Below are 57,671 nucleotides of genomic sequence, written 5' to 3' on the forward strand. Positions count from 1 at the left end.
GTGCACGTGCTTTACCGTTTATTACGCAGCACCTGGTTATCCTGCTAAACAAAAACAACGTAGTGCCGCTGATGCAACAGGCTTACCAGTTAATAGCTGATAAGGAGTACGGTTATGCCGCGTTTATTGCTGGCCCCTCAAAAACCGCTGATATTGAGCAGTCGCTGGTGATAGGAGCGCATGGCCCGCGTAGTTTAACCGTAATCTTAACAGATTAGCAATCTTAAAGCATTATCCGCCAGTTATTTACTTAATTAAAAAAATTAAGGTTAAATTTTTATATTTTCAAAATATATGTAAATTTGACAGTTAACACAATTATAATGACCGTAACAGATATTTTCAAAAGCATTTTTGAGGCGGAGCCTTTAGTGGTGCAATCGCCGGGGCGTATTAACCTTTTGGGTGAACATACCGATTATAACGAAGGCTTTGTATTGCCTGCCGCCGTAAACAAATATGCTACGGTTGCTGTAAGCGCTAACGATACCGGCAATATTGTAATGCACTCGGTGCAGTTTAATAAAACCGTGACCGTAGCCTTAGCCGATATTGCCCCACAAACCGAAAATTCATGGACTAACTATGTATTAGGCGTTACGGACGGCTTGATACATGGCGGCAAAAAGGTTACCGGTTTTAATATCGCTGTTGACGGTGATATTCCAATCGGTGCCGGTATGTCATCATCAGCAGGTATATCATGCGCAGTAGCTTTCGCGCTGAATGAATTATTTAGCCTGGGCCTTACCCGCGAACAACTGGCACGCACTGCACAATGGGCTGAGCATAACTATGCCGGTGTGGCCTGCGGCATAATGGATCAGTTTGCCAGCTTGTTTGGCAAGGCTAACCACCTGATCCAACTGGATTGCCGTAGCATGGAGTATAAATATGTGCCTATTGAGATGGAAGGTTACGCACTGGTATTATTTAATACCAACGTGAAACATAACCTGGCTTCCACCGAATATAACCAGCGCCGCCAGCAATGCGAAAAAGGTGTTGCCCTGGTAAAAGAGAAATATCCGCAGGTAAACAGCCTGCGCGACGTAACGATGGATATGCTGCACGAACTGGTTGAACCGGTTGATGTATCAACCTATACCCGTTGCAAATACGTGGTTGAGGAGAATGACCGCCTGCTTAACGGTTGTGAAGACCTGCGCAAAGGCGATCTGGAAGCTTTTGGTAAAAAGATGTTCGCTACACACCATGGCTTGTCGCAAGAGTATAACGTGAGCTGTCCTGAACTGGACTTTTTGGTTGATGCTGTACGCAATGATGCTGATGTATTAGGTGCGCGTATGATGGGTGGCGGCTTTGGTGGTTGCACCATCAACCTGATTAAAGAGGATGCGATAGACAAAATAGCCAAAGACCTGGCACCAAAATATGAAGCCGCTATGGGCAAACCGCTTACTACCTATGTGGTATTAACCGGCGATGGTACATCAATCGTATCAAAACCTGTTGTAGCAGCTTAACCGCATAAGCGATAAAAAAAAGGCCGGATGTATAAACATCCGGCCTTTTTTAATGGTATAGGGTTTGGGTTATTTTGCTTCATTAATTTGCAGTACCACGCTGTTGCGGCCTGCTTTTACATCGGGGTTGTAACCAATGGTCATCAGGAATTCGCCGCTGTAGGTTTTAGTCGCATCCAGCGATGAATTGCTGCCCGGGTACAGGTTGATCTCCTTTAAAGTATAACGTTTAGCCGCATCGAGGCCCTTAAGTTTGATAGGCAATTTGCTGCCTTCGTCATAACGGTTATTCACCAGGTAATTGAACATTACACCGTTGCTTTTTACCTCATCAATATACATAATTGCGGCTACGCTGTTTTTACGCGGATCAGCCAGGCGATATTGCTCGCCATGCCAGATAACATCTTTCAGCTGATTATAATTTTTAATGGCATTCTGGCAAAATTTGAGTTCATCGCCGCTGAGCTTGCTTACCACAATATCAAAACCCAGCTTACCCATCATGGCTACATCCACACGGAATTTTATAGGCTGCTTGCCCCAATCGGTTACGTGGTTTGAGCTGGTAATGGCAGGGTAGAAGTATGAGTATTCCCATTGGATGAATATACGTTCCAGCGGGTCGGTATTATCGCTTGGCCAAAACTCGGTAAAGTACTTCAGCGCGGCATAATCAACCCGGCCGCCGCCGCCCGAGCAAAGCATCATAGGTACTTTAGGGTATTTGGCACGAATGCGCTCCAGCACCTTATAAAGCCCGCGCATGTATTCAATATAAAAATGCGATTGGTTTTTAAGATGTGCCGAATAAGCATTAAAAATCACCGCGTTACAATCCCATTTAATATAAGCCAGTTCCGGATTTTTGGTGAAAAGGTCATCAACAATACTGAATACAAAGTTCTGTACCTCCGGGTTAGCCAGGTCAAGCACCAACTGGTTACGGAAGTAATGTTCAGCACGTTTTGGCTGTTTAATTACCCAGCTGGGATGTTTTTCGTAAAGTTCGCTTTTAGGGTTCACCATTTCAGGCTCCAGCCAAATGCCGAATTTAACACCATTGTTGGTAGCTTCTTTTACCAGGGATGATACACCGTTAGGCAGCTTCTTTTTGTTTTCCTGCCAATCGCCCAGGCCTGCATTGTCGCCATTGCGGGGGTATTTGTTGGCAAACCAGCCGTCATCAAGCAAAAACATATCAACGCCCAGCTTCTTGGTGTCCTTTATCAGTTCAAAAAGTTTTTGCTCCTCAAAATCAAAGTATGTGGCCTCCCAGTTGTTAAGCAGGGTAAGGCGGTTGCCGTTGCCATCCAGTATGCGGTAGTTGCGTGCCCAGTGCTGCAGTTTACGGCTGGCATCACCCTTACCCTTATCACTCATGGTGTATAAAAAGGCAGGCGTGGTAAACACCTCGTTCGGCTTTAAGGTATAGGCAGATGCATAATTGTTAGCACCAGCAATGATGCGCAGGTTATCCTGATTATCCAGTTCCAGATCTGTACGGAAATTGCCGCTCCACTCAACCGAGCCGTAAAGTACCGTGCCTTCGTCCTCAGTAGCGGGTTTATCTAACGAAACCATAAAAACCGATGGCTGAAACAGGTTGGCGCGTGTGCCCAGCTTGGTATCCAAGGTTTTGATGCCGTGGGTAATCAGACTCTCCTCCGGTTGCATTTCTTTGGCCCAGTCGCCGTGGTATTGGGTAAGGTAATACTTAGCAGCCTTTAAATACAGATTGGCTGAAGCAAATTTTTGCAGCACCACATTGCCTTTCTCGCTATGTTTAATGCTACTCCATTGCTCCACTACATCCTCGTTAAAATATGATTTATAGTAAAGCGTAACCTCAAAATTATAAGCCGGATCTTTAAGCACCACACTTAATAACGATACATTGTTATCCGTCTTGGTCACTTTATGGCTCACATACCGCAGATCGAGCGAGTTGTTGTCATCGGCATGGGTAACGGTTATGGCCGGTTCAAAATAGCCGCGGGAACCGGAGGTTGAATAAGCCGAGTTTGAAGTATTGTCGGTATAGTCGGCCGTTTGTTTATATACAGATGGTATTTGCGCGTAAGCCGCGGCATCATTAAGTTTTTTGCCGAGATAGATGGTGCCTACGTCTTTCTTGCCGTCAACCTGTAAAACAAGCGCGTTGTTTTTGGTTTCGACAGGTATGGTAATGTTTTGTGCCCTTGCAAGGTTGGTTAGGCCGAGCGCGAAGGCGAGCGCAATTAATGTTTTAGAATTGATAATTGGTTGGTTATTGTTCATTCTATAAAAATAATATTAATAGCTTATAAATGTCGGTTAAACATATAATTGGTTGGCAAGCAAAAAGTGTATAGCAGCGGCTTTTTACTTTTGGCAGGGTTTTGATCTTCAATCCCAAACCTAACAGCTAAGGCATATTTGTAAAATGGATAATCCTATCAATTGGATGGATTATAAAGGCTGTTTTTAAAGCTGTTTAAGCGTTGGATTAAAAAATACTATGAATGGCGGATGGTATAATCCATTAAAAAAAAAGAATTATCTATTCTAAATCCTCTTTGGGGGCTGTTACTTTGAAAACGTCAACAGTCCAGTTAAACAAACCAATATAATCATACAAACAGTTTTCTGATGGTTTTCGCGGTTAACGCCGTGCAGGCAGCTTGTTGATTTTATTTAAAAAAGTCGATCTCAAAAAGCTTATCATAAATGCAATTATTAAAAGATAAAGTAGTTTTTTTAACCGGTGGAACCGAGGGTATCGGCTTTGAATGTGCCCGTGTCTATCGTGATGCTGGCGCAGCTTTGGCCATTGTGTCAAACAATCAGGAGAGTATCGACAAGGCTTCGGTTACCTTAAACGGCGACGATATATTATATATTTATGCGGATGTATCGGTCGTTGACGAGATCGCACAGGCCGTTGATACCGCTGTGGCAAAATTTGGGCGCATTGATGTGGTGCACAATAACGCCGGTATATCTGACCCATCAAAAAACCTGCACGAAACTACTGATGACGAATGGCAACGCCTTTTCGATGTAAACGTAAAAGGGATTTTTAACACCACCCGCCACGCAATACCTCAGCTTATAAAAAACAAGGGCAATATTTTAAACACCGGCAGTATGGCCGGTGAAATAGGGCAGGAGATACACGCCGCCTATAGCGCTACCAAAGGCGCTATCAGCGCGTTAACCAAATCAATGGCTATTGATTATGCCCCGCATGGCATCAGGGTAAACGCTATAGCACCTGCCGGGGTGTGGACACCCATGCTGCGCAGTTGGAGCGAACAGCAGCCCAGCCCCGCATCTATCGAAAAATACCTGGATAGTATACACCTGCTGGGCTATTGCCCTGATGCTGATGTAATTGCCGATGCCTGCCTCTTTCTGGTATCAACGCCATCGCGATTTATCACCGGCTGTATTTTACCTGTAAGCGGCGGTGCCGAGTTAGGTTATCGCCGTAGTAATTAACACCTTAATGCTTTTTAAATGATCAAAACCATACAAATACAAGATACCCGTTATCAATTGGATGGCAATGCCGGAAGTGATGCTATCCATCGCGATCCGGTATATTCATACGCGGTAACCTTGCTGCATGATGATAGCGGCCTTACCGGTACCGGCCTGGCCTTTACCCTGGGTAAGGGCAACGAACTGGTTTGCGCCGCAGCTAAGTTTTATGCTGATAAACTGAAGGGTTTGGATATTGAAGAGGTAATGAGCAACTTCGGCGTATTGTTTAACAAGCTGGCTAACGAGCAACAGTTCAGGTGGTTGGGTCCGCACAAAGGGGTGGTGCATCTGGCGCTGGCCTCGGTAACCAATGCCTGTTATGATCTGTGGGCCAAAAAGCGCGGTGTGCCGCTGTGGAAACTGCTTATAGAGCTATCGCCCGAACAAATAGTTAACACGCTCGATTTAAGTTATTTAGAGGATGAGTTAACCGCTGAACAAGCTGTAGAGTTGATTACAGCACAGCAAAGTGATATAATCGGTCGGGAACAGATCATCCAACAGGGCTATCCAGGTTATGATACATCCATAGGTTGGTTTAATTACAGCGACGAAAAGGTACGCGAAAACTGCCTGAAAGCCGTAGCCGAGGGTTTTACCGCCATGAAGCTGAAGGTAGGCTCCACCGATGCGCAGCGTGATATACGCCGGGCGCATATTGTGCGCGAAACCGCCGGCGATGCAGTAAAGGTAATGCTTGATGCCAATCAACAATGGAACCTGCCCCAAGCCATAAGTATTTGTAACGAATTGAAAAGCATAAACCCTTACTGGGTGGAGGAGCCAACGCACCCCGATGACGTACTTGCCCACAAAACCCTGGCCGAAGCCATTGCACCGGTAAAGCTTGCCCTTGGCGAGCATGTACCTAACCGGGTAATATTTAAAAACTATTTGCAAACCGGCGCGGCTTCATTCATCCAGGTTGATGCGGTGCGTGTGGGTGGGGTGAGCGAATTTATTACCGTTAGCTTGCTTTGCAAAAAGTATGGCATACCGGTGGTACCGCATGTGGGCGATATGGGGCAGCTGCACCAGCACCTGGTTTTATTTAACCATATAAAACTTGGCCACGAAGCCTTATTTTTAGAGCATATTCCGCACCTGCAAAAGCATTTTGTTAACCCGGTGGTTATTGAAGGCGGACTATATAAAACACCACAGGCACCCGGCAGTAGCTGCGACCTGAAACCAGTATAACCAGCATGATAGGTTCAGTAGATATTATAATTACAGTGCTGTATATTTTGGGCATTGTTATTATCGGCTTATGGTCGGGCATCAGGCATCAGCATAAAAGCAAGGCAAAGGGTGCTGCAGGCGAATATTTTTTGGCCGGTAAAACATTGCGTTGGCCAACTATCGGGCTAGCCTTGTTCGCTACCAATATATCATGCGTGCATTTGGTAAGCCTGGCCCAAAGCGGGTTTGACACCGGCCTGCTCAACGGCAACTTTGAGTGGATGGCATCGTTCACGCTTATTTTATTGGCATTGTTCTTTGTGCCCTTCTACATCCGCTCCGGTGTTACTACATTACCGGATTTCTTGGAAAAGCGGTATGATCGTGCCAGTCGGGATTGGCTGGCCTTTGTGTCCGTACTTTCAGCTATCATCATACACATCGCTTTTTCGCTTTTGGCGGGTGGCATTGTGTTACAAACCCTTTTCGGGGTTGATATGTATACCAGCGTTATCATCATCTCCTTGTTAACCGCCCTGTACACTGTTGCCGGGGGCTTAACGGCGGTGGTGGTTACCGAATCTATACAAACTATTGTTCTATTAGTGGGTGCCGTGATCATGTGCGTAGCGGCAGGGGTAAAAATGGGCGGGTGGGAGCCGATGGTTGATATGTTGCAGCAGCACGGTCAAATGAGCAAACTATCCATGATGCGGCCGCATGGCGACAGCAGTGGCATGCCCTGGTACTCGGTATTTTTAGGGTATCCGGTGCTGGGTATATGGTATTGGTGCGCCGATCAAACTATTGTACAGCGTGTTTTAGGCGCAAAGGATCAGGATCATGCGCGTGTAGGGTCGTTATTCTGCGGATTTATCAAGATACTACCCGTTTTCATTTTTGTGCTGCCAGGTCTTTTTGCTTACGCGCTTTCGCAAAAAGGACTGCTGGATGTATCGGCCCTGCAAACCATGGTTGATGGTAAGCAGGTAGTGAACAGCAAGGGCGTTTATACATTGATGATAACACAGCTCATCCCCAAAGGATTGGTAGGGGTGCTGGTAGCGGCACTTTTGTCGGGATTGATGAGCCAGATTTCAGGCGCGCTTAACTCTATATCAACCCTGGTAAGCTATGATATTTATAAACGCTACAAACCACAGGCTACCGACAGGCAACTGGTTAAAACCGGCAAAATAGCCGCGGGTGTAGCCATGCTGGTGTCGCTGTTTATGCTGCCGTTATTAAACAGTTACGAGAGTATTTTTAACGGCCTTAATGATATCATCGCCCATATAGCACCGCCTATAACCTGCGTGTTCTTGTTAGGCATATTCTGGAAAAGGGCATCCGCGCAATCATCCAAACTTACTTTGTGGCTGGGTTCCCTTTTAGGGGTGGTGGTTTTTATCACTTCGAAACTAATGCCTGCTTCAGTTATAGGGCAAATACCTTTTATGATGATGGCTTTTTACCTGTTTTGCGCTTGTGTAATGATGCAGGGGCTGTTCTCGTACGTTCACCCCGTTCGTCATACTACGGATAGTGAAACCCTGTATTGGAATTCGCCGTTTGATGCGTTAAAGGGCCCAAGCTGGAAGGGGATAGGTAACTACAAGGTGCTATCGGTACTGCTGCTGGTTATTATGTCGGTGTTATTTTATTTATTCAGATAAATGATGAAGCATATTATTCACGGCATTGCGCTATGTGTGCTTTTTGTTTTTGCGGGTTGTGGATCATCTGCAACAAAAGCCAGGCGCTATGGTATGGTTACCGGGGTAAAGCCTGATAAGATAGCCTATTACAAAAAACTGCATGCCAAACCTTGGCCGGGTGTGGTTAAAAAGATAGCAGAATGTAACATCCATAACTATTCTATCTATCTGCAAAAAATAGATGATAAGTATTACCTGTTCAGTTATTTTGAATACACCGGGAATGATTTTGATGCGGATATGAAGAAAATTGCTGCCGATAGTACCACAAAGCGCTGGTGGAAAGAAACCGACCCAACGCAACTGCCCTTACCCGAAGCGCTTGCCAAACACCAGATATGGACAGCAATGCCTGAATTATTTCATCAGCAATAATTATTTTCTTCCTGATTGATCGTTTTAGCAAATTTGCTCATCAGTCTGCAATCGATTTTTGTTAATTAATGCTAAAACTTTAGCTGGTTTTTTAATGAAAATGAAAAAAGCTTTTACCATAATCGAATAATCCATTATAATAAAAGAATACGTCATTTATCACGCTGGTTTGGTAGTATACATTTGTTTCATAAGCCGAAATATAATAACAACAATTTAACGTAAAGGCATTCGCAGTAACAATGCCCATTAATGCAGGATTAAAGCCTGTACAGGCAGCTTATTGCTTTTTTTTACCAATTATTCACCCTTTTTTATGAGTAAACTTTACAAACTAAGTAAACGCCTTTTGGTGTTAAAAATTCCTAGAAAGTACTTACCGGCCGCCTGTTGCCTGCTGCTATTTTCGGTGCTCATGATTACGGCACAAAGTAGTATCGCACAAAACAGGGTGACCATTACGGGTACCGTAACCGACACAACCGGCGGAATTATTGCCGGTGCTAACATTACCGCGCTAAACAAAAACGGCAAAGCCACATCAACTGATGCTAACGGTAAATTCGTTTTGGATGTTGAGCCCGGCACTGTTTTAAAGGTTTCCTTCGTCGGTTATCAGGATAAGCAGGTAACCGTAAGTGCCGACCAGCGCACCTACAAAATTGTTATCAAGGAAAACGTAGCACTTGCCGAAGAGGTAATTGTAACCGCCTACAGCCGCAAGCAAACCCGCGAAGCATTGGTCGGCTCGGTTACCACGGTAAAGCCCGGTAATTTAAAAATACCGGCCAGTAACTTAACAACCGCGCTGGCCGGGCAGGTTGCCGGTGTAATTGCGTATACACCAAGTGGGCAACCCGGGCAGGATAACGCCAACTTCTTTATACGCGGGGTAACTACCTTTGGTTATAAGCGCGATCCGCTGATTTTGGTGGATAACGTAGAGCTTACCTCGTCAGACCTGGCCCGTATACAGGTTGATGATATCGAAAGCTTTTCAATACTTAAGGATGCCAGCGCTACGGCCCTGTACGGTGCACGCGGTGGTAACGGCGTTATTTTGGTGAAAACCAAAGAGGGTAAAGTTGGTAAGGCGCAGATCAACTTCAGGCTGGAGAACTCCATTTCACAATCGGCCAAAACCATTGAGCTTGCCGACCCTATTACTTACATGCGCCTGTTTAACGAGGCTACGGTAACACGTAACCCGCTGGCGCCACGCCCGTTTACTGAGAACAAAATACTAAATACCCAGGCTACTTTAGCCGGAGCGCCGGGCAGCAACCCTTATGTTTACCCGGCGGTTGACTGGATTGATATGCTGTTTAAGGACAGAACCAACACCCAGCGTGCCAACCTGAACATCAGCGGCGGCGGTGGTGTGGCCAAGTACTACTTCGCCGGTTCTTACTCAAATGATAACGGTATTCTGCGTACCGACATCCGCAACAATAACAACAACAACGTTAAGTTTACCAACTATCAGCTACGTTCAAACATCAACGTTAACCTAACCGATAAAACTGAGTTGATATTAAGGTTATCGGGTAACTTTAACGAGTACAACGGTCCGTTAACCAATGACGCTTCTTTCTCTACGGATTTGTACAATGTGGCTATGCATACCAGCCCGGTGCTATTCCCGGCGTTTTACGAGCCGGATGAAGCTAACCGGAATACGCAGCACATTTTATTCGGCAATACGTTGTCTACAGGTGGTTCGCCGGCAAATAATAGTATCGGTCAGATAAATCCCTACGCTTCATTATTGCGCGGTCATAAAAACTTTGTGGAGTCGCGCATGCTGGCTCAGCTCGAACTGAACCAAAACCTGAACTTTATAACAAGCGGCCTAAACTTTCATGGGTTGTTCAGCACCAACAGGTATTCGTACTACACGTCGGACATGAGCTATTCGCCGTTTTATTATAACGTTGCTACATATGATAAGCCGAGTAATACCTACACCTTACAATGGCTTAACCCGCAGCCTACCGGCAACAATGTAGCCAGAGAATACCTGGAGTATAACCGTAATATCGGCAGCGATAATATCAATACCTTCGTTTTTTTTCAGGGTGTGCTTGATTACAGCAGGACGTTTGGTAAAAACCATAACATCAGCAGTTCATTAATCGGTACCCGCCAGCAGCAGGTATATTCGGACGCTAAAGATCCACGGTCAGGTACTACAACGCTTCAATACTCATTGCCGTACCGTAACCTTACGCTTGCAGGCCGTGCAACATACTCTTTTAAAAGCAAGTATTTCCTGGAGTTTAACTTTGGTTATAACGGATCCGAAAGGTTTTCCGAAGAGCACCGTTATGGTTTTTTCCCGGCAATCGGTGCTTCGTGGATCATATCTGAAGAAAAATTCTGGGGCGATCTATATGATGTATTTGACCGTGTGAAGATCCGCGCCAGCCATGGTTTGGTGGGTAACGATGCTATCGGCGTACAAAGGTTCTACTACCTGTCAGACGTTAACTTGAACGGCGGTAATTCGGCTGTATTTGGTACCAATAACGGTTATGGCCGTAACGGTGTTAGCATCCGTAACTACGAAAACCGCGATGTTACCTGGGAAACCTCACAACAAACAACACTTGGTTTAGAATTTACGCTGCTTAAAAACCTGAATGTAATTGCCGAGGTTTACAAAAACCATAAATACAATATTTTACAGGACAGGGCATCAATCCCGACTACTATGGGCTTAGAGGCCCCGATTGCAGCCAACATCGGTAAGGTTGACTCAAAGGGTATTGATATATCCGTTGATGGTAAAAAACAATTCTCAAAAAATGCATCGGTTTCACTGCGTGGTAACTTTACCTTCGCGCAAAATAAATTTACTCAGTTTGAGGAGCCGAATTACCTTGAGTCGTATCGTTACAACGTAGGCCAATCGCTTAACCGCCAGTACGGCTACATTGCAGAGCGTTTGTTTGTGGATGATAACGAAGCGCGTAACTCTCCGCAGCAGGTATTCAGCACAAACGGGCAGCAGCCAATGGGTGGCGATATCAAATATCGCGACCTGAATAACGACGGACGGATTGATGGTGCTGATCAAACCTTTATTGGTTATCCAACCGTGCCGGAAATTGTTTATGGTTTTGGTATAACTTCACAAATACACAACTTCGATTTTTCAGCTTTCTTCCAGGGCCAAACAAGGGTATCATTCTTTATTGATCCGGCCCGTACCAGTCCATTCATTCAAAGTCCGGATTCGTGGCTGCCTGGGAATACGCAGCTGTTAAAAGCCTACGCCGATGATCACTGGTCAGAAGATAATCAAAACCTTTACGCGCTTTATCCGCGTTTGGGCGCCAACGGTGCTCAAATTGAAAACAACCGCCAAAACAGCACCTGGTGGATGCGCGATGGCAGCTTTTTAAGGCTTAAACAATTGGAGATAGGTTATTCCATTCCCAGAAAATTTGCGCAATCGCTTAAGCTGCGCAATGCCCGTATTTATTTCAGCGGCCTGAATTTAGTAACCTGGAGCCCTTTCAAACTTTGGGACCCGGAGATAGGCGGCAATGGTTTCAATTATCCTATTCAGCGCGTATTCAACCTTGGCCTCAATGTAAATTTATAATTAGTGATGAAGATGAGATCTTACAAAATATTAATATACCTGGCCTCTATTACCATGCTGGGTACATCGTGTAAAAAGTTTCTGGATGTAACGCCGGAGAACGTGGGCACAATTGATTATGCCTTTCGTAACCGTAATGAGGCTGAGAACTATCTGTTTTCATGTTACGCTACCTTGCAGCAATTTCAATATCCGCAAAATGATCCGAGCTTTACCAGCTCCGGCGAAATCATATTTCCAAATAACCTCACGGATAATCAGGGGATCGACCCTACGGGTTTTAACCTGATCCGCGGCACGCAAAATGTGCAGAATCCGGGTTTGAATTATTGGGATGGGGAGAATGGGGGGCAGGCTATATTCAGGGCATTACGCCGCTGCAATACCATGCTCGAAAACATCGATAAGCCGATAGACCTTACCACATCAGAAAAGGCCAGGTGGATAGCCGAAGTAAAGTTCCTGAAGGCTTACTACCATTATTACCTGTTCCGGATGTACGGGCCGATACCAATCACAGATAAAAACCTACCTATCACCAGCTCGACAGAAGAGGTGAAAGTTAAACGTGATCCGGCTGACTCGGTAGTGAACTACATTGTTCGCTTGCTGGATGAGTCGGCGCCTGACCTGCCGGTAGTTATACAGAACCAGGTACGCGAACTTGGCCGTATTACCCGCCCGATAGCGCTGGCTGTAAAGGCGGATGTACTGGCAACAGCCGCCAGTCCTATGTTTAACGGTAATCCTGACTTTGCCAGTCTCGCCAATAAGGATGGCGAAAAACTATTTAGCAGCACGTATGATGCCACTAAATGGGACAGGGCTGCCGAAGCCTGCGACGCTGCGGTTAAGTTGTGCGAAGCTAACGGGTTTGCGCTGCACACCTTTAACGCGCCGGCCAACATTCCAACTAATTTAACTGATTCGTTACGGAGAGTACTTACACTGCAAACCGCCATTACCGAAAAATGGGAGCTTAACAAAGAACTGATATGGGCGCTAAACCCGGTATTCGGTTACGGCAGGCAGGAGTACAACATGCCACGCTTAACCGCTAAAGCCGCCGCAAATTTGATAGCGCAAGGTACGTTTGCCGCGCCGATTGCACAGCAGGAGTTATTTTACACCAATAACGGTGTGCCCATTGCCGAGGACAAGACCTGGGATTATAATAACCGTTACAACCTGCGTACAGGCGATGATGATAACCGCTTTTATATTCGCAACGGCTACCAAACCGTTAGGGCGCACTTTAACCGCGAACCGCGCTTTTACGCAGATATGGCTTTTGATGGTGCTATCTGGTACGGTAACAACGTGTTTAACCAGGAGAACGCTCTGTATGTACAGGCGCGCAGCAGCAGCTCATACGCGGGGCCGAAGGATAACATCCGCATAAATGTAACCGGTTATTGGGCTAAAAAGCTGGTAAACTACCAAACCGTGTATGATGAAAATATGACCTGGGTTGATTTCCGCATGCCGCTCATCAGGCTGGCCGGATTGTACTTATTGTATGCCGAGGTGCTGAATGAGCAGGGCAAGCCTTACGCCGAAGTGGTACGCTACATTGACCCGGTGCGCCAGCGTGCCGGCTTGCCGGGCGTGGTTAATGCCTGGAGCACCTACTCACGCAACGCTTCAAAATTTGCCACACAGGATGGTATGCGCCAGATCATACACCAGGAGCGCCGTATTGAACTGGCTTTTGAAGGCCAGGCCGGTTGGGACCTGCGCCGCTGGAAGGAGATACAAAACGTAATGAGCAGGCCGATGCAGGGCTGGAATATTTACGAGGAACAGCCGCTTAATTACTACCGCCCGCGCACCATACTTACGCCGGTATTTAACGTGCGTAATTACCTGTGGCCAATAAAAAATAACGATTTGATAGTGAACGGCAATCTTGTACAAAACCCAAATTGGTAAGCCGGATAAAACTCAATAACATGAAAAATATTAAGCATTATATAGCTATTGCAACCTGCCTGATTATACTGGTAGCTGCGGCATGCAAAAAAAATGATGGTTATAATAAAACCCCAATATCGGGCGATACAACAAAGCCTGGGGTAGTAACCAATGTTAAGGTTGATAATTTTAACGGTGGCGCCTACATAACCTACAACCTGCCCAACTCCGAGAATATATTGTATGTGCTAGCACAATACAATATTCGTGAGGGGGTAAAGCGCGAAACTAAATCATCGTACTATACCGATACGGTTACGGTTAACGGTTTCGCTGCCTCGGCAGATTACGATGTTACACTTTACACCGTATCGCGGGCCAATGTAATGTCTGACCCGGTTACCGTAAAGGTTCATCCCGAAACGCCTGTTTATCAGTTGATAAGGCCTTCAATAAATGTGAATGCCGATTTTGGTGGTGTAAACGTTCAGGCCTTAAACCCGCTAAAAAAGGAAATTGGCATTATCATCACCGCTTTTGACGCAACAACCAACTCAATGGAGGTGCAGGATCAGTTTTTTACCAAGGCGGACACGATCAACTATTCCATAAGAGGATATAGTACTGACCCACGGCAGTTTGGTGTTTATGTAACCGATCAATGGGGAAATATATCTGATACGCTGAAAAGGGAGATCAGCCCGCTATATGAGGAGTTGTTGAACAAGAGCTTGTTTAGTGCCTTTAACCTGCCAAGTGATACGCCTATAGGTTACGGCTGGCAGCTGCCAAACCTGTGGAATGGTACCGAAAACGGCGATGGCTGGCATACCCTGCCCGGCGAAAAGCCGCCCTTTGTTTGCACGTTCGATGTAGGCCGTGTTTACAAATTAAGCCGTTTCGTAATGTGGGAGCGCTTTGGTGAATGGGCTTACGGCCACGGTAACCCGCGCGATTTTAGTTTGTGGGGTACAAAAGTTGCTAATCCAAAGGATGCTAAACTACCAATTTCGGCACCTGAAGGGGCTGTGGTGGGCGACTGGATAAACCTGGGTAACTTCCATTTTCCTGATCCGCCGTCGGGCTCGCCGCCGGGATCAACCACCGCGTCTGACGAGGCATTTGTACGCGCAGGTGTAAACTTTAACGTTCCGTTTGACGCGCCTACCGTACGCTTTATTCGCTTGGCGGTTAACAGGTCATGGTCCGGCGGTGATATCGCCCACGTTATGGAGCTGTCATTATATGGTAATCCGCAGTAAAAAATTAATTAAGCTAAATAAGATGAAGACCTTAAGATATTGTTTAATGATCTGTGCCATGTTTGCCGTTATTTATGGCTGCGGCAAAAAGGATACAGAGTTTCGTGATTTTTTTGATGGCAAGGAGATCACTTATACAGGTGCTGTGGGCGACGTAACCTCGCAACCCGGCGATCTGCGCGTTGGCCTTAAATGGAAAGCCAGTACCGACCCAAGCATTATCAAATATATAGTATACTGGAACAACAAAGCCGACTCGCAGATAGTAAACATCACCGAGAAAAAGGATACCATAAGCACCGTGATCAGCGGTTTGCGCGAGTATGTTTACTCGTTCACCATATACTCGTTTGATGCAAAAGGTAATAAATCCATAGCCAAGGAGGTTAATAACGTTAAGGTTTACGGGCCTATTTATAACGGTACGCTGCTTAACAGGGCTTATGATGCAGTTAACCCTTACGTGCTGAATGATAACGGATCGGTAACGTTAAACTTTATTGCGCCTGATACCATCAACATAACTACTAAACTGATGTATACCAACACCGCCGGTACGGCGGTAACAGCTAATTTGGCGCCTGATGTTAACAGCATTACGTTGAATGATTTTAAGTTGGGTACCATCATTAAATACCAGTCAGCATACATACCTGAGCGTGGATCAATTGATACCTTTCAGGTAGCTGCCGCTGATGATTATCCTTACATATATAGTTATGTTCCATGCAGCAAATCATTCTTTGCACAAATGAACGTTGCGAATGATGTAAGGGCTGATTTTGGTACCGCCATTGATAAATTGTGGGATGGTACCACTACGCCACAGGGCTACCCTAACATATTTCACTCTAATGAGAAAGCCCTGCCGCAACAGCTTACTATTGATTTGGGCAGGCTGTATGATAACCTTGGCCGCATGGAAGAAACCGGGCGTGATTGCTGCCACAATCCAGATCAGTTTGAGGTTTGGGGTATTACCGATATAAATGGCCACGATACCAGCCTGCCGGCAAACAACCCGGGTTGGAAAGAAGAAGCGCTCTCAAAAGGTTGGGTGTTACTTAAAGATGTGGTACGTACTGATGACGGCAAAAATCCATACAAATTTGATCTGGATAATCAGGGTAAACCAATACGTTACATCAGGCTCCGGATAAAACACAACTCAAACGGCGAAAGCAATTATAGCAATATGAGTGAAATAACCCTTTGGAATAAACAGTAAACTAAACAGGCCTGCACAAAAAATGGTGCAGGCTTTTATTTTTGCTATGCGTCTAACATTCATACTTTTTTGGTTTTGCTTAACCACGGGTGCATTTGCCCAAACTCTGGTTAAAACGCCGCCATCAGCCATAGATAATTTTATGGATAAGCGGTTCGGTATGTTCATTCACTTTGGGCCGGTTACCCTGCGTGGTACCGAGATAGGGTGGAGCCGCAATAAAGAAGTGCCCGAGGCGGATTACGATTCGCTGTACCGTGAATTTAACCCGGTTTTATTTGATGCTGACCAATGGGTTAAAACCGCCAAAGATGCCGGTATGAAATACCTGGTGATAACGGCCAAACACCACGATGGCTTTTTGCTTTGGCCATCGGCAGTATCAGCGTATAACGTAAGCCGTACGCCATTTAAAAAAGACATGGTTGGCTTGCTGGCCAAGGCGTGTAAAAAGCAGGGCATCTCATTTTGTATCTACATGACGGTGCTGGACTGGCACGATCCGGATTACCCGATCCATAGTCCGCATGATACGTTGCACAATGTAAAGGGAAATATGCCCCGTTTTGTAAATACCATGAAAAATGAGCTTACCGAACTGATAACCCGCTATAAGCCCGACATGCTTTGGTTTGATGGCTACTGGGAAAAGCCCTGGACAAATGCGTATGGCCATGAGATCTATCAGCATATAAAAAAACTGGATGCACGTATTATTGTGAATAACCGCCTTGGTAAGGAGAGTGAAAAGCTGAATGAAAATTCGCTGGGTGATTTTCTAACTCCGGAGCAGCGCATTGGCAACATTAACATGCTTGAACCATGGGAGAGTTGTATAACCATTTGTAACCAATGGGCCTGGAAGCCAAACGATCAAATGAAATCGTTAAAGGAATGTATACAAACGCTGGTAAAAACAGCTGGAGGTAACGGCAATTTACTATTTAATGTTGGCCCGATGATGGATGGGCGCATAGAACAACGGCAGGTTGACCGGCTCAATGAAATGGGGAACTGGCTCACAAAATACGGGCGTGCAATTTATGGTACAAAGGGAGGTCCGTATGTGCCTAATGACGTTTACGCCGCAACACGTAAAGGCAATTTTATATTTATACATGTATTTAAACCGTTGGATGTGCTTAAGTTGCCCGCACTAAACGGCGCTAAGGTAAAAAACGTAAATATATTCGGTGGCAAGGCTTTAAAGTTTACGCAGACCGAGGGCTTGCAAATTATGATGCCTAATAAATTACCGGATGATAACTGCACAGTTGTTACCATCGAGATTGATGGTGATGCTGAAAAACTCCCGGTTATCAGGCAGTAGTGATAGCATCACGCTTCGCCGTTGAACGGTATTGCTCCGGCGACATGCCCATGAATTTTTTAAACAGCCGCGAAAAGTAATATTGGTCTTCATAACCCAAATTGCCGGCCACCGTTTTTATGCGTATCTCGTCAGAGAAAAGCAGTTGACAGGCTTTCTGCATTTTAAGGTTGATAAAATAATCAATAGGTGGCATGCCTGTAGCCTTTCTGAAAATGATTGAGAAATATGAGCTTGATAATTTATGCTGGTTTGCCATATCATCAACCGTGAGTTTTTTATCCAGGTTAGCGCGCATGTAATTAATGCTGAGGGTAATTACATCGGTACTTTCATCACGGGCTGCATCTATATGGCGCTCGGGGAATAAAAAATTCGCGATAAAGTTATACAGGCAAAAGTTGGCGTTGCACAGGTTTTCGGTACTGTAACCCATTTCAAGGCTGTCGTACATGTTTTTCCAAAGCTCAATAGCCTTTGCGTTAAACGGAATGGTGACCGCGCCTTTGGTATTATTGATGTTTAAAAAGTTATTGAAGCCATGCATATCGGTACCGTTAAAGTGTACCCAGTAAATGGTCCACGGCGTTTCGGCATCAGCCCAATAGCGCATATACTTGTCGGTTGCGGCCACCATAATATATTGGTTGGCATTAACCTCAAATTTTTTATCGCCAATAATAAAGTAGCCCTTGCCCTGCAGGCAATAAATTAAAATATTGTCTTCGCAGCCTTTGCGGCGTTCGCGATAGTGGTATGAAGCTCTTGGAAAATAGCCAATCTGTGCTACATATATCCGGAAGAAAGAAGGGTCCTTACTGAAAACATCTTTCCATACTTTAGGCGGAATGCTGATAATCTTTTCACCTTCAAAGCCGTCTCTTCTTTTAAAAGCAGTACTGTTCATTCAAATTAATAAATTAAAAGCGGGGGATGCTGCGCAGGGTTTATGGCTGCGATATGCTATTATAATACAATTAAATGTATATCGCCAAAGGCATTAAGCGTATTGGTTAAAATTAAATAATAGATGGAATATATTGCTTACAGGCAAAGGCGGGCATTATTTTTTTATTGAAAAAAGATAGGATTGTCCATCTTATAAAATGGTTTATCCATTTTTGAAAAGGTAGCCCCGGCATAACTTTATCACACCAGTTATTTATGACCATCAGTAAGTTTAAACTATTTGGAAACCAATATATAATTCCATTTATGCTTGTCGTGTTTTTTGCTGCACAAGCAAATGCGCAATCGCTATGGAAAGGTTTCAATAAAACCGATTTAAATATCATCGGGCACAAGGCTTATTATGTGAAGCCGAAGGTAGCCCTGCCGGGCAGACCCTGGGTATGGCGCGCCTCGTTTCCTGATTGGCATACCGGTATTGATAGTTTACTACTTTCGCGAGGTTTTCATGTGGCCTATGTAAGTGTTGATGACCAATATGGCAGTCCTTACGCTATGCAGGTATGGGATAGATTTTACAACTATTTAACCGATACCGTTCAGCTTGCCCCGAGGGCAGCCTTAGAGGCGGTTAGTCGTGGTGGTTTGTATGCTTTGGGCTGGGCTAAACGCAACCCCGATAAGGTTAGTTGCATTTATGCCGAAACGCCGGTTTATGATATTAAAAGCTGGCCGGGCGGTAAAGGCAAAAGTCTGGGCGATACAACTGCATGGAAGCAATTAAGACAGGTTTACCATTTTACGGAAGCCGAGGCATTGGCATATAACGATAACCCATTAAATAACTTGGAGGGGCTGGCATCGTTCAAGGTGCCGGTATTGAACATGATTGGGTTGGAGGATAAGCTGGTGCCGCCAGCCGAAAATAGCCTGCCGTTCGCTCAAAAATATATTGCTGTCGGTGGGCCGGTAACAACCTACCCGGTAACCGAAGGCCCGCAACAATTAAATGGCCACCATGTGCCCGACAGGCATAACGATGAATGGGCCGATTTTATCTACTATAATTCCTACCCCGTAAAAAAAATACTGCCTTATGCCGATTATTATAAAAAGCGGAATGGCCTCAAAATTTTTTATCACTCGGCTACCATCAACAAAAAAGCAACGGTAGCTTTTTTAGGGGGATCGATCACCTTTAACCCCGGCTGGCGCGATAGGGTTTACCTGTATTTAAAAGAGCGCTTTCCGCAAACCAAGTTCAGGTTTATTATGGCGGGCATTCCATCGCTCGGCAGTTTGCCGCACGCGTTCAGGCTGCAGCGCGATCTGCTGGATAGCGGCAAGGTTGATCTGTTGTTTGTTGAAGCCGCCGTGAACGACCGCGTAAACAAAACGGATAGCATGACGCAGGTGCGGGCTTTAGAGGGTATTATTCGCCATGCCCGTAAAACCAATCCGCAAATGGATGTAGTGATTATGGAATTTGCCGATCCGGATAAAACCAATGATTACAATGCGGGTAAGCAACCCGTCGAAATAACCAACCATGAACGGGTAGCTTCACATTACGGTCTGCCATCTATCAATATTGCTAAAGGTGTTAAGGAAAAACTGGCCAATAAAGAGTTTAACTGGAATGATGATTTTAAAGATTTGCACCCGGCCATATTCGGGCAAGAACTTTATTTCGCCTTTATCAAGTCGCTGCTCACTGATTGCTTTGTTAATGTATCGGCGAAACCGAAAAAATATAATTCGCCCGGGCCGCTTAATGAATACGCTTTTGAGCACGGGCAATACTTTAGCATCACCAATGCCAGGCACGATGATAAATGGAAGATAGACCCCAACTGGCAGCCTGCCGACGGTTTAGGCACTCGCCCCGGTTTTGTAAATGTACCCATGTTAGTGGCAACCACGCCGGGTGCTACACTCAACCTTTTGTTTAAAGGTAATGCCATCGGTATAGCCATAGTTTCGGGTGGCGATGCGGGTATCATTACCTACTCCATTGATGGTGCGCCGGTTAAGCAGGCCGACCTGTATACGGAATGGAGCGGCTTTTTGCACCTGCCCTGGTATGTGTTGCTGGGTAGCGGTTTAAAAAATGGCGACCATACCCTGCAAATAAAAGTAAGTGCCGACAAAAATGCCAAAAGCAAAGGCAACGCCTGCCGGATAGTTAATTTTCTGACCAATAAATAACCCCATTATACATGAGATTTTACACAAGGTATCTGCAGTTTTTTGCCTTATTGATTTTTGTAAGTACATCGGCCGTTAACGCGCAATCGTTAAAGCTATGGTATGATAAGCCTGCCCGTGTTTGGGAAGAAACCTTGCCACTGGGCAACGGTCGCCTGGGCATGATGCCGGATGGCGGTGTGAGTAATGAGAAGATCGTGCTGAATGACATCACACTATGGTCGGGCGCACCGCAGGATGCCAATAATTATGAGGCCTACAAATACCTGCCGCAGATACGCCGACTGCTTGATGAAGGCAAAAACGAAGAAGCGCAGGATCTGATCGACAAAAATTTTGTGTGCAAAGCCCCCGGTTCGGGCGATGTGCCATTTGGTTGTTACCAGGTTTTTGGGGATTTGAACATCAAATTTAATTATGGCGACGGTAAGTACCCTCAATACAGCAATTACAGGCGCGAATTGTCTTTAAAAAATGCCGTAGCAATGGCCAGCTATACCGTAAACGGTGTAACCTACCGGCGCGAATATTTTACAAGCTTTGGTGATGATGTAAGCGTTATCCACCTTACGGCAGATAAAAAGGGAATGCTGAATTTAAGCATATCCTTAAGCAGGCCCGAACGCGCCGAAGTAAGCATAGCCGGCAATACCCTGCAAATGGCAGGTGGCCTTAAAAGCGGTACCGATAAACCTGGTATGCAATTTTTGGCGAACGTTAAAGCGGTGTTAAAAGGTGGTTCGCAAAGTACTGCGAACAATACGCTCGAAATAAAGAGTGCTGATGAGGTTACTCTTTTTATAACTATGGGAACGGATTATAAGGATGGGGCATATAAACAAAAGCTTGTCAGCTTGCTTAACGTGGCGATTAAAAAGCCTTACCATCAGCAAAAGCAAGAGCATATAGCCAGGTTTCAAAAGCTATTTGGCAGGTTGAGTTTGTCATTAGGGCAAAGCAAAGCAGCTGATGCTTTACCCACTAACCAGCGGTTGATCGCCTTTCATAAAGATCCATCGGTAGATAAGGGGTTGCCTGCTTTGTTTTTTCAATTCGGGCGGTATTTATCTATTAGCAGCACCAGGGTAGGGCTGTTGCCGCCAAACCTGCAAGGTTTGTGGGCTAACCAGGTACAAACTCCATGGAATGGCGATTACCACCTGGATGTAAACGTACAAATGAACCATTGGCCGGTTGAGGTAGCTAATCTATCCGAACTTAACCTGCCACTTGCTGATTTAGTGCAAGGCATGATAGAACCGGGTAAACGCACGGCCAAAGCCTATTACAATGCCGATGGCTGGGTAGCCCATGTTATCACTAACATTTGGGGCTTTACCGAGCCGGGAGAGAGTGCCTCATGGGGGATAACCAAGGCCGGTTCGGGCTGGTTGTGTAATAACCTGTGGGATCATTATGCGTTTAGCAATGATAAGGCTTACCTCAAAAAGATCTATCCTATACTAAAAGGCTCGGCACAGTTTTACAGCAGCATCCTCACTAAAGATAAAAAAACAGGCTGGCTGGTAACTTCACCATCATCATCGCCCGAAAATAGTTTTTACCTGCCTAACGGCAAACATGCCAGTATTTGCATCGGCGCTACTATTGATAATCAGATCATCCGGGAGTTGTTTAATAATGTGATCATCGCCTCAAAAACATTGGGTATTGACGCAGCTTTCAGCACCCAATTAAAGGATAAACTAAAAAGCCTGCCACCGGCAGTTAACATCGCCAAAGATGGGCGGGTAATGGAGTGGCTGGAAGATTATAAGGAAACCGACCCGCAGCATCGCCATATTTCTCATTTATACGGACTATACCCTGCTCAACTGATTACGGCGGACGGTACACCTGAATGGGCTGAAGCGGCTAAAAAAACACTTGAACTTAGGGGAGATGACGGCCCGAGCTGGACGATTGCCTACAAGCTGCTGTTCTGGGCGCGCCTGCATGATGGCACCAGGGCATACAAACTGTTCACCGAAATTATGAAACCTACCGAGCGAACTGATATTAATTATGGTGCAGGCGGCGGTATCTATCCCAACTTATTATCAGCAGGCCCGCCTTTCCAGATTGATGGCAACTTTGGCACCACGGCAGGCATAGCCGAAATGCTCATCCAAAGTCATGAAGGGTATATTAACCTGCTGCCCGCCATACCTGATAGCTGGAAAGCCGAGGGGACAGCCAAAGGCTTTAGGGCGAGAGGTAACTTTACGGTTGATTTTAGCTGGAAAAACGGTAAGGTTATTAGTTATAAAGTAACATCTTCAACACCAAAAATAGTAAAGCTAAAAGTAAACGGTAAATTCATCACCATTAAAGCCGTAAAAGCCTGAACATGTTTATCAGTATAAAAAAAAGCGGACTGTGCATAGCATTGCTATGCCTGTGCGCCACCCTGTCAACCGCTGCCATTGGGCAGTCAAAAACCATCCGTATATCGTATGGAATAAACCGATACATCGCATACAACCTGAGTACCGGGCAGTACGATGTTCACCAAAATGGAACCCAGGTTTTTAACCGTATTTCAGCATCGGTGATTGTTAACGGTCAAGCCTTATCGTCAACAAAATATACAAAGCGTACTTACACCAAAGCTGTTGTTAAAACCGGCTTCGGTAAGGGTATGAGGCATATTATCAGCTTATCGGCTAACGGCTTGCCAACAATGCAGCAGGTGTTTTACACGTATAACAGCGGGAGCTTTTTTACGCAATTAATTATAAAAGGCAAGGCCATAAACACCAATAACATGGTGCCGTTTGAGGGCGGTTTTAAGCAGATCAGCGGCGATGTGTATTCGCTTTTTATGCCTTTTGATAACGATACTTTTATCAGCTATAACGCAAAGCCATTTAAGGGCAATGAAAAGGTAACCAGTGCCGAAGTGGGGGCGGTTTATGATAACGATACACGTGGTGGGTTGGTGGTTGGCTCGGTTGAGCATGTGGTTTGGAAGACCGGCGTAACCACCGCTGCTGCGGAAAGCAATACCATAAAAGCTACTGCTGGCTATACCGAAGAGGGCGTTACCCGCGATAAGATAGCCCACGGTATGGTAAGCGGGAGTGAGGTATGCTCGCCGCTGATATTTGTTGGTTATTTTGCTGATTACCGCGCAGGCCTCGAGGCATTTGGTAAAGCTAACCGTACAGCCGAGCCGCCTTTTGTAGCCAAATGGACAAAACCCACACCCGTAGGCTGGAATAGCTGGGGCGTGATGCAGGAAAAGTTGACCTTTGATAAAGCCATCAAGGTGGCTGATTTTTTTGCCGATAGTTTGAAAGGCTTTCGTTCAGGTAACACCGCTTACATTGATCTGGATTCTTACTGGGATAATATGCTGGTTAATAAAAATGGCGAGCGTGATTTTTCAAACCTGAAAGAGTTTGCTGATCACTGCAAGGCCAAGGGTTTACAGCCCGGCATTTACTGGGCGCCTTTTACGGATTGGGGTTTTAAATCAGGCCCTGACAGGAAGATGGAAGGCAGCGACCATACCTGGGGCGAAGCCTGGACAAAGATAGGCAACCAATACCATGAGCTTGACGGCGCAAGGGCCATCGATCCAACGCACCCGGGCACACAGGCGCGTATCAATTACATGATCGATCATTTTAAGTCCTGCGGTTTTACCATGATCAAGATCGACTTTTTAGGCCACGCGGCTGTAGAGTCGACAGGCTTTTATGATAAAGGCATAACCACAGGTATGCAGGCTTACCGCAAGGGCATGGAGTATTTGATTAAACGTATCGACGGACAAATGCTGATCTATGCCGCTATATCGCCAAGTTTGGCCAGCGGTCGATATGTACATACCCGCCGCATAGCTTGCGATGCGTTTAAATCCATTAAAGACAGCCGTTATACTTTAAACAGCGTAACGTATGGCTGGTGGCAAAGTTATGTGTATGATTATGTAGATGCCGACCACATTGTGTTTTCAACCGAAAGCGAAGGAGCAAACCGCGCACGTTTGCTATCAGGCGTAATAACAGGTACATTGATTACCGGTGATGATTACTCCGAGGATGGCCCGTGGAAAGCCCGTGCCAAGGAGTATCTGCAAAATCTGGAATTGTTAGCCATCGTAAAAAATGGAAAAGCGTTTAAACCTGTTGACGGTAACATGGGTGAGGGCGCGTCGTCAATATTTGTTAATAAAATAGGGAGGCGTTACTACGTAGCGGTTTTTAATTATACCGATAAGGAAGCGACTGTTAAGCTTGATGCAAAACGTTTAGGCATACCGGCTAAGTGTAGCGTAACGGAGATTTTAGGTAAGCAGAAGTTAGGTTCTTATCGAGACGAAATGGGTGTATCGTTACTTCCGGCGGACGCGATTATTTACCGGTTTGATCCTGACCCTTCTTAAACGGCGAAGCCCTCATGAGCACCGCTAAAAATAATAGTAGCGAATAATCCTCCCCGAGGGGGAGGACTTTTTAAGGTATTTCTTATTAATCTTCGTGGTATAGTTCACCGGCTTTTTCGGCTGAGAACTTGATGCCTTTTATCATGGCGGAGCTGAAGCCGTGGTGTTCCATCTCGTTCAGGCCGGCAATGGTACAGCCTTTGGGTGAGGTTACTTTGTCTATTTCCTGCTCGGGGTGTGATGACAACTGCAACAGCAGATCTGCAGCGCCTTTAGCGGTTTGTGCCGCCATGCGTAAGGCATCCTGCGCGTGAAAACCAATCTCGGTACCACCTTGCGATGCCGCGCGTATCGATCTTAAAAAAAACGCGATACCGCAGGCACAAAGCGCCGTGGCCGACGTCATCAGTTCTTCGTTTATCTGTATGGTAACGCCAACGGTATTGAACAGCGAGCGTACCAGGTTTACGTTTTTGGGCGAACCGTTATCGGTAGCAATACACGTCATGGATTGACCAATGGCGATAGCGGTATTGGGCATGGCCCTAACCACCTGAATGTTCATCTCCAGGTATCGGCGGATATCATCACAGCTAACACCCGATATCACTGAAACCAATAGCTGTTTCTCTGATTTAATGGCCGGTTTTATCTCGTCAAGCAGTTTATTTAACTGTTGCGGTAGCACAGCCAGCACCACGATATCCGCTTTTTTTACTGCCTTTAAATTGGCCGATGTTGTTTGATAGCCTTGCTCTTCATATTCTGCCAGCGCCTCAATGTTGCGGCGGGTGAGTATCACCTGCGATGGCTGGCATATATTGGCGGTAACCAATCCCTTTGCTAATGATAGCCCGATGTTACCGCTGCCTAAAATGGCAATTTGTTGATTCGCATTCATAATTAATTACTTAACCTTGTCCCAAATGGTTGTTTCTCCTGCAAACGACCTAAATCGTCTGACTTTCCTATAATCACTGATCGCACACCGCAGGCAATGGCCGAAAAAGCATTGTCGAGCTTTGGCAGCATACCGCTGTGTATAATTTGTTGTTCCTTTAATTCCTGATATCTCGCCGGGTTAATATCCCGGATGATAGAATCTTCATCATTAATATCGTGCAATACACCCGCTTTTTCAAAGCAATAGATCAGCGTGGTTTCATACAGCCTGGCTAATGATACTGCAAGCGCCGAAGCAACAGTATCTGCATTGGTGTTTAGCAATTGACCCTCGCCATCATGTGTTATCGCGCAAAACACCGGTGTAAAACCTGCATCCATCAAGCGGCTGATGTTTTCCGGGTTGATAGAGGCAGGATCAATATCACCTACAAAGCCGTAATCGATTGTTTTTACCGGCCTTTTTTTTGTGCGGATAAAGTTACCGTCGGCACCGGTAAGTCCTATCGCGTTGGTGCCAAAGCGTTGCAGTTGCGCCACAATGTTTTTGTTAATCAATCCCCCGTAAACCATCGTCACTACACGTAAAGTTTCAATATCGGTTATCCGGCGCCCGTCAACCAGCTTAGCCTCAATGCCAAGCGATTCTGATAATTGCGTAGCTACTTTCCCACCACCATGTACTAATATTTTATCGCCCTCAAGCGCGGTAAAGTCTTTTAAAAAGTGGTAAAGATTCTCGGAGTTATCAATAACGTTACCACCGATCTTTATAATATGTAGTGATCTCAATGTTTTTCAAAGCTGTAATACGGGGAGATTAACTATTAAAGATCATCCGTATCAATATAAAAAATTACCTGCAAAAATAGCATTTTAAGCGGATTTTTTGGCGAATGCAGATGGAATAGCGAATAAATGACTGAAATTGGATATTAGTTCCATTTATAACGTGCAGCATTGCGATAATGACTATAAATAATGTATAAGTAATCGTAAATCGGTATTAATTGTAAATTTTATGTTAAATACTCATAAAATCGCCCTATAATATAATTTAGGTAATATTTACAGCTTTTTATGTAAGAGCTTTTTGTTGTACGGTTGGTTTGCTAAACTTTTTGTAAATGTAGATGTTAGCAAATAAACACTCCCGGCAACGTTAATGGAATTATTTGTAATTATTTCTTTACTCATCGTTTTAAGCGCAATTTACTCTTATCTCAATGCGAGGTTTATAAAGCTTCCGGGCACCATCGGGGTTATTACGATAGCAATAGTGGGATCAATAGGTATTATCATCAGCAATAAACTGAATACCGATTGGGCCAAGCGGCTAACAGAGCTTGCGCATAGCATTGATTTTTCGCGGACGGTGCTAAACATCATGCTGGGATTTCTATTGTTCGCTACCGCGTTCCGTATTGATAAAACTAAATTGAAACGGCAGATGTGGCCGGTTATAACACTAAGTACGGTTGGGGTATTACTGTCTACAGCCATTTTTGGCGGGTTAATGTATCTTGTTACAAATTTGCTCGAACTTAACGTACCCTTGCTGTACTGCCTCATTTTCGGCGCACTTATTTCGCCTACCGATCCGGTTGCGGTGTCAGCTATTATCAAGGAGTCCAAACTCCCGCAAAAACTCGAAACTATTGTATCGGGCGAATCGCTGTTTAATGATGGGATAGGACTGGTTTTGTTTATAACGCTGCTTGAAATAGCAGAGGCCGGCGTTAACAGTACCGATTTTCATAAGGCTTTTATTCTATTTGCACAAGAGGTTTTTGGCGGTATAGCCTTGGGGGCGCTTACCGGTTACATAGCGCACCGGCTGATGCGGTCGATCACCGATTTCCAGACCATTGTTCTTGTCTCATTCGCACTGGTAATGGGTAATTCTGTAGTGGCGTCCTTCTGGCATCTGTCAATCCCGTTAGCGGTTGTAACAGCCGGGTTATTTGCTGGTAGCGAATCCATCAATATTGACAGAAATGAACGCTCGCACCAGGAGCTTGTAAGTTTTTGGGAACTGGTTGACGAGATGCTCAACACCATCTTATTCGTGATGATCGGGCTGCAAATGATTAATATACCGGCAATAAATAATTATTGGTTAATTGGTAGCATATCTGTTATTGTATTACTGATTGCCCGCTGGCTGAGCATTATGTTGCCAATTACTTTTTTAAGGCGTTCGTTGGATGTAAATTATGGTAGCATCAATATACTTACCTGGGCCGGGGTGAGGGGCGGCATATCCATAGCGCTTGCATTAACGCTACCTGGTTCGGCACATAAAGGCCTTATACTTTCTGCTACTTATTTTGTGGTGATATTTTCAATAGTGGTGCAGGGCTTAACTTTGAATAAGGTTATAAATGCCTGGTACGGCGATAAAAAGTAAGTCATATTTTTATTAACTCACCCTGCCATCGCTACGCTTCACGTCCGTGTCTGCGCAAGCGCAAAGAGGGAGTTTTCTTTTGGCTTGGTTCTGTTATGTATCACTTGCCTTTGCTTTTGACCTGTCATCGTTAAACTAGACATCCGCTCTCTTCGCAAACGTAAAAAGCCTTAAAAATAAAACCCTCTTTCCGCACAGCGGAGAGAGGGATAACCAGCGCAACGCAGTTGGGGTGAGTTAAATCTCCTCCAGCATCTGCTTTAATACCGCCTGAGCAGCCCAAACACGGTTACCCGCTTCATGTACCACAACCGAGTTTGGCCCGTCCAGTATCTCGTCAGATAATTCCAGATTACGGCGCACCGGCAGGCAATGCATTACTCTGGCATCGTTAGTTATCTTTAGCTTATCATTATTCAGCATCCAATCCTCATTGCCGGGCAAAACTTTACCATAAGGCTCGTAAGCTGACCAGTTTTTTACGTAGACGAAATCAGCACCGGTAAGTGCCTCATCCAGGTTATGGGTGATAGTTGCGCCGTTTGTAAAATCAGTATTCAGCTCATAACCCGCGGGGTGGGCGATGGTGAAGTCCACATCGGCCTTACACATCCACTCGGCAAATGAGTTGGGCACAGCTTGCGGCAGCGCTTTAATATGCGGCGCCCACGCCAACACAACTTTTGGTCGGGCGGTTTTCTTTAGTTCCTGGATAGTAACCAGATCCGCCAGGCTTTGCAGCGGGTGGCGTGTGGCCGATTCAAGGCTTACTACAGCAACGCCGCAATATTGTACAAACTTGTTAAATATTGCCTCGCTGTAATCCTCCTCACGATCCTTCAACCCCGGGAACGAGCGCACGCCGATAATATCAACATACTGCCCCATTACAGCTGCCGCCTCGCGTACGTGCTCAACGGTGCCGCCATTCATTATCGCGCCATCCTGCAATTCCAGTGCCCAGCCTTCTTTATCGATGTTCAGCACCATAACATTCATGCCCAGGTTAAGCGCTGCTTTCTGCGTGCTCATGCGGGTACGCAGGCTTGGGTTTAAAAACACCAGGCCTAACGTTTTATTTTTACCCAGATGCTGGTGAGCATATGGATTTTGCTTGAGCTCTAACGCCTCGGCAGCGAGGGCGTTAATGTCGTTTACGTCGTGTACGGATGTAAATAGTTTCATAAGCCTTTTTGTGTTTATGCCGAAGCTATGGTTTGTTTAAACGCCTCTAAAAATCTATCGGCATATGCTTTAGTCAGGTTTAAAGCCGGCAACAACCTCACCACATTTGGCTTAGCCTCGCCGGTAAATATATGATGCTTAAACAGCAAATCCTTGCGTACATGGCTAAGTTCTTCCGGCAGTTCAATACCGATCATCAGCCCACGACCGCGCACTTCTTTAACCTGATCAAATTTTTTCAGTTCGCTTATCAGGTAACCGCCAACTTCGGCAGCGTTTTGCAGCAGGTTATCCTGCTCAATAACTTCAAGCACCGCTAAACCGGCCGCGCAGGCAAGGTGGTTTCCGCCAAAAGTAGTACCCAACATACCATAAGCAGGTTTTATTTTAGGCGATATAATAATGCCACCGATAGGGAAGCCGTTACCCATGCCTTTAGCCATGCTGTAAATGTCGGCATCAACACCGGCAAAATCATGCGAGAAGAACTTACCTGTGCGGCCATAGCCACATTGTACCGAGTCGGCAATAAATACCGCGTTATGCTCGTCGCACAAAGTTCTGATCTTTTGTAAAAAGCTTTCAGTAGCCACCTGAATGCCGCCAACACCCTGTATGCCTTCAATAATTACTGATGATATTTCGTTGTTGGCAAAGGCTTGTTCCAAAGCAGCCTCATCGCACCATGGCAAAAATATCACATTATCGGTTTCGTTAACAGGTGCGACTATCTTCGGGTTATCCGTTACGGCAACAGCCAGCGAGGTACGCCCGTGAAAGGCTTTACGAAAAGCGATCACCTTTTTTTTACCATTGTAGAACGATGCCAGTTTCAGCGCGTTCTCGTTAGCCTCGGCACCTGAGTTACACAGAAACAACTGGTAATCTTCTTTGCCCGATACATGGCCCAGCTTTTCAGCCAGTTGCTTTTGCAGCGGAATCTCAATAGAGTTTGAGTAAAAACCGATCTGGTGCAACTGGTCTTCCAACCGCTTTACATAATGCGGGTTGGTATGCCCGATAGAAATTACGGCATGACCACCATACAGGTCAAGATACTCGGTGCCTTTGTCATCATACACAAGACTGCCGGTGCCCTTTACTATATTGATTGGATTAATTGGATATACGTCGAATAAATTCATTGTTTATTAAGGTTAAAGGAGAAAGGTAAAAGGATAAAGGTTACTTTTCGTTTCGTAAAAACTTAATGAATGCGATTAACATAGCCTTCACTTCATTTATCTCCTGATTAATATTATCATACTTGTCTTTTGAGATATAATCCAAATCAAAAAATCAAATAACAAGTATATTCTACTTCGTGTGCCGAACCTAAAGCATTATCAAGATAATGCGCAAAGTCCTTGTTTGTATTTTTACCGCAACCTTCAACAATGTTTAAAGGTATTGAGTAAGTTGATCGTCTTAATTGGCTGGATAAAGCAAATTTTCTTCAACAGGTAACGAAGGAATGATATCGGTATAAACTCGCTTGGTAAGCAAGTGAGCTTTTAACCAAACATCCAGTTTCTTATAATCCCTCATGTCCTTTAATGATTTTCTGTAGCTGCCTTTTTCCTTTCAGCTTTATCCTTTCGCCTCAATTAAAATCCAATCGCTTTCAATCGTAAGCCGGCGCGTTCATCCAGGCCAAACAGTAGGTTCATGTTTTGAACCGCCTGGCCCGACGCGCCTTTGAGTAAATTGTCTATAATGCTTATTATTAATAGTTTATTGCCATGTTTTTGTACCTGTATAAAGCATTTATTGGTATTTACCACCTGCTTCAGGTCGATGTTACGATCGGTAACATGGGTAAATGCCTGATCGTTATAAAAGTCAGTGTATAACGCCAACGCTTCTTCTTGTGTTAAGTCGCTATCGGTATACATGGATGCAATAATGCCGCGGGTAAAATCACCGCGGTAAGGGATGAAATTTAAGGTTCCCCAGCTCGCACCAGGCGCGGTGTGACCGGCTTGCAATTGATCAAGCGATTGACCTATTTCGTTCAGGTGCTGATGATCAAACGCCTTATATACCGACAGGTTATCATTCCGCCAGCTAAAGTGCGACGTGCTTGAAAGGCTTTGTCCTGCACCGGTTGAGCCTGTTGTGGCTGTAATATTTACTTCGCTGGTGATAAATCCTTTTGATGCTAAAGGTAACAAGCCCAGTTGCAAACAAGTAGCAAAACAACCCGGGTTAGCAATATTCTGCGCTTTGCGGATGGCATCCCGGTTTAATTCAGGCAGGCCATAAACAAAGCTTTTGCTACCGATGGTCGCTTTGGGTTTAAGTCGAAAATCCTGACTAAGATCAATGATCTTTACCGTGTCCGGAATAGGGTTAGCTTCTAAAAATTTACGTGCGTCGCCGTGGCCTACACATAAAAACAGCACATCAATATCTATAGATAATTCGCTCGCAAATTTTAGATCGGTATCACCAAACAGGTCAGAGTGTACCTCATATACATAATTGCCCGCATTGCTGTTACTATGCACAAAAGCTATCTCAACATTAGGGTGATTAACGAGGATACGCAGCATTTCGCCGCCTGTATAGCCGGCACCGCCAACGATTCCTGCACGGATTTTAACTGAGGTTGATTCTGTCATTATTGGTAGATGGATATGAATACAAAATAAATTCCAGGTCAGCATCCCATTTATTACTGATGTAATGTTGCTGGCCCGGCTTAATTTCGATGCCTTGCTGCTCTCGTAAGGCATGCTCGGTACCGTCAATACCAAAGGTTGCTCTGCCTTTTAGTATGAAGAACAGTTGCGTTGCCTTTTCGTGGTAATGCAACTTTTCAGCCGTATCAGGCGGCATTAACTCCTGCTTAACCGATAGTCCGTCAGTATCAACAAAAGTCCAGCCGTGGCAACCATCGCCCCATAAATAATGATTAAGGCATTCGCTTTTTGAAAAAACAAGAGCCCCCTGATTCCCTAAAGGGGGAACATTGTTAGCGCTATTGTTTTCCGTTGATGACATAATAAGCTTTTTAAGCCCCCTTTAGGAGGTTTGGGGGTTAACTTTATGGTAGATCATTACCTGGTTGCCAAATATTTTTGAGAAACCTTTTACATCCTCACCGCTCCAGGCATTGTTCATTTCGCCGTAGCTGCCAAATTTGTTCGACATCAGGTCGCGATCTGATTCAATACCCACTACATTAAAACGGTATGGGTTAAGCTGAACGTATACTTTACCGCTAACGGTTTTTTGGGTATCGGTTAAAAACGCTTCCATATTGCGCATAATCGGGTCGTGAAACTGCCCTTCGTGCAGCCAGTTGCCGTAAAAAGTAGCTAACTGGTCTTTCCAGGTCAACTGCCATTTGGTAAGTACGTGTTTCTCTAAGGTATGGTGAGCCTTGATGATGATCACCGGGGCAGCAGCCTCAAAACCAACACGGCCTTTAATGCCGATGATGGTATCGCCTACATGTATATCACGGCCAACGCCGTAAGGCTGGGCAATGGCTTGTAGTGCCTGTATTGCTTTGGTAGGATGATCGTACTGCTGGCCGTCAATAGCAACAAGTTCGCCTTTTTCAAAGGTAAGCTCCAGGTTTTTTTCTTCGGTTTCAGTAACCTGTGTTGGCCATGCATCTTCAGGTAAGCCTAAATTCGAGGTAAGGGTTTCCTTACCACCAACTGATGTACCCCAGATGCCTTTGTTGATCGAATATTTGGCTTTCTCAAAATTCATTTCAACACCATGTTTTTTAAGATATTCTATTTCCTCTTCGCGGCTCAGTTTAAGGTCGCGGATAGGGGTGAGTATCTTTACATCCGGTACCAGGATGTTAAATATCATATCAAAACGTACCTGGTCGTTACCGGCACCGGTGCTGCCATGCGCTACATATTCGGCGCCGATCTCTTTGGCATAATTGGCAATTGCGGTAGCCTGGCTAACCCGCTCGGCACTTACTGAAAGGGGGTAGGTGTTGTTCTTTAACACGTTACCATAAACCAGGTAGCGCACGCAGCTATCGTAAAAGTTGGTCGTTTCGTCAACCACATGGTGGCTGGTTACGCCCATTTTAAAGGCGCGTTGTTCAACGCTTTTCAGCTCTTCATCGCTAAAGCCGCCGGTGTTTACAATTACCGAGTGCACCTCCATACCGAGGTCGCGGGTTAAATAAATACAGCAAAACGATGTATCTAAACCGCCGCTGTATGCCAATACTACTTTTTTCTTCATTATATATGTTTGTTCAACCGGGTTAAAAGTTTAAACCTTTGCCAATAGCGATACAAATTTGGCCGATCCGCGCAGGGCGTTTTCAATACGCTCAAGCAGGGTGGCTTTATGGGTTATTTTCTTTAATTTATTTTCGGCCTGTTTGGCCTTATCAGCCGGGTCATACAGCATGGCGGTGCACATGCAGTTTTTACGGCCTTTGCTCATCAATATGTCGTAATTAACACAGCTTTTACAACCTTTCCAAAATTCTTCGTCCTGTGTAAGTTCAGAGTACGTAACAGGCTCATAACCCAGGTCAGAGTTAATCTTCATCACCGCCAAGCCGGTTGTCAGGCCAAATAGCTTGGCGTCAGGGTACTTGGCGCGCGAGAGCTCAAATATCTTCTCTTTAATAGCCTTTGCCAAACCAACTTTGCGAAAGTTAGGGTTAACAATAAGGCCGGAGTTAGCCACAAACTGCCCGTGACTCCAGGTTTCAATGTAACAAAAACCCGCCCAGGTGCCATCCTTATGTAATGCTATAACCGCTTTGCCTTCCAGCATTTTATTAGCTACATACTCGGGCGAACGCTGCGCGATACCGGTACCGCGTGCCTTAGCTGATTCGGCCATCTCATCACATATCTGCTGCGCAAAATCAACGTGTTGGGCTGAGGCAACTAATATATCAAAATCGTTTATGGTCATTAAAAAAGTAGAATAATTGCTGTAAACCAAATGGTTATCTATAACCTATTAAGTAATCAGATGATTTTTTGTTGAAAGAGTTTAAAATCAAAAACTCTTTAATGGGTTGTAGCAGTGTAAATTAAACCCGGGGGATAAACAATCGTCGTCGAGACGGAACACACATAAAAATAACTGAAACCAAAGCATTGGCAACAGGAGCGAAAATCGCTCTTGTAACTGGCTTATATAAGCTTTGCTGGTTCATTTATAGGGTGTTTATTCGTGTTTTTAAATTTTGTGCAAAGTATCGTATTAATTTTTATTTATGCAAGAAAAAATTGCACTAATTAATAACTTAACAATGTCTTATTACATTGAGTTGAAAAATGGCAATTACTGTGTTGCCTGTCAATATGTTATGCTTAGCTCAGCTCTACGTTCCCGGCAGCAAAACATTATATATTGTCGGGCGTTGAAAGCGCAGTAAAAACATACCCATGCACACCGAAAATCCACTTATATTAACGCTTAAACTGGATGATAAAGTACAAACTTATTTTAATCAGCTACGTGCAAGATATTTCCCATCTGAAAGGAACTTTCTTGATGCGCATCTGACGCTTTTTCACCACCTGCCTGCTGAGGAGCCGGGCGTTTATAGTATGATTGAAGAACTGGCTGCACGTCAGCAATCTTTATTAATTGATGTGATCAAGATTGTTTCGACAGGCAACGGGGTAGCTTTTAAATGCGAAAGTGCTGAACTGCAAAAAGTTCACAATCATCTGCAACAGCAATGGCGGCAATGGCTCATTCCGCAGGACAGGCAAAAACTATGGCCGCACATCACCATACAGAACAAGGTTAGCGCTGATACTGCCGCAAATACTTTACAAGAATTATCAAGCGGGTTTACTCCATTTGTAATGCCAGGCTCAGGGCTAAGCTTGTGGCGGTATCTGGGTGGCCCCTGGGAACATGTGGATGATTATAGTTTTCAATAAAAAAGGCTGCCGGTTAACCGTGCAGCCTCATGTATGTGTGAAGTCTAAAATTTCTTAATCTTTGCCACCGCCAAATACCGAGAAGCTTACATAACGCTTAGGATGTGCCTTAAGGTCAATAAACAAATTGTTAAGGTTAGCAGATGCCGCGCTCAGGTTTTTGTACATGGTACTATCGTTAATTAATAAACCTAAACTGCCATCCTTGCTGTTAATCTTATTAGTGGTTAGCTCGAGGTTAGCCATGGTTTTATCAACATTGTCCATCGTCTTTTTAAGGTCGGTAGACGCCAGGTCGTTACTGAACTTCTTAAAATTGAGGGCTATATCATTAAAATGAGCCGTGGTGCCTTTCAGGTTTCCAGATACGGTAGCCGCGTTACCCATAATGGTATTGATATGCGATGATTGCGACCCGACAAGCGCGTCTATCTTTTTAGTTGTACCTTCAAGCGTTTGCAGGGAATTGGCAATGCTGGCAAAACTGCGGTCAACGTTTTTCTCAAAAGCCGGGTTCATGATACGGTTTATTGATGCCAGTGACGAATCCATCTTAGTGATAAGCGCTTCCGCTTTTTTCTGGATAGGCTGTAAACTTTCCGCAAGGCTGCCCTGTATGTCGGCAGCCAAGGTGTCCTCATTCTGCGCTGGTTGCGAGCTGTCGCCTAAATCAAACACTATAGCCTTACCGCCTAAAAGGTCGGTACTTTGCAACTGTGCCAGCGTGTTTGACGGCACGTTATATTTGGAGTCGACCTTAAATTCAACCACCGTGCGGCCATCAGGCTGTAATTCCATTTTTGAAACCCGGCCAACCTGGTAACCATTTACCAAAACCGGTTTTGACACGGTCAAGCCTTCCACATTTTTATAGATAGCGTAATATTTATTGGAGCCCGAAAAAACATCATTGCCGCTGAGGTAGCTATAGATTAATAGTAGGGCAGTGATGGCTATCGCCGTAAATACGCCTATTTTGGTTTCGTTTGAGATTTTCAAGGTATAGCTGTTTAATAATTCTAATTTTCCAGTTGTTTTTTATAACTCTTCAGGGCGCTCAAAATAGCGTTTACAATATCGTTCTGTCCTTCGTCTGATGTAAGGTAATCTTCCTCATCCGGATTATTGATAAACCCGGTTTCAACAAGTACAGATGGCATAGCCGTATGATCGAGCACCAAAACCACCTGTTCCTTCACACCATGACTTTCGCGATTGTAAGTCCCGGTAAGTTCACTGTCTATTAAACTCGCAAAGCGTATACTTTGTTTACGATATTTATCTCTAAATGTGTTTAGCATGATAACCGACGCCGGGTTATCCGGATCGTACCCTGCGTAGTTGTCCTTATAGTTCTTTTCCGTAAAGATAACCGCGTTCTCACGTAACGCCTCTTCCTGCGCACCCACACGTCTCGATCCGTATACCAGTATCATGGCGCCTTTACCGCTGCGGTTGGCAACTGTGCTGGTTTTATAAATAGGTATGCTTTTGCCTTTGCGCTTGCGGTAACCCACCACCTCGGTAACCTTGCGGTTAGCCAGGGAGTTGCAATGCAATGATATGAATAGCTGCCCTTTGGCATCGTTAGCAATGTCAGCCCGCTTGTGTAATTCCACAAAGGTGTCGTTTTTACGCGTCATGATGGTGTTAACGCCGGGCAAATCGCGCTCTATGGCTTTTTGCAATTTAAGGGCTAGCGCAAGCGTAACGGTCTTTTCGTTGGTGTTTGGCCCGAAAGCGCCTGGGTCCTTACCGCCGTGGCCGGCATCAATAACTACTGTACGCAGCCTGAAGCCTTCAGGCGCCTGCACCGAGTCGGCTGTTTGCTGTTCAAGCGCTTTTGCCGGTCGGGCTAATAATAAAGAACTGATTAATATTGAGAAAGTATAAACGTATTTCCTTAAAAATGCTGTCATCATTTGCAGTTAACGGACTAAACTTAATTTTATTGGCAATAAACACTAAGCTTCCACTTCGGTTTTAAGAGTTTTTAAAGCGCGTACAATTGTAGCTACAATCTGGTTCTGGCCTTGTTCAGAATTTAAATAATCTTCCTCATCCGGATTATTGATGTAGCCGGTTTCAACAAGCACTGCCGGCATGGCGCTGTGGCATAGTACCAGTACGCCCTGTTCGCGTATACCCTCGCTTCGGCGGCCGTCGTTCTCAATAAATTCCTGGTTTAAAATACTGGCAAACCTTACGCTTTGTTTACGGTATTTGCGTTTGTATTCATTCATCAGTATCATGGCGGCCGGGTCATTCGGGTCAATAACAGCATCCATTTCTTCCTCGTCGTTCAGGCGGGTTTCTTTAATAGCTTTTTCTTCTTCTTTGGTGCGATGAAAACCATAAACCAATAACAATACCCCTTTGCCTGAGCGGTTGGCCACGCTGGTTTTTTTGCCTGAAGCTGAGCGTATAATCTTATTAGGCAGTGAGTTGCAGTGTATGGAGATAAAGATGTCGCCTTTGGCTTCGTTGGCTATATCCGAGCGTTTTTGCCACAAAATGTCATCATCGGTGGTGCGGGTCATCACTACTTTTACATCGCTCAATTCTTTTTCTATCGCCTTCTGCAATTTAAATGCAATTTGCAGCGTTACGTTTTTTTCGACAGAGTATTTGCCTGAAGCGCCGGTGCGAAAGCCGCCGTGTCCGGCATCAACAATAACAGTTTTTAGTTTAAATTTATTAGTTTGATTAACCGTATCTTTGGGCGCATTAAAATTGGATGCCCGCGAAGTTTTAAAACAAAAAAATGCAAGTGATATAAACAGTAACCGTAAACAATAATTCAATCTGTTCAGTGTTTTCATTATGTTTGAACGCTGGTTAACCATATCTGCAAAAATACTATTCATTATTAATTTTGAAATTCGTTAAGCCTTTTTTTCTGCTTGCTATTATATTAACGGTAAATGCGGTGGCTGTTGCATACCGAAGCGGATATAAAAGTAGCTCAAAAGTTATAGCGCGCGATACGATTATAAAACTGGATAGTAACCGCGCTACCGACCGCCGCCTGATGAGAGGCCCTTTTGGTAAAAAAGCCGAACCACCCCGCGCTAAACAAACCGCCGCTGTAGCAAAAGACACCATCCCGAAAGATTCGTTGCGCCGGGATACAGCCATCCGTGATACCGGCCGCTCGGCAATGGTTTTGCCAACCGATACCGGCCGCCGGTCAGCCAATGGTTTGGAATCTGAAGTTAAGGCGCATGCTGAGGACAGCATAATCGTTGATAACGAAAATAACCTGATGTACCTCTATGGCAAAGCCCGCGTAACGTATGAAGATGTTGAGCTTGATGCCGAATACATCCGCATTGACAAAAAGAACCACCTGATATACGCCAGCGGCAGGCCGAGCCCAAAAACAGGCCGCTACATAGGCCGCCCCATTTTTCAGCAAAAAAACGACAAGCCTTCATATGCCGACTCATTATTGTTTGATTATAAAACCAAAAAAGGAAAGATATTCAACCCCGCATCTGAGCAGGACGGAAATTTTATATCAGGCGGGCAGGCAAAAAAGCTGAATAATGATGAGGTTGCTTACAAGAATGTAATTTACAGTACCTGTAACGAGCCGTTCCCGCATACGCACTTTGGTATCGTGATTACCAAGGGGATAGGCGAGAAGCATCGCATCATCTCCGGCCCGGCTTACCTGGAGATCGCTAATATACCTTTACCTTTAGGTGTTCCGTTCGGTTTTTTCCCGAAGCCGGAATCAAGGGCATCCGGTGTTATATTTCCTACGTTTGGCGAGGATGCCCGTTTGGGTTTCTTTATGCGTAACCTGGGTTACTACATCGCGCTTAATGATTATATGGACATGACCAGCAACGTGTCTATCTACTCGCGCGGATCGTATGAGTTAAGCACAGCGGCACGCTATTTAAAACGCTACAAGTACCAGGGTAATTTAACGCTGAGCTACGGCTCGCACAATTACGGTTTGCCTGGCGATCCTGCAGCTAAGGACTTCAATATATCCTGGTCGCACAGCCAGGATGCTAACGCTCATCCCGGCAGTACCTTCAGTGCATCGGTTAACGCAGGTACCTCAAGCTTTTACCAAAACTCGCCGGCAGGACAAAACTATAGCCTTACGCAGTTAACACAAAACAACATGCGTTCAAGTATCGCTTACGGTAAAACTTGGGCCGGTACGCCGTTTAACTTAAACGTAAGCTTAGGCCATAGCCAGGATATCTCGCAGAAGCGTGTAACGCTCGATCTGCCAACGGTATCGTTCAACATGTCAACCCTTAGTCCGTTTGATAGTAAGAACCGTATAGGCGAGCAAAAATGGTATCAGAAAATTACGGTAGGTTATAGCTTGCAGGCGCAAAATAAGATCAATAATATTCCGGAGTCGCAGTTATTTACCAGCGAAACATTGAGCAAGCGTTTGCAAAACGGTATGCAGCATACTATACCGGTGGCGTTGAGTTTGAATGTTCTTAAATACTTCCAGTTTAATACGTCGGCAAACTACACCGAGCGCTGGTACCTGCAATCCATCCGCAAACGTTATGATCGTGATAACCCGAATGTAGCGCCGGGTACCGCAGTTGTTGATACCGTTGCAGGCTTTGCACGTGCCGGCGAGTATAATTTGAACGCCGGCTTCTCAACGAAAGTTTACAGCCAGGCTAATTTTAAAGGCAAGATCAAAGCCATCAGGCACGTAATGACGCCGTCGTTAACGTTTAGCTACCGTCCGGATTTTTCTGACCCGAGCTACGGTTACTACCGTACAATAGTAAGTGAGGCCTCTATACCTTACACCTATACCGCGCAAACTTATTCTATATTTGAGCAATCCGTTTATGGTGGACCGTCAGCAGGGCGTTCGGCGGGTTTGGGTTTAAATATTGATAACGTTATCGAGGCTAAGGTTAGGCCCAAAGCAACCGATACGTCTAACACCGATAAAAAGATAGCCATTTTGCAGGGCTTTTCGGTATCAACCTTTTATAACTTCGCGGCTGACTCTATAAAACTTTCACCCATATCATTCTCCGGCCACACTGGTTTATTCGGCCAAAAGGTTAACATCAGTTTTAACGGCTCCCTTAACCCGTACGTGTTGCGCGTGCGCGATTCAATTACTAATGGCGCGGTTATTCGCTATGCCCAGCCAACGGCGCGCTACACCTGGAAAGATGGTAAATTGCCGATGCTGACCAACCTGGGGTTATCCATGAGCGGTAGTCTGAATTCATCATCCTTTAGCCCTAAAAAACAGGCGCAGCCGAACACCTTGCAGGGGATGACTCCTGAACAATCGCGGCAATTATCGCTTATTAATAGCGACCCCGGTGCTTATATTGACTTTACCGTACCCTGGAATATATCCTTCAGTTATAACTTTAATTACAGCAACACGGGTGTAGCTACCAACACTACTAACACCATGATGATTAGCGGCGACGTAAGCATAACGCCTAAGTGGAAAATACAGTACTCAACCAACTTTGACTTTAATGCCATGAAACTGGCTGATGCCACATCGTTTGCCATATACCGCGACCTGCATTGTTGGGATCTCTCGGTACAGTGGCTGCCGTTCGGTTATTATAAATCGTACAACGTTACCATTAAAGTTAAATCATCAATTTTACAGGACCTTAAACTAACTAAACGCAGCGATTATACCAGCAACAGGTATTACGGCGGCGGATTTTAATATGCTGGCAGAAATTATTACCATTGGCGACGAGATACTGATCGGGCAGATTGTTGACACCAATTCCGCCTGGATTGCGCAGCGCCTTAATGAAATCGGCGTGCGCGTAAAGCAAATATCATCCGTATCTGACGACCGCGAGCATATCCTGAAAGCGTTTGCTGAAGCTGCCGGCCGTGCCGATATTATATTGATAACCGGCGGCCTTGGCCCCACGAAAGATGATATCACCAAAAAAACACTGGCCGAATATTTTAGCGTCGAACTGGTTGAAAGCGAAGTGGCTTTAAACAATGTGCTCGAGATTTTTAAGCGCTACAACCGCCCGCTGCTGGATACCAACCGTCAGCAGGCTCTGGTGCCCGCTAACTGCGAGGTGCTCAATAATAACAACGGCACCGCGCCGGGCATGTGGTTTAACCATAATGGCAAGGTTTACATGTCAATGCCCGGTGTGCCTTTCGAAATGATGTACATGATGGATGAGCAAGTGCTGCCAAAAATTAAGGCTACCTTTAAGCTATCAACCATCATACATAATACTATACTAACGGTAGGCGAGGGCGAGTCATACCTTGCTGAACGCATTGCCGATATTGAAAATGAATTGCCTGCGCACATCAAACTGGCTTATCTGCCAAAATTAGGACAGGTACGTTTACGCATAAGCGGATATAGCGATGGCGATGAAACGCTTTTACAGCAAGAGGTTGACGCTTTTACCAACCGCATTGCCGAACGTGTAAGCAATGTAGTGGCGGCGCATGAGGATATTCCGCTTGAAAAGGCCATCCTGAACCTGATGACCGAACGCGGCCTCACACTATCAACCGCCGAAAGCTGCACCGGCGGGTTTATTTCGAGTTTGCTTACCCAACATGCCGGTTCATCAAAGGTATTTTTAGGCGGGGCGGTATCATACTCCAATCAGCTTAAGGAAAGTGTATTGGGCGTGAACGCCGAAACCATCCGGCAATTTGGCGCAGTAAGCGAGGAAACCGTTATAGAGATGGCTACGGGCGCGCTTAAAAACTTCGCGTCAGACTATACCATTGCCGTTACCGGCATCGCGGGCCCTGATGGGGGTACGCCGGATAAGCCTGTCGGTACGGTTTGGGTAGCCGTGGTATCGGCCTCGAAGCAGCTGGTTAAGAAGTTTACCTTCAGGGGCAAGCGCCAGCAAAACATTGAACGCTCGGCCATAAGCGCCCTGGGCATGTTAAATACTTTACTTAACGATAAGGTAATTTAATCGCAGATTTAGTTATTTTTGACCGATCAACTGTTACATGATATATGGCTAAATTTCAGTTATTGCTACCTAAAATGGGCGAAAGTGTTGCCGAAGCGACTATTGTAAAGTGGGTAAAGAAACCTGGCGATACCATAGAAGCTGATGACACCATAGCCGAGATTGCTACAGACAAGGTAGACTCCGAAATTCCATCCCCCGTAAGCGGTAAACTTATTGAAATATTATTTAACGAGGATGACGTGGTAGAGGTGGGAAAAGTTATTGCCGTAATAGAAGTTGAGGGCGAAGAAGTGGTTGAAGAACCGCAGCAGCCTGCAGAACAGGTTCAGGCTCCGGAAGCTACACCTATAGCTGAACCTAAGGCAGCCCAACCCATAGAAAATACAAACGAAAAATACGACATACCCGGTACAGAGCAACTTGCTCAACGCGAAGTTCACGTGGCTGCATCTGTATCATCATCGGTACGTTTTTACTCGCCACTGGTGCGCAACATCGCGGTAGCCGAAGGCATAAGCAATGAGGAACTGGACAGCATTCCTGGCACTGGGGCTGATGGCCGCTTGACCAAGGACGACCTGATGATATACCTGGAAAGCCGAGGCAAAAGGGGTAATCAGCCGGCTCAACAACAGCGTGCAGCGCAGCCGCAGGCTATTTCTCAACCGCCTTCCAAACCGGTTTATAACTCGCCGGTAAGCACAATATCATCTTCAGGTAACGAGGAGATTATCGAGATGGATAGGATGCGCAAGCTTATTGCCGATCACATGGTGATGAGCAAGCAGGTATCGCCGCATGTAAGCTCATTTGTTGAGGCTGACGTTACCAACCTGGTAATGTGGCGCGATCGAGTAAAAAACAGTTTTGAGCAGCGCGAGAACGAAAAAATAACCTTTACTCCGATATTTGTTGAAGCCGTAGTAAAAGCCATCAAGGATTTTCCGCTTATTAACGTATCGGTAAAAAATACCCAGATCATCCGTAAAAAGGATATTAACATCAGCATGGCAACCGCATTACCAAGCGGAAACCTGATCACCCCCGTTATAAAAAATGCCGATCAGCTTAACCTTGCCGGCCTTACCCGTGCGGTTAATGATCTGGCTAATCGCGCCCGTAACAACAAGCTTAGTCCGGATGATATTAAGGATGGTACCTTTACCATTACTAACATTGGTACATTTGGTAATATTATGGGTACGCCTATTATTAACCAGCCGCAGGTAGCTATCTTGGCCATTGGCGCCATTAAGAAGAAACCGGCCGTTATTGAAACCCCGCAGGGAGACATGATCGCCATCAGGCAAATGATGTACCTTTCACTATCATACGATCACCGTGTGGTTGATGGTATGCTGGGCGGCTCGTTCCTGAAACGTATTGCCGATTACCTGGAAAACTGGGACGTTAAACGCGAGATATAACGTTTAACGCCGGGCAAAAGGCAGGCGGTAACGCATATCATGATCCTCGCCGGTTTTATTGGTAAAGCGTGCTTCGCCCATCACTCGCAGGGCTTCTTCATCGCAGCCATGGCCAAGGCCTTTTACTACGCTCAGGTTTTTGGGTTTGCCGTCTTTATCAACTGTGAGTTCAACAGTAACCCAGCCGCTTACGTGTTCCTGCGAGGCGTTCTCCGGATACTTTATCTTAGCATACAGCGCTTTCTCACCGCCTATTAATTCAACCGGCGACTCTTCACGCTGTTCATAGCTATAATACAAACTGTCGGGATTAGGATTACCTTTTTGTGTAGGAACTTTGTATTTAATATTCCATTGCTGCAAATATATTTCCAGGGGCGGAAATCCGACTTTTTTGCGGCGTACGTTAACATTGGCCTCATCAACGATAGGATATAATTTCACAGTGTTGCCCATTTGCCAGAGTTGGGTTCCATACACTTGTTTTTCATTCAGCCCGGTTTTAACGCGGTCTATCAGCAGGGCAAGCGATTGCTTAGGCAACTCGCCTTTTTCGGCAGCCTTGGTTAAAAGCGGCAGGTATTTACGCTGGATTTCGGCATTGCTATGTTGTATCACCATAAAAGCCAGCGAAGCGTTTTCTTTGCCAACAAGTGATTTGCCCGGGTAACCGTATTTATCAATTATGGCCGTTACCCTGCTCGTATTCTCGACATCGGCTTTGCCTTGCAGGCGCATCAGCGAATCAGTTGCCGGCGAATCCCAGCCATATTTTTCGGCGGCTGTTTTCGTGGCCAGGCGATAGTACTGATCGGCGCTGTAAATATCTTTAAGTTCAGCAATGAGTTTTTTATTAAGATGTTGGGCATTGCCTGTTGCCGCAGAAAACATTAGCGCGGTTGTAGTAAATAGTGATAATTTGCGGTTCATGTTAATTAGATGGCTTTGTTGATAAAAAGTTACGCAGTTAAGTTATCATTAATAAACCATAGGGCTTAAATTTGGTCAGTGTATCATTTATAGCTTTTAAGGCGTTAGCTGAAAACAAATCTTAACACAATGAGGTCAATATCAGTAAATAAACCTATACTTTTATTTGTAATATCAGCTTTTATATTGTCATCGTGCAGTAGTATCAAAAAAACGCAGCGCCCGGTTTATGGAAACAACGGCGGGGTTATTGTGCAGCCCACTGGCCCGACAGTAAAACGCATGGGGCCTTATGTAATGGAAAAGCCGGATAAAGATGACGTAGAGAAGTACTCCGCTATTATGAACGTAAAGAAGAGCGATATAAAAAATGGCAGGCTGTATAGTTTTTTAAATGATTGGATGGGTACTCCCTACAAATATGGCGGTTTGGAAAAGGATGGTGTGGACTGTTCGGGATTTGTGTATCGTCTGCAGCAAGAGGTATATGATATTGAGAACATGCCCCGCTCAACCAATTTACAGATCAACTTTATAAAGCGTAAATACGAGGAAGAACTAAAGGAAGGCGACCTGGTCTTCTTTGATTTTGACGGCAGGCAGTTCAGCCACGTAGGGGTGTACCTGCAAAACGGCTATGTAGTACATGCCAGTACCCGCAAGGGTGTAATGATCATCAAGCTTAAAGACCCATACATGTATAAGTACTTTTCGCGCGGCGGGTCTGTTTTAGTAGAGCGCGAAGGTGAGGCGGAAAGCAGCGGAAGGTAAGCTTATTTGTTACCTTTGCCGTTATGCAAAAACCTAAAGAAGATTACTCATTTTGGACGCAGTATAAACGTTTCGCCACTACGGAGATCATGCTGTACGTGATCATGATCGTCGGGATCATTGTAGGGACCGCTATCTTTTCGTAAAGTGTTTCACCAATACTTCGTTTATATCATCCGATGTAATGATGGCTCGTATTATACCGGTGTAACCAATGATATTGACCGTCGTTTTCAGGAACATCAGCAGGGCATTATTGTGCATTGTTACACATTTAAACGGCGGCCATTGGTGTTGGTTTTCCATGAGCCGTTTGGCGACATTAACCAGGCCATAGCTTTTGAGAAGCAAGTGAAAGGGTGGCGCAGGGCTAAAAAGGAAGCGCTGATAGCCCGGCGATGGGATTTATTGCCGGAACTTTCAAGAACAGCTAAATAGTCCGTTTATGCTTCGACAAGCTCAGCATGACAAATTCGTTCTTAAAGTAAGAGCGTTGGCCTGTCACCCTGAGCTTGTCGAAGGGTGCGAGCGGGTGGCCTAAATATTCGGCTAATGCTTCGACAAGCTCAGCATGACAAAGTTTGATATATTGATAAAGGAAAGAAGGCCTGTCACCCTGAGCCTGTCGAAGGTGTGTGCGGTGGCCTAAAAATAGTGCTAATGCTTCGAGAAGCTCAGCATGACAATCGTTAGTTTTTAAAAGCGTTGGCCTTGTCACCCTGAGCCTGTCGAAGGGTACGCGCGAAGGCCTGAACATGTGCGAGTGCTTCGACAAGCTCAGCATGACAAAAAAGTAGTAAGTTAGCCGCTGCATGGCAACGCAGAAAATACTCAAATGGCTCAGCAAACCAAAACGCATTATCGCGTTAGCAGTGTTGTTGGCCCTGCTTATTCTCTTCATATTCTGCCTGCCGAAGCCACTGTTTAAAAAGCCAACATCTTACGTAATTGACGACGATCAGGGTCAGCTTTTAGGCGCGTCCATAGCGGCCGACGGGCAGTGGCGATTCCCTTACAACGACCGTGTCCCCGAAAAATTCAAGCAGTGTATCATTACCTTTGAGGATAAGCGGTTTCGCTACCATCCCGGGTTTGATCCGCTGGCGTTTGGCAGGGCTATCAGCCGTAGCATCAAGGCAGGGCACGTAACCAGCGGGGGCAGTACGTTAAGTATGCAGGTTATCCGTATGGCTACCAATCACAGGCGTACGGTTTGGAACAAGCTCATCGAAATATTCATGGCTTTGCGGTTAGAGGCCGGTTACAGTAAGGACGAAATACTGGCTTTATACGCAAGTAACGCACCCTTCGGAAGTAATGTTATCGGGCTCGATGCCGCATCGTGGCGGTACTTTGGGCGTAGTCCGGATAAATTATCATGGGGAGAGATGGCTGCTATGGCCGTGTTGCCGAATGCGCCGTCGCTGGTACATCCCGGTAAGAACAGGACGGTGCTGTTAAACAAGCGCAATCGCCTGCTGGATAAAATGGTTGCCGAGAAAGTGATAGACAGTACCACTGCCCGCCTGGCCAAGCTTGAGCTGGTGCCTGACAGGCCTGTAGCTTTGCCGCAAATGGCTCCACACCTGTTACAGGTATTCAAGGCTGAGCATAAAAAAATGCAGCAAACCACAGATACGCGTATAACCACCACTATCAAAGCCGATCTGCAACTTCAGGTAACCAATATCCTGGAGCGGCACCACCAAGTGCTGCGTGCTAATGATATCAACAACATTGCAGCTGTGGTGCTTGATGTAGAAACGGGCGCGGCATTGGCTTATGCAGGCAATATCTTCCATCCGGGAGAAAGCCAGTTGGAGAGTGATGTTAACGTGGTGAACGCGCCGCGTAGTCCGGGAAGCACGCTAAAGCCATTGCTTTACGCCGCCATGCTGAATGATGGATTTATTTTACCCAACAGCCTGATACCCGATGTGCCGACACAAATAGCCGGTTACCATCCCGAAAATTTCGATCTGGGTTATGATGGAGCGGTTACGGCATCAAAGGCATTGTCGCGCTCGCTGAATGTGCCTGCGGTTAAAATGCTGCAGCAATATAAGTACGAGCGGTTTTATGATTTTTTGAAGCAAACCGGCATCACCACATTAACCAAACCTGCCGACCATTACGGCCTCGCCCTGATATTAGGTGGTGGCGAAAATACCCTGTGGGAACTTACCGGTAATTACGCCGCTATGGCGCGCGTTTTAAATCATTATAATAAAAACGGGGGCAAGTATAACCCCGCGGACTGGCATCATCCGGTTTACGCTTTGAGTGAGACAAAAAAGGCTGAACTTCAAAAAAATGGTTTGCTTGATGCCTGCTCTATCTACTACACCCTGCAAGCTATGGAAGAGGTGATGCGGCCGGGTGAGGAGCTGCTTTGGCAGCAATTCAGTTCATCGCAGCGTGTAGCCTGGAAAACGGGCACCAGCTTTGGCTTTCGCGATGGCTGGGCAATAGGCGTAACGCCTAAGTATGTGGTAGGCGTTTGGGTGGGTAATACCGATGGCGAGGGCAGGCCGGGCTTAACGGGCATCAGTACCGCTGCCCCGGTCTTGTTTGATATTTTCAGGCTGCTGCCTTCGGTGCGCGATTGGTTTGAGATGCCCGTGCGCGATATGGTAAAGATAAGCGTGTGCCCCGAGAGCGGTTACCGTGCCGGGCAATACTGCGACCATGCCACAGAACAGTGGGTACCCAAAGGCGGGTTAAAAACTAAGGCATGCCCCTGGCATCAGTTGGTCCATCTCTCTATGGATGGCAAATGGCAGGTAACTACCGATTGCGAATCTCCCGAACGCATCCTAAATAAGAGCTGGTTTGTGCTGCCGCCATCTATAGAGTATTATTATAAATCAAAAAGCTATCAGTATCACGTATTGCCGCCTTTCAGAGCCGGGTGCACGCAAGAGAATGTGAATCCCATGGAGGTGATCTACCCTAAAAACGGCGCTAAAATTTATGTGCCGATAGAGGCTGACGGCTCGCGCGGGCGAATGATCTGCAACGCCGCGCATCGCGAAGCCGGGGTAAAAATATACTGGCACCTGGATGATAAGTACCAGGGCGAAAGCCACGACCTGCATCAGACGGCACTCAACCCATCGCCCGGAAAACATAAGCTAACCCTGGTTGATGCTTACGGCAATACCACCGTCATAAATTTTGAAGTGCTGGATAAGGATAAGTAAAACCGTTGCGAATGCTTATCTTGCCTTTGAAAATACGACTAACCCATGCTTGAGCAGTACGATCTGTATAACATAATGGTGCTTGATATTGAAACTGTGCCCCAATACGCCAGCTTTGATGAAGTGCCTGCAAATATGCAAAAGCTATGGGATGCCAAAACGCAGTATCAACGTAAAGACGAAACCGCGGCTGCTTTTTACGAACGTGCCGGTATTTGGGCCGAGTTTGGCAAGATAGTTTGTATCTCGGTAGGTATTTTTACCGGCGGACAAAGGGTCGGCCTGCGCATTAAATCCTTTGCCGGGCACGATGAAAAGGAGTTGCTGTATGATTTTGCCCGCCTGCTCAACAGCCAGCCGCCTAACCAGGTATTATGCGCCCACAACGGCAAGGAATTTGATTTTCCGTACATCTGCCGCCGTATGCTGATCCACGGTATAAAGCATCCCTCACAACTGGAACTCTCAGGCAAAAAGCCATGGGAGATAAACCATATTGATACGATGGACCTTTGGAAGTTTGGTGATTACAAAAGCTATACCTCACTAAGCCTGCTAACGGCTATTTTTGATATACCCACTCCAAAAGATGATATTGATGGTAGCCAGGTAGGCCATGTGTACTGGGTTGAAGATGAGTTGGAGCGTATTTGTACCTATTGCCAAAAAGATGTGGTGGCTACCGCGCAACTGCTTAGGCGTTTTCGTGGCGAACCTTTAATTCCTGATGAAAATGTAACCATAGTAGGTGGCTGATGCTAAACGTTGAGGACTTACATATCAGTTTTAAAACAAAAGCCGGTTTTTTTGAAGCCGTTAAGGGGATCTCCTTCCGGATTGATAAAGGCGAAACACTGGGTATTGTAGGTGAATCCGGCTCCGGCAAATCCGTTACTTCATTGGCTATTATGCGCCTGCTGGACAGACAGGCAAAGGTGAACGGTAAGGTGTTTTTGAATGGGCAGGATGTATTCGCGCTGAATGAGGATGAAATGCGCGAGGTGCGCGGCAACCGCATGGCCATGATATTCCAGGAACCCATGACTTCGCTTAACCCGGTGCTTACCTGTGGTTTCCAGGTAGCTGAAGCCATAACCACCCATCTTAAAAAAAGCAAAACTGAAGCCCGCGAAGCTGCCATCGCTTTGTTTAAGGAAGTGCAATTGCCACGGCCCGAAGCGATATTTGACAGCTACCCGCATCAGTTATCGGGCGGGCAAAAGCAGCGGGTGATGATCGCTATGGCTTTATCCTGTAACCCGGAACTGCTGATAGCCGACGAGCCTACCACCGCGCTTGATGTAACCGTGCAAAAGAACATCATCGAGCTGCTGTTAAAGCTGAAAACCGAGCGGGGGATGAGCCTGATCTTTATTTCGCATGATCTGGGTGTGATACGGCAGATAGCCGACCGTGTACTGGTAATGTACAAAGGTGAAGTGGTTGAGGAAGCAAACATCGGCACGTTGTTTGAAAATCCGGCGAATGCTTACACTAAAGGCTTGCTGGCTTGCCGCCCCTCGCCACACAGGCTGCTGAAAAAACTACCCACGGTAGCCGATTTTTTAGATGCGGGCGAAGAACTTTGTGTTAACGAAATGTGCGGCCGCTATGCTTATGAGCCCGGCGAGTTGCAGGCACGGCGCCAACAGCTTTACGCTAATGAGCCAATTCTTAAGGTTGATGGATTAAGCACCTGGTACCCGGTTAAAAAGGGGATGTTTGGCACAAGCCACGAGGTGATCAAAGCGGTGGACGATGTGAGCTTTGACGTTTACCCCGGTGAAACATTAGGATTGGTGGGTGAGTCGGGCTGTGGGAAAACTACGCTTGGCCGCAGTATTTTAAAGCTGATAGCGCCAACACATGGCCATGTACATTTTGAGGGAGCCGATCTTTGCCAATTAAGCAGTGGCGAAATGCGCCGTGTGCGCCGCGATATCCAGATCATATTTCAGGACCCATACTCGTCACTTAACCCGCGTTTAACGGTAGGCCAGGCTTTGCTTGAGCCCTTGCAGGTACACCGTTTATATACCAATGACGCTACAAGGCGGCAAAAAATAAAGGAAGTGCTGGAGCGGGTAGGCCTGTTGCCAGAGCATGTTAACCGTTACCCGCACGAATTTTCGGGCGGGCAAAGGCAGCGCATAGTTATCGCGAGGGCGTTGGTGTTGCAACCGAAATTTATAATTTGCGATGAATCCGTCTCCGCGCTGGATGTATCAGTGCAGGCCCAGGTACTTAATTTATTGCGGTATCTGCAGGAAGAGCTTAAGCTGAGCTATATCTTCATCTCGCATGACCTGGCGGTGATCAAACACATCTCCGATCGTATGATGGTCATGAATAAAGGCCGTATAGTTGAACAGGGTTTTCCGGAAGATATATATAGTAATCCCAAAGAAGAATATACACGTTTACTTATTTCTGCAATTCCAGATTAACAACTTAGCAAAACACTTTAACTATATTTGGGTGTTAAACATAAAAGGACTGTTTAATTAAACTGACCAATAACTGAACATTAATAAGATGTTCCGCAATCAGATTCATGTCAAAAAAGAAAAGTACATCTACCATAAAACAAGTGCTCACACAAATGGTGCTGGGCGTATTTGAAGAGAACGGCAATACACCGTTAAACTATAAGCAGGTTGCTGCTAAACTGAATGTGCGCGATCCTGAATCGCGTGAGATTATCCTCGAAATACTCAAAGAGGAATCTAAAAAGGATACCATCAAACAAATATCCCCGGGTAAATTTCAAATTCTTGAACTCAAAACTTTTATTGAGGGTAAGGTTGATATGACTAACGATGGCTCGGCGTTCATTGTTACGGATGATCCTGATGAGAGCGATATTTTTGTTGCCCCTCGTAAGCTTCGCACCGCCCTTAATGGCGACCGTGTTAAAGTTTACGTGTATGCCAAAAGCAAGGGCCGCCGTAAAGAAGGTGAAGTAATAGAGATACTGGAGCGCCGCAAAATGGAGTTTACCGGCATCGTAAAACTATCTGAGCATTATGCCTTTTTTATGCCTGACGACCGCAAGATGCTGCAGGATATATTTATCCCTTTAGAGCATCTAAATGGGGCGCGTAACGGTGTAAAAGCGGTTGCTCAGATAACCGACTGGCCTGCCGGTGCAAAAAATCCGGTAGGGAAGATCAAACATATTTTAGGCAAACAGGGCGAGAACGACACGGAGATGAATGCCATCCTGGCCGAGTACGGCTTCCCGTTATCGTTTCCGGCAGAGGTGGAACACGAAGCGGAATCCATATCCGAAACAATTACTGATGAGGAAATAGCCAAACGCCGTGATTTCAGGGAGGTGCTTACCATCACTATTGACCCTTATGATGCTAAGGATTTTGATGATGCCATCTCCTTTAAAAAGCTGGAGAACGGTAATTATGAAGTTGGTGTGCATATAGCCGACGTAGCCCATTACATCGAGCCTGATTCTGCATTGGATAAGGAGGCTTTTGAGCGCGGTACCTCGGTTTATTTGGTTGACAGGGTGATACCCATGCTGCCTGAAAGATTATCGAACGGGCTTTGCTCGCTTCGCCCTAATGAGGATAAATTGTGTTTCGCAGCGGTTTTTGAGCTGGATGAAAATGCTAATATTATTACCGAGTGGTTCGGCAAAACGGTGATCCACTCTAACAGGCGCTTTACTTACGAGGAAGTACAGCAAATTATTGAAGATAAAGCAGGTGAGTTCAGCGAAGAAATATTAAAGCTCAACGAACTGGCTTACATACTGCGCGACCGCAAGTTTAAGGCCGGTGCCATCAGCTTTGAAACAACCGAAGTTAAATTTAAGCTGGATGAGCAGAGCAAACCCATAGGCGTGTATGTAAAAGAGCGTAAAGACGCCCATAAGCTGATTGAGGATTTTATGCTGCTGGCTAACCGTAAGGTAGCTGAAGCTGTAAGTAAAAAAGGCAAGGGTAAACATAAGTACACCTTTGTATACCGCGTACACGATGCCCCTAAACCCGAAACACTGGCCAGTTTTGCACAGTTCGCATCGCGGTTTGGGTATAAAATAAACACCAAGAGCGATAAGGAAGTGGCCCGTTCACTAAACCATTTAATGGAAAGCGTTGAGGGTAAAAAGGAGCAGAACGTGCTTACCCACCTGGCTATCCGTTCAATGGCCAAGGCGATTTATACTACAAAAGGCACCAGCCATTACGGCTTGGCTTTCGATCATTATACACATTTTACCTCGCCGATACGGAGGTACCCGGATGTGATGGTGCACCGGTTATTGTTTCATTATTTAAACGGCGGCCAGTCGGCTAATGCTGAACATTACGAAAAGTTATGCGTGCACAGCTCCCAAATGGAGAAAAAGGCGGCCGATGCTGAACGTTCATCCGTAAAATATAAACAAGCTGAATACCTGGCCGATCAGGTGGGCAATACTTATAGTGGCATTATATCAGGCGTTACCGAGTGGGGTATGTATGTTGAGATCATTGAAAATAAATGCGAGGGCATGATTCGCCTGCGCGATATAAGCGATGATTTTTACACGCTTGATGAAAAAAACTACGCCATCATCGGTCAGCGTAAAAAGAAGGTTTACCAGCTTGGCGACGAGGTGCGGGTGAAGGTGAAGAACGTTGATTTGACAAAAAAGCAAATTGATTTTTCATTAGTGCAGGAGTAATTATATTTGCCGGGTGAAGAAACTTGCCGAACTGCAGGATATTATATCCGAAGCGCTTAACCGCTATACATTACCTGCGCAACCTGCCGAACTTTATGAGCCGATACGCTACATTCTCACGCTGGGAGGCAAGCGCCTGCGCCCGGCGCTGGTGCTGATGGCCTGCGATATGTTTGGCGGCGATGTTGAGGCTGCCGTGCAACCGGCGCTGGCTATTGAGGTGTTCCATAATTTTACGCTGATGCATGATGATATTATGGATAATGCCCCTTTAAGGCGAGGCAAGGCCACCGTACACGAGAAATGGAACAGCAATATCGCCATCCTTTCCGGCGATGTGATGATGGTTGAGGCTAACAAGCTGATGATGCAGGTTGATGATCGTGTGCTGCGCCCGGTGCTGGATATTTTTAACGAAACGGCCCAGGGCGTATGTGAAGGCCAGCAATATGATATGAACTTTGAGCAGCACAATACGGTTGCTGTTGATAAATATATCGACATGATCCGCCTGAAAACGGCGGTGTTGCTGGGCGGCGCTTTGCGTATTGGCGCGTTGATAGGCGGAGCAAGTATTGCTGATGCCGAAAATATTTACCACTTTGGCGTTAATCTGGGTATTGCCTTTCAGTTACAGGATGATATACTGGATGTTTACGGCGATCCGCTTAAATTTGGCAAGCAGGTAGGCGGTGATATCCTATCCAATAAAAAAACGTATTTGCTCATCAAGGCGCTTGAACTGGCTAAGGATGATGCCGCTATTGACCTGCACAATTGGCTCGCCGCACGTACTTACAACCCCGCGGAAAAGGTAAGTGCTATCACCGCAATATACAATAGCTTACAGGTAAAGCAACAAGCCGAAGAAGCCATGAATAGCTATGCCGAAAAAGCCTATCAATACCTCACTGCCATCAGCGTAGCCGAAAACCAAAAGCAGTTTTTACATGAGTTTGCCGATGGGTTGATGGTAAGGGATTATTAGTAATTACATTTGTGGTTATGAAAAAAACCTTATTCACAGCGCTATTATTAGGCATGGGGCTTTATGTTAATGCGCAAACATTCAAGTCAGATTCATCTGCAACCCAAGCGGTAGTTGACGAAAAGCCTTTGAAAAAATATACTAATCAAAGCGTTGTATTTCAGTTTATTGTTGAGCGCGATGGCAGCTTGAGTAATATCAGGATCATTAAGCATTTAACGCCCGAATTAGATTCAATTGCATTAAAACGGCTCAAATCGTCACCTAAATGGCAGCCTGCTACGTTAAACGGTAAGCCGATCAGAAAGAAATTTACCTTTCCGATGAAGTTTACAGGATATTACAACTAAAACATTAAAGGCCGATCTTATGATCGGCCTTTAATGTTTTATCCCTTTTTAAACTTATCAGCTAACAGCTTCAGCATGTCATCATTAACAGGTTTTGCCGGGGTATCATCCTTTTTTGGATAATTATTGTTCGGGCGGTTGTTTTGATATTGCTGCGGTTTTTGGTATTCCTTTTTTACAAAGTTTTGCTGTGCCGGTTGCTGCTGCGGTTTTGGCTGCTGCGGGCGGCTTTGTCTTTCAGCGGCCTTCTTAGCGCTCCAGCGTTTGTAAATTTCGTCCAGCTTACGTTTGGTGTACAGCGGGAAATCGCCCTGCATCATCCATGAGTAATAGCTCGGCTCAGCATCAAACACATCCTCAACGCGCTTGCCTTTATGCTTGCCAAAGTTTATCAATTCCTCGCCATCCTCATTGTACACTAAACGGCCGGCAAAATCAACCGGTTTGCTCAGGTTAGTAAATTTGTGCAATGCCTCAACATCGCCCACAACCGGTATGCTGCGTACGCCTTTTTTATCTTCCCACTCCGTACCGTGGTACCGGGCTACCTGGGCTAAAAGTACCTCCATGGTAGCACGGGTATCGGCCTCGGCGCTGTGGGCGTTAATGATATCCTTGCTGCAATAAAACTGGTAGGCAGCTTTTAAAGTACGCTGTTCCATCTGGTGAAAAATGTTTTGCACATCTACAAAATGGCGGCTTTCCAGGCCAAACTCTACCTTGGCGCGCAAAAACTCCTCCATCAGCATGGGTATATCAAACTTGTTTGAGTTGTAGCCGGCCAGGTCGCTTTCGCCTATAAAATCGGCAATATCTTGCGCCAGCGCTTCAAAGGCGGGTTCGTTGGCTACGTGCTCATCATAAATACCATGTACTAACGATGATTCCAGCGGAATAGGCATGCCGGGGTTAACGCGCCATGTTTTAACTTCTTCGCTATCATCAGGATGCAGTTTTATAACGGCTATTTCCAGTATACGGTCCGTACCCAGGTTGGTGCCGGTAGTTTCCAGGTCGAAAAAGGCCAGCGGGCGTTTTAAAATCAATTTCATTAAGCGCAAAGGTCTTAAAAAAACTTTAGTTGTTTTAAATTATTTGCCGTTATCAAAACTTATTGGCGTTAAGTTATTTGCTTATTGTACTGATTTAGTATTTTTACACCACAAAACGATCGGACTTTATCACTTCATGAAAAGAAAATTACTCTCCCTGGCTTCGGCCATTTTTACATTATGTACATCAGCTTACGCGCAGGATTTTGATTACGGCAAGTTCTCATATGATGAACTGAACAGTAAATCCTACAAAAACGATACATCGGCACATGCCTTAGTATTGCAGGAATATGGTAACGCACGCATTGGCGATGCCGACCGTATTACCCTTGAACTTGATTATCACGTTAAAATAAAAATTTTTGACGCCAAAGGTTACAGCAATGGCAACATTGAACTGCCTTTTTATACCGGTGAGCAAAGCTCGGAGGAAATATCAGAAATTGAGGCTGTAACCTATTACCTGAACGAGAAAGGCGAAGCCGTTAAAGTGGTACTTAACCCGAAGGACGTTTATTCGGTGAAGAATAACAGCCGCTGGAGTGCCATGAAATTCGCTATGCCCGCGCTGCACGAGGGTTGCGTTATTGAATATAAATATCATTTAAAAAGCCCCTATATCCAGCAATTTAAAAACTGGGATTTTCAATCAGATATACCTAAGGTTTACTCAGAGTACAAAGTGCAGTTACCGGCTGTTTATAATTACAAAATATCCTTGCGTGGCGCCTTAAAAATGCTTGAAGGCGGCAAATACAAGCCCGAACTTGAGCGCGGATGTTTTAGTATAGCAGGTATTAAAGCCGACTGCTCTAAGTTCATATTCGCCATGAAAGACATTCCGGCGTTTAAAGAAGAGGAGTATATGACCTCTAAACGCAACTTTTTATCGGCCATTTATTTTGAGATGGAAGATTATACCAACCTGAATACCGGCTCAAAAGTAAAAATGTCAAAAGAGTGGCGGGATGTTGACCGTGAATTGCGAACAGAAGAATCATTTGGCAGCCAGTTAAAGAAGAAGGACTTTTTTAAAGAAAAGCTGATTCCGGTGATTGCAGGTAAAACAACATCGCTCGAGAAGGCACAGGCTGTTTACCACTTTATTCAAAAAAATATAAAGTGGAATAAATTTTACTCACCTTACAGCAGCGATGGTATTAAAAAGGCATTTGAAAAACATACCGGTAACGTGGCTGATATTAACCTGGCCTTAGTGGTTGCACTTAAAAGTGCCGGTTACGATGCTGACCCGGTTTTAATATCAACCCGCGAGAACGGTTTTATCACTAAACTTTATCCGGTGTTGACAGAGTTTAACTATCTGATAGCCAAAACGGAGATCGACGGAAAAACGTATTACTTGGACGCCACCGAGCCACTGCTTGGTTTTGGTACGCTGCCACTGCGTTGTATGAATGACCAGGGTAGGGTATTCAGTTTGGATAAACCGTCGTACTGGGCCGATATCACTAAACAAACCGAAAGCGGAACTTATGTGCTCGATTTTAAACTGCAGGACAATGGTAAGCTTAAAGGAACTATCAGCACCATATTAACCGGTTACGAGGCTTACCGCAAACGTATTGATATCAGTAAATTTAATACGGTTGAGGAGTACGTGGAAAACTACGACGAGAAGATGCCTAAATTAAAAATCTTAAATTCAGATATTAAAAATGTTGATAGTTTAGACCGCGGTATTGTTGAAACCTATGAGGTTGAGATTGATCTGTACGATAACCTGGACTCGAAA

Annotated in this window: 45 protein-coding genes (2 of these 45 cut by a window edge); 29 read left to right on the plus strand and 16 right to left on the minus strand. The window is 45.4% G+C overall.

The features are described from left to right. Both ABD960_RS05445 and galK read left to right on the plus strand, forming a co-directional pair. Window positions 1-218 carry the final stretch of a LutC/YkgG family protein gene (locus tag ABD960_RS05445; protein WP_345329904.1) on the plus strand. Its footprint begins 361 nt before the window's first position, so the window shows 218 of its 579 coding nt (coding positions 362-579); the start codon falls outside the window, past its left edge; the stop codon is at window positions 216-218. Between the two features lie 105 nt (window positions 219-323). Next, window positions 324-1,487: a galactokinase gene (gene galK, locus ABD960_RS05450; RefSeq protein ID WP_345329905.1), complete on the plus strand. Its 1,164-nt coding sequence runs from the start codon at window positions 324-326 to the stop codon at window positions 1,485-1,487. Between the two features lie 69 nt (window positions 1,488-1,556). Here galK and ABD960_RS05455 read toward each other — a convergent pair whose 3' ends face one another. Continuing rightward, window positions 1,557-3,767 (minus strand): alpha-galactosidase, encoded by a 2,211-nt coding sequence (locus ABD960_RS05455; protein WP_345329906.1) that lies wholly within the window; start codon window positions 3,765-3,767, stop codon window positions 1,557-1,559. 429 nt (window positions 3,768-4,196) lie between these two features. Here ABD960_RS05455 and ABD960_RS05460 point away from each other — a divergent pair, with 429 nt between their 5' ends. From ABD960_RS05460 to ABD960_RS05500, 9 genes are all read left to right on the plus strand, one after another. Then, complete coding sequence (locus ABD960_RS05460) at window positions 4,197-4,970, plus strand: SDR family NAD(P)-dependent oxidoreductase (protein ID WP_345329908.1); 774 nt, start codon at window positions 4,197-4,199, stop codon at window positions 4,968-4,970. An 18-nt stretch (window positions 4,971-4,988) separates the two neighbouring features. Further along, entirely contained in the window at window positions 4,989-6,215 is a 1,227-nt protein-coding gene (locus ABD960_RS05465; RefSeq protein ID WP_345329909.1) for an enolase C-terminal domain-like protein, read from the plus strand. A 5-nt stretch (window positions 6,216-6,220) separates the two neighbouring features. Further along, window positions 6,221-7,873, plus strand: coding sequence for a sodium:solute symporter (locus ABD960_RS05470; RefSeq protein ID WP_345329910.1), 1,653 nt, complete (start codon window positions 6,221-6,223; stop codon window positions 7,871-7,873). Further along, on the plus strand, window positions 7,874-8,290 hold the full coding sequence (locus ABD960_RS05475; protein ID WP_345329911.1) for an L-rhamnose mutarotase: 417 nt from the start codon (window positions 7,874-7,876) through the stop codon (window positions 8,288-8,290). It abuts the gene before it with no gap. Between the two features lie 316 nt (window positions 8,291-8,606). Continuing rightward, window positions 8,607-11,900, plus strand: a complete 3,294-nt coding sequence (locus ABD960_RS05480) for a SusC/RagA family TonB-linked outer membrane protein (RefSeq protein WP_345329912.1) — start codon at window positions 8,607-8,609, stop codon at window positions 11,898-11,900. A gap of 6 nt (window positions 11,901-11,906) precedes the next feature. Continuing rightward, a complete protein-coding gene (locus tag ABD960_RS05485; RefSeq protein ID WP_345329913.1) occupies window positions 11,907-13,832 on the plus strand; it encodes a RagB/SusD family nutrient uptake outer membrane protein in 1,926 nt (641 codons plus the stop codon). Between the two features lie 20 nt (window positions 13,833-13,852). Beyond that, complete coding sequence (locus ABD960_RS05490; RefSeq protein WP_345329914.1) at window positions 13,853-15,076, plus strand: DUF5000 domain-containing lipoprotein; 1,224 nt, start codon at window positions 13,853-13,855, stop codon at window positions 15,074-15,076. Between the two features lie 22 nt (window positions 15,077-15,098). Next, on the plus strand, window positions 15,099-16,304 hold the full coding sequence (locus ABD960_RS05495) for a DUF4998 domain-containing protein (RefSeq protein WP_345329915.1): 1,206 nt from the start codon (window positions 15,099-15,101) through the stop codon (window positions 16,302-16,304). A gap of 46 nt (window positions 16,305-16,350) precedes the next feature. Continuing rightward, window positions 16,351-17,634 (plus strand): alpha-L-fucosidase, encoded by a 1,284-nt coding sequence (locus ABD960_RS05500; RefSeq protein ID WP_345329917.1) that lies wholly within the window; start codon window positions 16,351-16,353, stop codon window positions 17,632-17,634. Here the strand turns inward: ABD960_RS05500 and ABD960_RS05505 are convergent. Continuing rightward, window positions 17,624-18,541 (minus strand): AraC family transcriptional regulator, encoded by a 918-nt coding sequence (locus ABD960_RS05505; RefSeq protein ID WP_345329918.1) that lies wholly within the window; start codon window positions 18,539-18,541, stop codon window positions 17,624-17,626. The two genes, ABD960_RS05500 and ABD960_RS05505, sit on opposite strands and share 11 nt — an antisense overlap. 257 nt (window positions 18,542-18,798) lie before the next feature. Here ABD960_RS05505 and ABD960_RS05510 point away from each other — a divergent pair, with 257 nt between their 5' ends. From ABD960_RS05510 to ABD960_RS05520, 3 genes are read left to right on the plus strand one after another with little or no spacing between them, the layout of a single operon-like run. After that, on the plus strand, window positions 18,799-20,751 hold the full coding sequence (locus ABD960_RS05510) for an SGNH/GDSL hydrolase family protein (protein ID WP_345329919.1): 1,953 nt from the start codon (window positions 18,799-18,801) through the stop codon (window positions 20,749-20,751). An 11-nt stretch (window positions 20,752-20,762) separates the two neighbouring features. Beyond that, entirely contained in the window at window positions 20,763-23,099 is a 2,337-nt protein-coding gene (locus ABD960_RS05515; RefSeq protein ID WP_345329920.1) for a glycoside hydrolase family 95 protein, read from the plus strand. 2 nt (window positions 23,100-23,101) lie between these two features. Continuing rightward, window positions 23,102-25,144: an alpha-amylase family protein gene (locus tag ABD960_RS05520; protein WP_345329921.1), complete on the plus strand. Its 2,043-nt coding sequence runs from the start codon at window positions 23,102-23,104 to the stop codon at window positions 25,142-25,144. 85 nt (window positions 25,145-25,229) lie between these two features. On the opposite strand, the gene proC is transcribed toward ABD960_RS05520, so the two are convergent. Both proC and argB read right to left on the minus strand, forming a co-directional pair. Beyond that, on the minus strand, window positions 25,230-26,045 hold the full coding sequence (gene proC / locus ABD960_RS05525) for a pyrroline-5-carboxylate reductase (RefSeq protein ID WP_345329922.1): 816 nt from the start codon (window positions 26,043-26,045) through the stop codon (window positions 25,230-25,232). Between the two features lie 2 nt (window positions 26,046-26,047). Next, window positions 26,048-26,839 carry an acetylglutamate kinase gene (gene argB, locus ABD960_RS05530; RefSeq protein WP_345329923.1) on the minus strand — a complete coding sequence of 264 codons (792 nt, stop codon included), beginning with the start codon at window positions 26,837-26,839 and terminating at the stop codon, window positions 26,048-26,050. 373 nt (window positions 26,840-27,212) lie between these two features. Between argB and ABD960_RS05535 the strand changes: the two genes are divergently transcribed. Beyond that, window positions 27,213-28,457 (plus strand): cation:proton antiporter, encoded by a 1,245-nt coding sequence (locus ABD960_RS05535; protein ID WP_345329924.1) that lies wholly within the window; start codon window positions 27,213-27,215, stop codon window positions 28,455-28,457. A gap of 237 nt (window positions 28,458-28,694) precedes the next feature. Here ABD960_RS05535 and ABD960_RS05540 read toward each other — a convergent pair whose 3' ends face one another. From ABD960_RS05540 to ABD960_RS05570, 7 genes are all read right to left on the minus strand, one after another. Continuing rightward, entirely contained in the window at window positions 28,695-29,642 is a 948-nt protein-coding gene (locus ABD960_RS05540) for a Rossmann-fold NAD(P)-binding domain-containing protein (RefSeq protein WP_345329926.1), read from the minus strand. Between the two features lie 14 nt (window positions 29,643-29,656). Beyond that, complete coding sequence (locus ABD960_RS05545; RefSeq protein WP_345329927.1) at window positions 29,657-30,787, minus strand: aspartate aminotransferase family protein; 1,131 nt, start codon at window positions 30,785-30,787, stop codon at window positions 29,657-29,659. A gap of 146 nt (window positions 30,788-30,933) precedes the next feature. Further along, window positions 30,934-31,053: a four helix bundle protein gene (locus ABD960_RS05550; protein ID WP_345330080.1), complete on the minus strand. Its 120-nt coding sequence runs from the start codon at window positions 31,051-31,053 to the stop codon at window positions 30,934-30,936. 196 nt (window positions 31,054-31,249) lie between these two features. Then, window positions 31,250-32,266: an N-acetyl-gamma-glutamyl-phosphate reductase gene (gene argC / locus ABD960_RS05555; protein WP_345329928.1), complete on the minus strand. Its 1,017-nt coding sequence runs from the start codon at window positions 32,264-32,266 to the stop codon at window positions 31,250-31,252. Further along, the gene (locus ABD960_RS05560) at window positions 32,244-32,648 is read right to left on the minus strand and encodes a cupin domain-containing protein (RefSeq protein ID WP_345329929.1); all 405 of its coding nucleotides are present in this window, start codon (window positions 32,646-32,648) and stop codon (window positions 32,244-32,246) included. The genes argC and ABD960_RS05560 overlap by 23 nt, the downstream gene beginning before the upstream one ends. Before the next feature lie 21 nt (window positions 32,649-32,669). Then, window positions 32,670-33,866, minus strand: a complete 1,197-nt coding sequence (gene argG / locus ABD960_RS05565) for an argininosuccinate synthase (protein ID WP_345329930.1) — start codon at window positions 33,864-33,866, stop codon at window positions 32,670-32,672. 30 nt (window positions 33,867-33,896) lie between these two features. Beyond that, window positions 33,897-34,556, minus strand: a complete 660-nt coding sequence (locus tag ABD960_RS05570) for a GNAT family N-acetyltransferase (protein WP_345329931.1) — start codon at window positions 34,554-34,556, stop codon at window positions 33,897-33,899. A 479-nt stretch (window positions 34,557-35,035) separates the two neighbouring features. Here ABD960_RS05570 and ABD960_RS05575 point away from each other — a divergent pair, with 479 nt between their 5' ends. Beyond that, the gene (locus ABD960_RS05575) at window positions 35,036-35,542 is read left to right on the plus strand and encodes a 2'-5' RNA ligase family protein (protein ID WP_345329932.1); all 507 of its coding nucleotides are present in this window, start codon (window positions 35,036-35,038) and stop codon (window positions 35,540-35,542) included. Window positions 35,543-35,596: 54 nt separating this feature from the next. On the opposite strand, the gene ABD960_RS05580 is transcribed toward ABD960_RS05575, so the two are convergent. Genes ABD960_RS05580 through ABD960_RS05590 form a run of 3 tightly spaced genes read right to left on the minus strand, consistent with a single transcriptional unit; the run spans window position 35,597 to window position 38,364 of the window. Further along, window positions 35,597-36,541 carry an MlaD family protein gene (locus ABD960_RS05580; protein ID WP_345329933.1) on the minus strand — a complete coding sequence of 315 codons (945 nt, stop codon included), beginning with the start codon at window positions 36,539-36,541 and terminating at the stop codon, window positions 35,597-35,599. A 20-nt stretch (window positions 36,542-36,561) separates the two neighbouring features. Beyond that, a complete protein-coding gene (locus tag ABD960_RS05585) occupies window positions 36,562-37,464 on the minus strand; it encodes an N-acetylmuramoyl-L-alanine amidase family protein (RefSeq protein WP_345329934.1) in 903 nt (300 codons plus the stop codon). A gap of 42 nt (window positions 37,465-37,506) precedes the next feature. Continuing rightward, the gene (locus ABD960_RS05590) at window positions 37,507-38,364 is read right to left on the minus strand and encodes an N-acetylmuramoyl-L-alanine amidase family protein (RefSeq protein ID WP_345329935.1); all 858 of its coding nucleotides are present in this window, start codon (window positions 38,362-38,364) and stop codon (window positions 37,507-37,509) included. A 53-nt stretch (window positions 38,365-38,417) separates the two neighbouring features. Between ABD960_RS05590 and ABD960_RS05595 the strand changes: the two genes are divergently transcribed. From ABD960_RS05595 to ABD960_RS05605, 3 genes are read left to right on the plus strand one after another with little or no spacing between them, the layout of a single operon-like run. Then, the gene (locus ABD960_RS05595) at window positions 38,418-41,246 is read left to right on the plus strand and encodes a putative LPS assembly protein LptD (protein WP_345329936.1); all 2,829 of its coding nucleotides are present in this window, start codon (window positions 38,418-38,420) and stop codon (window positions 41,244-41,246) included. Window position 41,247: 1 nt separating this feature from the next. Further along, window positions 41,248-42,498, plus strand: a complete 1,251-nt coding sequence (locus ABD960_RS05600; RefSeq protein WP_345329937.1) for a competence/damage-inducible protein A — start codon at window positions 41,248-41,250, stop codon at window positions 42,496-42,498. Window positions 42,499-42,542: 44 nt separating this feature from the next. Then, entirely contained in the window at window positions 42,543-43,928 is a 1,386-nt protein-coding gene (locus ABD960_RS05605; protein ID WP_345329938.1) for a dihydrolipoamide acetyltransferase family protein, read from the plus strand. A 3-nt stretch (window positions 43,929-43,931) separates the two neighbouring features. Here ABD960_RS05605 and ABD960_RS05610 read toward each other — a convergent pair whose 3' ends face one another. Further along, entirely contained in the window at window positions 43,932-44,858 is a 927-nt protein-coding gene (locus ABD960_RS05610) for a TonB family protein (protein WP_345329939.1), read from the minus strand. A gap of 129 nt (window positions 44,859-44,987) precedes the next feature. Between ABD960_RS05610 and ABD960_RS05615 the strand changes: the two genes are divergently transcribed. From ABD960_RS05615 to ABD960_RS05655, 9 genes are all read left to right on the plus strand, one after another. Beyond that, a complete protein-coding gene (locus ABD960_RS05615) occupies window positions 44,988-45,629 on the plus strand; it encodes a C40 family peptidase (protein WP_345329940.1) in 642 nt (213 codons plus the stop codon). A 23-nt stretch (window positions 45,630-45,652) separates the two neighbouring features. After that, the gene (locus ABD960_RS05620; protein ID WP_345329941.1) at window positions 45,653-45,775 is read left to right on the plus strand and encodes a hypothetical protein; all 123 of its coding nucleotides are present in this window, start codon (window positions 45,653-45,655) and stop codon (window positions 45,773-45,775) included. Between the two features lies 1 nt (window position 45,776). Further along, on the plus strand, window positions 45,777-46,067 hold the full coding sequence (locus tag ABD960_RS05625) for a GIY-YIG nuclease family protein (RefSeq protein WP_345329942.1): 291 nt from the start codon (window positions 45,777-45,779) through the stop codon (window positions 46,065-46,067). A 374-nt stretch (window positions 46,068-46,441) separates the two neighbouring features. Then, complete coding sequence (pbpC, locus tag ABD960_RS05630) at window positions 46,442-48,832, plus strand: penicillin-binding protein 1C (protein ID WP_345329943.1); 2,391 nt, start codon at window positions 46,442-46,444, stop codon at window positions 48,830-48,832. A 45-nt stretch (window positions 48,833-48,877) separates the two neighbouring features. Further along, window positions 48,878-49,588: a 3'-5' exonuclease gene (locus tag ABD960_RS05635; protein WP_345329944.1), complete on the plus strand. Its 711-nt coding sequence runs from the start codon at window positions 48,878-48,880 to the stop codon at window positions 49,586-49,588. Next, window positions 49,588-51,279 carry an ABC transporter ATP-binding protein gene (locus tag ABD960_RS05640; RefSeq protein ID WP_345329945.1) on the plus strand — a complete coding sequence of 564 codons (1,692 nt, stop codon included), beginning with the start codon at window positions 49,588-49,590 and terminating at the stop codon, window positions 51,277-51,279. Before ABD960_RS05635 ends, ABD960_RS05640 begins: the two co-directional genes overlap by 1 nt. Window positions 51,280-51,386: 107 nt before the next feature. Continuing rightward, window positions 51,387-53,522 carry a ribonuclease R gene (rnr, locus tag ABD960_RS05645; protein WP_345329947.1) on the plus strand — a complete coding sequence of 712 codons (2,136 nt, stop codon included), beginning with the start codon at window positions 51,387-51,389 and terminating at the stop codon, window positions 53,520-53,522. Window positions 53,523-53,535: 13 nt separating this feature from the next. Next, complete coding sequence (locus ABD960_RS05650) at window positions 53,536-54,510, plus strand: polyprenyl synthetase family protein (protein WP_345329948.1); 975 nt, start codon at window positions 53,536-53,538, stop codon at window positions 54,508-54,510. A 17-nt stretch (window positions 54,511-54,527) separates the two neighbouring features. Next, entirely contained in the window at window positions 54,528-54,860 is a 333-nt protein-coding gene (locus tag ABD960_RS05655) for an energy transducer TonB (protein ID WP_345329949.1), read from the plus strand. 38 nt (window positions 54,861-54,898) lie between these two features. Here ABD960_RS05655 and ABD960_RS05660 read toward each other — a convergent pair whose 3' ends face one another. Then, complete coding sequence (locus ABD960_RS05660; RefSeq protein ID WP_345329950.1) at window positions 54,899-55,912, minus strand: exonuclease domain-containing protein; 1,014 nt, start codon at window positions 55,910-55,912, stop codon at window positions 54,899-54,901. A 136-nt stretch (window positions 55,913-56,048) separates the two neighbouring features. Here ABD960_RS05660 and ABD960_RS05665 point away from each other — a divergent pair, with 136 nt between their 5' ends. Continuing rightward, window positions 56,049-57,671, plus strand: the 5' portion of a protein-coding gene (locus tag ABD960_RS05665; protein ID WP_345329951.1) for a DUF3857 domain-containing protein. The gene runs 357 nt beyond the window's last position; 1,623 of the gene's 1,980 nt are visible here — the first part of the coding sequence; it begins with the start codon at window positions 56,049-56,051; its stop codon lies beyond the right edge, outside the window.

The organism is Mucilaginibacter defluvii (assembly GCF_039543225.1).
GTDB lineage: Bacteria > Bacteroidota > Bacteroidia > Sphingobacteriales > Sphingobacteriaceae > Mucilaginibacter > Mucilaginibacter defluvii.

Excerpts from the sequence above, each read along its gene's own strand:
- galK (WP_345329905.1), top strand. The coding sequence starts at position 324 with ATGACCGTAACAGATATTTTCAAAAGCATTTTTGAGGCGGAGCCTTTA.
- ABD960_RS05455 (WP_345329906.1), bottom strand. The coding sequence starts at position 3,767 with ATGAACAATAACCAACCAATTATCAATTCTAAAACATTAATTGCGCTC.
- ABD960_RS05460 (WP_345329908.1), top strand. The coding sequence starts at position 4,197 with ATGCAATTATTAAAAGATAAAGTAGTTTTTTTAACCGGTGGAACCGAG.
- ABD960_RS05465 (WP_345329909.1), top strand. The coding sequence starts at position 4,989 with ATGATCAAAACCATACAAATACAAGATACCCGTTATCAATTGGATGGC.
- ABD960_RS05470 (WP_345329910.1), top strand. The coding sequence starts at position 6,221 with ATGATAGGTTCAGTAGATATTATAATTACAGTGCTGTATATTTTGGGC.
- ABD960_RS05475 (WP_345329911.1), top strand. The coding sequence starts at position 7,874 with ATGATGAAGCATATTATTCACGGCATTGCGCTATGTGTGCTTTTTGTT.
- ABD960_RS05480 (WP_345329912.1), top strand. The coding sequence starts at position 8,607 with ATGAGTAAACTTTACAAACTAAGTAAACGCCTTTTGGTGTTAAAAATT.
- ABD960_RS05485 (WP_345329913.1), top strand. The coding sequence starts at position 11,907 with ATGAAGATGAGATCTTACAAAATATTAATATACCTGGCCTCTATTACC.
- ABD960_RS05490 (WP_345329914.1), top strand. The coding sequence starts at position 13,853 with ATGAAAAATATTAAGCATTATATAGCTATTGCAACCTGCCTGATTATA.
- ABD960_RS05495 (WP_345329915.1), top strand. The coding sequence starts at position 15,099 with ATGAAGACCTTAAGATATTGTTTAATGATCTGTGCCATGTTTGCCGTT.
- ABD960_RS05500 (WP_345329917.1), top strand. The coding sequence starts at position 16,351 with ATGCGTCTAACATTCATACTTTTTTGGTTTTGCTTAACCACGGGTGCA.
- ABD960_RS05505 (WP_345329918.1), bottom strand. The coding sequence starts at position 18,541 with ATGAACAGTACTGCTTTTAAAAGAAGAGACGGCTTTGAAGGTGAAAAG.
- ABD960_RS05510 (WP_345329919.1), top strand. The coding sequence starts at position 18,799 with ATGACCATCAGTAAGTTTAAACTATTTGGAAACCAATATATAATTCCA.
- ABD960_RS05515 (WP_345329920.1), top strand. The coding sequence starts at position 20,763 with ATGAGATTTTACACAAGGTATCTGCAGTTTTTTGCCTTATTGATTTTT.
- ABD960_RS05520 (WP_345329921.1), top strand. The coding sequence starts at position 23,102 with ATGTTTATCAGTATAAAAAAAAGCGGACTGTGCATAGCATTGCTATGC.
- proC (WP_345329922.1), bottom strand. The coding sequence starts at position 26,045 with ATGAATGCGAATCAACAAATTGCCATTTTAGGCAGCGGTAACATCGGG.
- ABD960_RS05535 (WP_345329924.1), top strand. The coding sequence starts at position 27,213 with ATGGAATTATTTGTAATTATTTCTTTACTCATCGTTTTAAGCGCAATT.
- ABD960_RS05540 (WP_345329926.1), bottom strand. The coding sequence starts at position 29,642 with ATGAAACTATTTACATCCGTACACGACGTAAACGACATTAACGCCCTC.
- ABD960_RS05545 (WP_345329927.1), bottom strand. The coding sequence starts at position 30,787 with ATGAATTTATTCGACGTATATCCAATTAATCCAATCAATATAGTAAAG.
- argC (WP_345329928.1), bottom strand. The coding sequence starts at position 32,266 with ATGACAGAATCAACCTCAGTTAAAATCCGTGCAGGAATCGTTGGCGGT.
- ABD960_RS05560 (WP_345329929.1), bottom strand. The coding sequence starts at position 32,648 with ATGTCATCAACGGAAAACAATAGCGCTAACAATGTTCCCCCTTTAGGG.
- argG (WP_345329930.1), bottom strand. The coding sequence starts at position 33,866 with ATGAAGAAAAAAGTAGTATTGGCATACAGCGGCGGTTTAGATACATCG.
- ABD960_RS05570 (WP_345329931.1), bottom strand. The coding sequence starts at position 34,556 with ATGACCATAAACGATTTTGATATATTAGTTGCCTCAGCCCAACACGTT.
- ABD960_RS05575 (WP_345329932.1), top strand. The coding sequence starts at position 35,036 with ATGCACACCGAAAATCCACTTATATTAACGCTTAAACTGGATGATAAA.
- ABD960_RS05585 (WP_345329934.1), bottom strand. The coding sequence starts at position 37,464 with ATGATGACAGCATTTTTAAGGAAATACGTTTATACTTTCTCAATATTA.
- ABD960_RS05590 (WP_345329935.1), bottom strand. The coding sequence starts at position 38,364 with ATGAAAACACTGAACAGATTGAATTATTGTTTACGGTTACTGTTTATA.
- ABD960_RS05600 (WP_345329937.1), top strand. The coding sequence starts at position 41,248 with ATGCTGGCAGAAATTATTACCATTGGCGACGAGATACTGATCGGGCAG.
- ABD960_RS05605 (WP_345329938.1), top strand. The coding sequence starts at position 42,543 with ATGGCTAAATTTCAGTTATTGCTACCTAAAATGGGCGAAAGTGTTGCC.
- ABD960_RS05610 (WP_345329939.1), bottom strand. The coding sequence starts at position 44,858 with ATGAACCGCAAATTATCACTATTTACTACAACCGCGCTAATGTTTTCT.
- ABD960_RS05615 (WP_345329940.1), top strand. The coding sequence starts at position 44,988 with ATGAGGTCAATATCAGTAAATAAACCTATACTTTTATTTGTAATATCA.
- ABD960_RS05620 (WP_345329941.1), top strand. The coding sequence starts at position 45,653 with ATGCAAAAACCTAAAGAAGATTACTCATTTTGGACGCAGTATAAACGT.
- pbpC (WP_345329943.1), top strand. The coding sequence starts at position 46,442 with ATGGCAACGCAGAAAATACTCAAATGGCTCAGCAAACCAAAACGCATT.
- ABD960_RS05635 (WP_345329944.1), top strand. The coding sequence starts at position 48,878 with ATGCTTGAGCAGTACGATCTGTATAACATAATGGTGCTTGATATTGAA.
- ABD960_RS05640 (WP_345329945.1), top strand. The coding sequence starts at position 49,588 with ATGCTAAACGTTGAGGACTTACATATCAGTTTTAAAACAAAAGCCGGT.
- rnr (WP_345329947.1), top strand. The coding sequence starts at position 51,387 with ATGTCAAAAAAGAAAAGTACATCTACCATAAAACAAGTGCTCACACAA.
- ABD960_RS05655 (WP_345329949.1), top strand. The coding sequence starts at position 54,528 with ATGAAAAAAACCTTATTCACAGCGCTATTATTAGGCATGGGGCTTTAT.
- ABD960_RS05660 (WP_345329950.1), bottom strand. The coding sequence starts at position 55,912 with ATGAAATTGATTTTAAAACGCCCGCTGGCCTTTTTCGACCTGGAAACT.